General features: G+C 63.7%; 52 protein-coding genes and 1 pseudogene (2 of these 53 only partly in view). 28 read left to right on the top strand and 25 right to left on the bottom strand.

The window, feature by feature from the left end; all coding sequences use genetic code 11:
• The 3 genes from AC5E6W_RS09950 to AC5E6W_RS09940 form a co-directional block, all read right to left on the bottom strand.
• Nucleotides 1-155: the 5' end (the start) of a DUF4199 domain-containing protein gene (locus tag AC5E6W_RS09950; protein WP_491752135.1), read on the bottom strand. 394 nt of this gene lie to the left of the window's left edge; only the first 155 of its 549 coding nucleotides appear in the window; it begins with the start codon at nt 153-155; its stop codon lies off the left edge, out of view.
• 173 nt (nt 156-328) lie between these two features.
• A complete protein-coding gene (locus AC5E6W_RS09945; RefSeq protein WP_491752134.1) occupies nt 329-826 on the bottom strand; it encodes a helix-turn-helix transcriptional regulator in 498 nt (165 codons plus the stop codon).
• A gap of 6 nt (nt 827-832) precedes the next feature.
• Entirely contained in the window at nt 833-1747 is a 915-nt protein-coding gene (locus AC5E6W_RS09940; RefSeq protein WP_491752133.1) for a DUF817 domain-containing protein, read from the bottom strand.
• Nucleotides 1748-1898: 151 nt separating this feature from the next.
• Between AC5E6W_RS09940 and AC5E6W_RS09935 the strand changes: the two genes are divergently transcribed.
• The gene (locus AC5E6W_RS09935; protein WP_491752132.1) at nt 1899-2966 is read left to right on the top strand and encodes an NAD(P)-dependent alcohol dehydrogenase; all 1068 of its coding nucleotides are present in this window, start codon (nt 1899-1901) and stop codon (nt 2964-2966) included.
• Between the two features lie 211 nt (nt 2967-3177).
• Here the strand turns inward: AC5E6W_RS09935 and AC5E6W_RS09930 are convergent, their stop codons facing one another.
• From AC5E6W_RS09930 to AC5E6W_RS09915, 4 genes are all read right to left on the bottom strand, one after another.
• The gene (locus AC5E6W_RS09930) at nt 3178-3474 is read right to left on the bottom strand and encodes a hypothetical protein (protein WP_491752131.1); all 297 of its coding nucleotides are present in this window, start codon (nt 3472-3474) and stop codon (nt 3178-3180) included.
• Between the two features lie 68 nt (nt 3475-3542).
• Entirely contained in the window at nt 3543-4709 is a 1167-nt protein-coding gene (locus AC5E6W_RS09925; protein ID WP_491752130.1) for a lactonase family protein, read from the bottom strand.
• Between the two features lie 55 nt (nt 4710-4764).
• Nucleotides 4765-5598, bottom strand: coding sequence for a tetratricopeptide repeat protein (locus AC5E6W_RS09920; protein ID WP_491752129.1), 834 nt, complete (start codon nt 5596-5598; stop codon nt 4765-4767).
• A 3-nt stretch (nt 5599-5601) separates the two neighbouring features.
• Complete coding sequence (locus AC5E6W_RS09915) at nt 5602-6909, bottom strand: hypothetical protein (RefSeq protein ID WP_491752128.1); 1308 nt, start codon at nt 6907-6909, stop codon at nt 5602-5604.
• Between the two features lie 221 nt (nt 6910-7130).
• Here AC5E6W_RS09915 and AC5E6W_RS09910 point away from each other — a divergent pair, with 221 nt between their 5' ends.
• The 4 genes from AC5E6W_RS09910 to AC5E6W_RS09895 all read left to right on the top strand — a co-directional run bounded on the left by AC5E6W_RS09910 (nt 7131) and on the right by AC5E6W_RS09895 (nt 10542).
• A complete protein-coding gene (locus tag AC5E6W_RS09910; RefSeq protein ID WP_491752127.1) occupies nt 7131-7904 on the top strand; it encodes an Hpt domain-containing response regulator in 774 nt (257 codons plus the stop codon).
• Between the two features lie 97 nt (nt 7905-8001).
• Entirely contained in the window at nt 8002-8679 is a 678-nt protein-coding gene (locus AC5E6W_RS09905) for a response regulator (protein WP_491752163.1), read from the top strand.
• A gap of 98 nt (nt 8680-8777) precedes the next feature.
• Nucleotides 8778-9818, top strand: a complete 1041-nt coding sequence (locus AC5E6W_RS09900; RefSeq protein ID WP_491752126.1) for a YpdA family putative bacillithiol disulfide reductase — start codon at nt 8778-8780, stop codon at nt 9816-9818.
• Nucleotides 9819-9861: 43 nt separating this feature from the next.
• Nucleotides 9862-10542, top strand: coding sequence for a hypothetical protein (locus AC5E6W_RS09895; RefSeq protein WP_491752125.1), 681 nt, complete (start codon nt 9862-9864; stop codon nt 10540-10542).
• Nucleotides 10543-10607: 65 nt separating this feature from the next.
• Here AC5E6W_RS09895 and AC5E6W_RS09890 read toward each other — a convergent pair whose 3' ends face one another.
• Both AC5E6W_RS09890 and AC5E6W_RS09885 read right to left on the bottom strand, forming a co-directional pair.
• The gene (locus tag AC5E6W_RS09890; RefSeq protein ID WP_491752162.1) at nt 10608-11384 is read right to left on the bottom strand and encodes an ABC transporter permease; all 777 of its coding nucleotides are present in this window, start codon (nt 11382-11384) and stop codon (nt 10608-10610) included.
• 67 nt (nt 11385-11451) lie between these two features.
• Nucleotides 11452-12364 (bottom strand): annotated as a pseudogene (locus AC5E6W_RS09885) (ABC transporter ATP-binding protein).
• 123 nt (nt 12365-12487) lie between these two features.
• Here AC5E6W_RS09885 and AC5E6W_RS09880 point away from each other — a divergent pair.
• The 4 genes from AC5E6W_RS09880 to AC5E6W_RS09865 all read left to right on the top strand — a co-directional run bounded on the left by AC5E6W_RS09880 (nt 12488) and on the right by AC5E6W_RS09865 (nt 17474).
• Nucleotides 12488-13030, top strand: coding sequence for a Uma2 family endonuclease (locus AC5E6W_RS09880; RefSeq protein ID WP_491752124.1), 543 nt, complete (start codon nt 12488-12490; stop codon nt 13028-13030).
• A 78-nt stretch (nt 13031-13108) separates the two neighbouring features.
• A complete protein-coding gene (locus tag AC5E6W_RS09875; protein WP_491752123.1) occupies nt 13109-14656 on the top strand; it encodes a fumarate hydratase in 1548 nt (515 codons plus the stop codon).
• A 252-nt stretch (nt 14657-14908) separates the two neighbouring features.
• Nucleotides 14909-16477 carry an OmpA family protein gene (locus tag AC5E6W_RS09870; RefSeq protein ID WP_491752122.1) on the top strand — a complete coding sequence of 523 codons (1569 nt, stop codon included), beginning with the start codon at nt 14909-14911 and terminating at the stop codon, nt 16475-16477.
• A 220-nt stretch (nt 16478-16697) separates the two neighbouring features.
• A complete protein-coding gene (locus AC5E6W_RS09865; protein WP_491752121.1) occupies nt 16698-17474 on the top strand; it encodes an SDR family NAD(P)-dependent oxidoreductase in 777 nt (258 codons plus the stop codon).
• 190 nt (nt 17475-17664) lie between these two features.
• Here the strand turns inward: AC5E6W_RS09865 and AC5E6W_RS09860 are convergent, their stop codons facing one another.
• The gene (locus AC5E6W_RS09860) at nt 17665-17925 is read right to left on the bottom strand and encodes a hypothetical protein (RefSeq protein ID WP_491752120.1); all 261 of its coding nucleotides are present in this window, start codon (nt 17923-17925) and stop codon (nt 17665-17667) included.
• A 210-nt stretch (nt 17926-18135) separates the two neighbouring features.
• Here AC5E6W_RS09860 and AC5E6W_RS09855 point away from each other — a divergent pair, with 210 nt between their 5' ends.
• Nucleotides 18136-18525 (top strand): PilZ domain-containing protein, encoded by a 390-nt coding sequence (locus AC5E6W_RS09855; RefSeq protein ID WP_491752119.1) that lies wholly within the window; start codon nt 18136-18138, stop codon nt 18523-18525.
• A gap of 81 nt (nt 18526-18606) precedes the next feature.
• Here the strand turns inward: AC5E6W_RS09855 and AC5E6W_RS09850 are convergent, their stop codons facing one another.
• Nucleotides 18607-19377: a hypothetical protein gene (locus AC5E6W_RS09850; protein WP_491752118.1), complete on the bottom strand. Its 771-nt coding sequence runs from the start codon at nt 19375-19377 to the stop codon at nt 18607-18609.
• Nucleotides 19378-19507: 130 nt separating this feature from the next.
• Nucleotides 19508-20746 carry a DUF481 domain-containing protein gene (locus AC5E6W_RS09845; RefSeq protein ID WP_491752117.1) on the bottom strand — a complete coding sequence of 413 codons (1239 nt, stop codon included), beginning with the start codon at nt 20744-20746 and terminating at the stop codon, nt 19508-19510.
• Nucleotides 20747-20867: 121 nt separating this feature from the next.
• On the opposite strand from AC5E6W_RS09845, the gene AC5E6W_RS09840 reads away from it, so the two are divergent.
• Nucleotides 20868-21362 (top strand): hypothetical protein, encoded by a 495-nt coding sequence (locus tag AC5E6W_RS09840; protein WP_491752116.1) that lies wholly within the window; start codon nt 20868-20870, stop codon nt 21360-21362.
• A gap of 186 nt (nt 21363-21548) precedes the next feature.
• A complete protein-coding gene (locus tag AC5E6W_RS09835; RefSeq protein ID WP_491752115.1) occupies nt 21549-22544 on the top strand; it encodes an alpha/beta hydrolase in 996 nt (331 codons plus the stop codon).
• A gap of 194 nt (nt 22545-22738) precedes the next feature.
• Here the strand turns inward: AC5E6W_RS09835 and AC5E6W_RS09830 are convergent, their stop codons facing one another.
• Nucleotides 22739-25501 (bottom strand): DNA translocase FtsK, encoded by a 2763-nt coding sequence (locus AC5E6W_RS09830; RefSeq protein ID WP_491752114.1) that lies wholly within the window; start codon nt 25499-25501, stop codon nt 22739-22741.
• 520 nt (nt 25502-26021) lie between these two features.
• On the opposite strand from AC5E6W_RS09830, the gene AC5E6W_RS09825 reads away from it, so the two are divergent.
• The 3 genes from AC5E6W_RS09825 (at nt 26022) to glgC (ending at nt 28610) form a co-directional block, all read left to right on the top strand.
• A complete protein-coding gene (locus AC5E6W_RS09825; RefSeq protein WP_491752113.1) occupies nt 26022-26495 on the top strand; it encodes a PA2169 family four-helix-bundle protein in 474 nt (157 codons plus the stop codon).
• Nucleotides 26496-26775: 280 nt separating this feature from the next.
• Nucleotides 26776-27087, top strand: coding sequence for a hypothetical protein (locus AC5E6W_RS09820; protein ID WP_491752112.1), 312 nt, complete (start codon nt 26776-26778; stop codon nt 27085-27087).
• A gap of 275 nt (nt 27088-27362) precedes the next feature.
• Entirely contained in the window at nt 27363-28610 is a 1248-nt protein-coding gene (glgC, locus tag AC5E6W_RS09815; protein WP_491752111.1) for a glucose-1-phosphate adenylyltransferase, read from the top strand.
• A 160-nt stretch (nt 28611-28770) separates the two neighbouring features.
• Here the strand turns inward: glgC and guaB are convergent, their stop codons facing one another.
• The gene (gene guaB / locus AC5E6W_RS09810) at nt 28771-30291 is read right to left on the bottom strand and encodes an IMP dehydrogenase (RefSeq protein ID WP_491752110.1); all 1521 of its coding nucleotides are present in this window, start codon (nt 30289-30291) and stop codon (nt 28771-28773) included.
• Nucleotides 30292-30770: 479 nt separating this feature from the next.
• Here guaB and rimP point away from each other — a divergent pair, with 479 nt between their 5' ends.
• The 3 genes from rimP to infB all read left to right on the top strand — a co-directional run bounded on the left by rimP (nt 30771) and on the right by infB (nt 36614).
• Entirely contained in the window at nt 30771-31388 is a 618-nt protein-coding gene (gene rimP, locus AC5E6W_RS09805; protein ID WP_491752109.1) for a ribosome maturation factor RimP, read from the top strand.
• 118 nt (nt 31389-31506) lie between these two features.
• Nucleotides 31507-33120, top strand: a complete 1614-nt coding sequence (gene nusA, locus AC5E6W_RS09800; RefSeq protein ID WP_491752108.1) for a transcription termination factor NusA — start codon at nt 31507-31509, stop codon at nt 33118-33120.
• A gap of 245 nt (nt 33121-33365) precedes the next feature.
• A complete protein-coding gene (gene infB / locus AC5E6W_RS09795) occupies nt 33366-36614 on the top strand; it encodes a translation initiation factor IF-2 (protein ID WP_491752107.1) in 3249 nt (1082 codons plus the stop codon).
• 92 nt (nt 36615-36706) lie between these two features.
• On the opposite strand, the gene aqpZ is transcribed toward infB, so the two are convergent.
• Nucleotides 36707-37426 (bottom strand): aquaporin Z, encoded by a 720-nt coding sequence (gene aqpZ, locus AC5E6W_RS09790; protein ID WP_491752106.1) that lies wholly within the window; start codon nt 37424-37426, stop codon nt 36707-36709.
• 145 nt (nt 37427-37571) lie between these two features.
• Complete coding sequence (locus tag AC5E6W_RS09785) at nt 37572-39986, bottom strand: carbohydrate binding family 9 domain-containing protein (RefSeq protein WP_491752105.1); 2415 nt, start codon at nt 39984-39986, stop codon at nt 37572-37574.
• 124 nt (nt 39987-40110) lie between these two features.
• Here AC5E6W_RS09785 and AC5E6W_RS09780 point away from each other — a divergent pair, with 124 nt between their 5' ends.
• From AC5E6W_RS09780 to AC5E6W_RS09770, 3 genes are all read left to right on the top strand, one after another.
• Nucleotides 40111-41307, top strand: a complete 1197-nt coding sequence (locus AC5E6W_RS09780) for a M24 family metallopeptidase (protein ID WP_491752104.1) — start codon at nt 40111-40113, stop codon at nt 41305-41307.
• A 167-nt stretch (nt 41308-41474) separates the two neighbouring features.
• Nucleotides 41475-41909 carry a DUF6677 family protein gene (locus AC5E6W_RS09775; protein WP_491752103.1) on the top strand — a complete coding sequence of 145 codons (435 nt, stop codon included), beginning with the start codon at nt 41475-41477 and terminating at the stop codon, nt 41907-41909.
• 1 nt (nt 41910) lies between these two features.
• Entirely contained in the window at nt 41911-42087 is a 177-nt protein-coding gene (locus AC5E6W_RS09770) for a hypothetical protein (RefSeq protein WP_491752166.1), read from the top strand.
• A 292-nt stretch (nt 42088-42379) separates the two neighbouring features.
• Here the strand turns inward: AC5E6W_RS09770 and AC5E6W_RS09765 are convergent, their stop codons facing one another.
• Nucleotides 42380-42781: a YbjQ family protein gene (locus AC5E6W_RS09765; RefSeq protein ID WP_491752102.1), complete on the bottom strand. Its 402-nt coding sequence runs from the start codon at nt 42779-42781 to the stop codon at nt 42380-42382.
• A gap of 64 nt (nt 42782-42845) precedes the next feature.
• On the bottom strand, nt 42846-43871 hold the full coding sequence (gene trpD, locus AC5E6W_RS09760) for an anthranilate phosphoribosyltransferase (protein ID WP_491752101.1): 1026 nt from the start codon (nt 43869-43871) through the stop codon (nt 42846-42848).
• A 202-nt stretch (nt 43872-44073) separates the two neighbouring features.
• Between trpD and sucC the strand changes: the two genes are divergently transcribed.
• From sucC to sucD, 3 genes are read left to right on the top strand one after another with little or no spacing between them, the layout of a single operon-like run.
• Nucleotides 44074-45246 (top strand): ADP-forming succinate--CoA ligase subunit beta, encoded by a 1173-nt coding sequence (gene sucC / locus AC5E6W_RS09755; protein ID WP_491752100.1) that lies wholly within the window; start codon nt 44074-44076, stop codon nt 45244-45246.
• Between the two features lie 58 nt (nt 45247-45304).
• Nucleotides 45305-45694, top strand: coding sequence for a four helix bundle protein (locus tag AC5E6W_RS09750; protein WP_491752099.1), 390 nt, complete (start codon nt 45305-45307; stop codon nt 45692-45694).
• A gap of 48 nt (nt 45695-45742) precedes the next feature.
• Entirely contained in the window at nt 45743-46633 is an 891-nt protein-coding gene (gene sucD / locus AC5E6W_RS09745) for a succinate--CoA ligase subunit alpha (RefSeq protein WP_491752098.1), read from the top strand.
• A gap of 166 nt (nt 46634-46799) precedes the next feature.
• On the opposite strand, the gene AC5E6W_RS09740 is transcribed toward sucD, so the two are convergent.
• Complete coding sequence (locus AC5E6W_RS09740) at nt 46800-46970, bottom strand: hypothetical protein (protein ID WP_491752097.1); 171 nt, start codon at nt 46968-46970, stop codon at nt 46800-46802.
• A 68-nt stretch (nt 46971-47038) separates the two neighbouring features.
• Here AC5E6W_RS09740 and AC5E6W_RS09735 point away from each other — a divergent pair, with 68 nt between their 5' ends.
• The 3 genes from AC5E6W_RS09735 (at nt 47039) to AC5E6W_RS09725 (ending at nt 50215) form a co-directional block, all read left to right on the top strand.
• On the top strand, nt 47039-48652 hold the full coding sequence (locus tag AC5E6W_RS09735; protein WP_491752096.1) for a tannase/feruloyl esterase family alpha/beta hydrolase: 1614 nt from the start codon (nt 47039-47041) through the stop codon (nt 48650-48652).
• A 333-nt stretch (nt 48653-48985) separates the two neighbouring features.
• Entirely contained in the window at nt 48986-49402 is a 417-nt protein-coding gene (gene ndk / locus AC5E6W_RS09730) for a nucleoside-diphosphate kinase (protein WP_491752095.1), read from the top strand.
• Nucleotides 49403-49546: 144 nt separating this feature from the next.
• The gene (locus tag AC5E6W_RS09725) at nt 49547-50215 is read left to right on the top strand and encodes an FmdE family protein (protein ID WP_491752094.1); all 669 of its coding nucleotides are present in this window, start codon (nt 49547-49549) and stop codon (nt 50213-50215) included.
• 109 nt (nt 50216-50324) lie between these two features.
• Here the strand turns inward: AC5E6W_RS09725 and AC5E6W_RS09720 are convergent, their stop codons facing one another.
• The 5 genes from AC5E6W_RS09720 to AC5E6W_RS09700 all read right to left on the bottom strand — a co-directional run bounded on the left by AC5E6W_RS09720 (nt 50325) and on the right by AC5E6W_RS09700 (nt 55216).
• Entirely contained in the window at nt 50325-50672 is a 348-nt protein-coding gene (locus AC5E6W_RS09720) for a hypothetical protein (protein WP_491752093.1), read from the bottom strand.
• A gap of 133 nt (nt 50673-50805) precedes the next feature.
• On the bottom strand, nt 50806-52845 hold the full coding sequence (locus AC5E6W_RS09715; RefSeq protein WP_491752092.1) for a TonB-dependent receptor: 2040 nt from the start codon (nt 52843-52845) through the stop codon (nt 50806-50808).
• Nucleotides 52846-53028: 183 nt separating this feature from the next.
• Nucleotides 53029-54492: an Asp-tRNA(Asn)/Glu-tRNA(Gln) amidotransferase subunit GatA gene (gatA, locus tag AC5E6W_RS09710; protein ID WP_491752091.1), complete on the bottom strand. Its 1464-nt coding sequence runs from the start codon at nt 54490-54492 to the stop codon at nt 53029-53031.
• Nucleotides 54493-54532: 40 nt separating this feature from the next.
• Complete coding sequence (gene gatC / locus AC5E6W_RS09705) at nt 54533-54880, bottom strand: Asp-tRNA(Asn)/Glu-tRNA(Gln) amidotransferase subunit GatC (protein ID WP_491752090.1); 348 nt, start codon at nt 54878-54880, stop codon at nt 54533-54535.
• 21 nt (nt 54881-54901) lie between these two features.
• Nucleotides 54902-55216 carry a DUF721 domain-containing protein gene (locus AC5E6W_RS09700; protein ID WP_491752089.1) on the bottom strand — a complete coding sequence of 105 codons (315 nt, stop codon included), beginning with the start codon at nt 55214-55216 and terminating at the stop codon, nt 54902-54904.
• A 96-nt stretch (nt 55217-55312) separates the two neighbouring features.
• Between AC5E6W_RS09700 and rfbC the strand changes: the two genes are divergently transcribed.
• Nucleotides 55313-55876 carry a dTDP-4-dehydrorhamnose 3,5-epimerase gene (gene rfbC / locus AC5E6W_RS09695; RefSeq protein ID WP_491752088.1) on the top strand — a complete coding sequence of 188 codons (564 nt, stop codon included), beginning with the start codon at nt 55313-55315 and terminating at the stop codon, nt 55874-55876.
• A 10-nt stretch (nt 55877-55886) separates the two neighbouring features.
• Here rfbC and AC5E6W_RS09690 read toward each other — a convergent pair whose 3' ends face one another.
• On the bottom strand, nt 55887-55903 hold the end of the coding sequence (locus AC5E6W_RS09690) for a D-glycero-alpha-D-manno-heptose-1,7-bisphosphate 7-phosphatase (RefSeq protein WP_491752087.1). The gene runs 556 nt beyond the window's last position; only the last 17 of its 573 coding nucleotides appear in the window; its start codon lies beyond the right edge, outside the window; the stop codon is at nt 55887-55889.

Here is a 55903-nt window from a genome sequence, read left to right as displayed (position 1 = left end):
AAGTAGATCAGCAGGAACGACGCCACCATGGTGGCGTAGCCCACGTACATCGCATGGCCCTGGCCAATTTGCTTGCCAAACACCGTCGCGAGCGCCATCAGGCAGGCCATCACGCCGCCCGAGATCAGGCCATAGGTCAGAACAATCTTCTTCATCGGTGAAGCTCCTGTGCGGCGCGGCAAGCCTATCAAGTCCGCCCGCGCTGTGGGTGGAATGTCTCCCACCATCGCGGCGAACGGCCCGGATGTCGTCATCCTTTCGCATGATTTTGCCGCAGAACGGTACTTCCCGCGCGGAAATCATCCTTCCGGGTGAGGGAGCTGACGATCTACGGCAGCAGCCCCAGCTCCTTGCCTCGCTGCACCGCCTGCGTGCGCCGCTTCGCCCCCAGCTTGTCGAACGCCCGGCTGCAGTGCGTCTTCACCGTGTTCTCGCTGACGAACAGCCGCTCCGCGATCTCGCGGTTGCTCAGCCCCTCGGCCACCAGCGCCAGGATCTCCATCTCGCGCGGCGTGATGGCAAGCTCCTCCCGCCGAGCCTCATCCACCACGAAGACCGGTGAGGCAGGAACCTGCACCTCTCGCACTTCAACCTCGCGCACGATGACCGGCTTCCGCTGCGCCGTCAGCCGCTGCCCCAGCCAGATCCCCAGGCCCGCGAAGATCGCGGCGATCACCGCAGCATAGATCTCCACGGAGTGTTCCAGCACCAGGAACCGATACTCGCTCCACCCCAGTGCCGCGACCAGCGCACCGCCAACCAACCCGAAGAGCAGCCCATGCCGCAGCATCGAGCCTGAAAACAGCCGGGAGTTGGCCTGCGACATCCGCACTCAGGCCTCCGGCTGTGGCACCGGAACCGGCGCCTGCTCTTCGGCCAGCAATGCCTCCGCGGGCGGCGTCTCCGGCCGGTGCGCAAGCGTCACCAGCACGAAGCTGATGATCATCAGCAGCAGCCAGCTCCCGAACATCCCCAGCCGCACCGGCTCCCATCCATGCTTCTGGTGGGGATAGACCCAGGCGCTCGCGAACGTCCCAATGTTCTCCGCCGCGAAGATAAACAACGCCACCAGGCCGAAGCCCATCACCAGCGGCAGCTTGCGCCACTTCAGGTGTGGCTTGTAGTACACCCACGTCGGCCCGAAGACCACAGCTACCGCCGCAAACAGCACCCAGCGCAAGTCCGCGATGAAGTGGTGCGCGAAGAAGTTCGCATAGATCCCCGCCGCCAGCGCGAACGTCCACACCTGCCGCGGATAGCGCTCGTAGCGCATGTCGAGAATGCGCGTGGCCCGCGCCAGGTAGCTTCCGACACTGGCGTACAGGAAGCCCGAGAACAGCGGCACCTGGCCCACATGGAAGAAGCAGGTGCCCGAATCGACTCCCGGATAGCTCCACGAGCCCACATGCGTCTTGAACAGCTCCATCATCGTGCCCACCACGTGGAACACAAGGATCACCTTCGCCTCACGCACCGTCTCCATGCGCAATACCAGCAGCAGAATCTGCGCGCTCAGCGCCGCGAGAAAGAGGAAGTCATACCGCGCCAGCGGAGCATGCGGCGGCCAGAGGAACTTCGTTGCCAGCACCAGCGAGAGCATCAGCACGCCGAACATGCACGCCCACGCCTGCTTGAACCCGAAGAGGCAAACCTCCCAGATAATCTCCCGCGTGCGCGAGCGAGGCCTGCGCTGCTCCAGCAACGTGCGGATGCGATGAAAGCGGGTCTGCGTGCGGGCGAGCGTCATGGAGTCTCCGTGGCGTAATCTTACTTCGCAACCGTCGTTGCTATCCTACCCATCGACGCCTTTTGTGCCGCTCGGGAGCCGTCCAAAGCATCCAACGACCAGGTCCCCAACATTCAGTCACAGGCTCTGAGCCATTCAGGAGAACCTCCCCATGAAATCCTTCGGCTACGCCGCCCAGTCCAAGACCTCCTCGATCGCCCCGTGGCACTTTGAGCGCCGCGACCCCAAGCCCGATGACGTCGTCGTGCAGATCGACTACTGCGGTATCTGTCACTCCGACATCCACCAGGCCCGCGGCGAGTGGGGCGCGCAGATCTTCCCCATGGTCCCCGGCCATGAGATCACCGGTCACGTCATCGCCGTCGGCTCGGACGTGACGCGCTTCAAGGTCGGCGATCGCGCCGCCGTCGGCGTCATCGTCGAGAGCTGCATGCACTGCGAGAACTGCAAGGCGTCGCTGGAGAACTACTGCTCGGACGGCGGACCGCGCGACACCTATAACGCCAAACTCCGCTCCGGCGAACTCACCTATGGCGGCTACTCCGACGTCATCGTCACGCCCGAGCACTTCGTGCACACGCTGCAGCCGCACGTCGACATGGCCGCCACTGCGCCGCTCCTCTGTGCCGGCATCACCACCTACTCGCCGCTGCGGCACTGGCTCTTCGAGCGCGCGAAGAAGGACGTCAAGGAGATGAAGGTCGGCGTCGTGGGCCTCGGCGGTCTCGGCCACCTTGGGCTCAAGTTCTCGCACGCCTTCGGGGCGCACACCGTGCAGTTCACCACGTCCGAGTCCAAGGTCGAAGACGCGAAGAAGCTCGGCGCGGATGAAGTCGTCATCACCAAGGATCCTGCGCAGATGGCGAAGCACGCTGGCAGCTTCGACTTCATCCTCGACTGCGTCTCCGCGCCTCACGACATGAATGCGTACCTGAATCTCATCAAGCTGGACGGCACGCTCTGCCTGGTCGGCATTCCCGATCAGCCGCTGTCGGTGGCGCCGTTCTCCATCGTCGCCAACAGGCGCTCGCTGGCGGGCTCAGGCATTGGCGGCATGAAGGAGACCCAGGAGATGCTCGATTTCTGCGCGGAGAAAGGCATCGTGTCGGACATCGAGATGACGACCTACGAGCAGGTGAATGAGGCCTATGAGCGGGTCATCAAGGGCGATGTGAAGTACCGGTTCGTGCTGGACAACACGGCGTTGCGGCAGCGGTAGTACCCCCCCCCCTCTATTTTGGCAAAGTATTCAAAGGAGAGACTTTAGGTCCGGACCTCGGATTTTCGGGGGCGGAGCGGTGGCTGCAGAAGCCGCCCGTCACGGGCCATACTTCCATCATAGCGAGTGGCGCAGGGAAGTCTGCCAAGTGTGGCAACGGGCAGGCGCGCCCGACCCACTCGAATGCGAGCTGTGGGTGCGCGGCGTTTTGCTACGTTAGCGAGCGATCGTTGTTGTGGATGTCGCCGTGCTCTTCGCGAACCACGACTCGTTCGCCCACCTTCACATAGCCCTTCTTGCGGAACCAGTCTTCGATCGCGCACTCCAGGTGCTCGAGCGGGACCCTGTTGCCGACTTCCATCCGCCCGTCGCCTACCGGCAGCGTGTCGTCGAATACCTTGTCGTTGGTGAAGTTGCGCATGGCGAAGTTGTCGATCCATGCGATCGGGACAGGGGTCGCCGTCCCGTTGGGGTTGAGGCACTCTACTGTGACCTTGCGCGCAAACATAGGGGTACCCTCATCTTCGGCGCTACGGGGCCGGCCAGGCCCAGGATGCGGATGCGCAGAGCGCGAGTCTACACCCAGAGCACGAACATCGGTGTGGGAGCTTCGACCACGCGGGGCGTCTCGCTCAGCTTGCCTGTGGCCGGATTCCGGCGGTAGATTGCAACCGTCGCGCCGGAGCCGGTGTCAGCAGCACCCTGGTTGGTGCAGGCCAGCCAGCGTTCGCTGGGGTCCAGTGCGAAGTAGCGTGGGATCCTGCCGCCGGAGCTCACCCGCTGCAGGTCAATGAGCGAACCCTCCCTCCCGACGCCATAGACGGTAATCTCATTCACCCCGCGCGAGCAAGCGTAAACGAAGTGGCCGTCGCGGCTGACCTGAATCTCCGATCCGGTGTTGCCAGCCAGTCCCGTTCCGGGTTTCAGCGTGGAGACGGTGCTGCCCGCCCGCAACGTCGCGGAGCCTGCCTTCCAATCGTAGATGTCGATCGTGCAATCCAGCTCGTGAATGCAGTAAAACCACTTGCCCGAAGGATGGAACGCGATGTGCCGCGGGCCCGATCCGGCCCGCGCCGGCACACGCTGTGGCGTCCCTGTAATTGCCGCGCCGGATGGGTGCAGCGGGAAGACCTCGATCGCGTCCTCCCCCAGGTCGCAGACCAGCACGAAGTCGTTCCCCGGAGCAACGACCGCGCAGTGCAGGTGGGCAGCGTCCTGCCGGTCCTTGTTTGGGCCGACCGTGCCGCAGGCCGCGTTGTCCTTGCATACTAGACTCCCGCCCAGTGCTCCAATTGCGCCGCCTGCCTCCAGGTGATACGCCGAGAACGCCCCGCCGCCGTAGTCCGCTACGAACAGCTGCCGGCCTTCGCGGTCGATGCCCAGCGCACACGGGCTGGTCGCGTGCGTGTCCACCTTGTTCAGCGGCGTCAGCGCGCCCTTCGCCGCATCGATCCGGAAGCTCGCGACCCCGCCCACCGGGCTGGGAGCCTCATTCACCGCGTACAGCACCGGCAGGCGCGGGTGACGGACGAAGAAGTTCGGCCGGTCGGACTTGGCCGCCAGCTGGATCGCGCCGAGTTCCCCCGTCGCGGCATTCCAGCTCGCGCGGTAGATCCCCTCACCTTTATCCGTGCCGAGAAAGACCCACCGCGGCTCGCCCGCCGGGGGTAGCCCGCGGGCGATCCCGCTCATCGCCGCCGCTGCCGTCGCCGAGCCCAGAACAAACTGCCGTCGCGTCCACATCCCTGTCTGCATACGTCGGCCAGTCTACGGCAATCGCCGGAGGACGCGCGTTGCGCTACTTCGTTTGCCTGGTCTTCTCGCGCGATGTCGCTCCCTGCGTGCGAATCCACCGCAGAGCGTCTGCGCGCACCACCTCGTACGTGGGCTCCGCGTCCCCGTAGCTGCGCACGATGCCATGCGCCCGCCCCGTGTACCAGTTCAATGCGAAGTCGCGGATGGCCGCACTCGCACCTGTTAGTTGAGTGCCATCCCCCGCAGGATGCTCCAGCATCGCAGCCGCAGCGGAAGCCGACTCCAGCGAAAGAAACGCCTCCACTCGGCCTTCGGGCGAGAACCGTTCGAAGTTGTACCGCGTCAGCGACCGCCCGGAGGGCTCATCGTAGGCACGCACGATCCAGTGCTGTCCCCCGGCGTTCAGGCTGTCGATCACATCGCTCTCGCGCGCCGAGATGCCCTCCGCGCCGCGCCCGCGCGCGTCGTGTAGAATCGCGCGCTCGCGGTCGAACTCCTCCCACCGGCCGAGCGCAGCTTCCACGACGACCAGGTTCTTGTGCGCCAGCCACATCTGCGGGTGCTTCGCTACGATGCCGCGATACAGGATCTCCGCATCGTCGTACTCATGCAGGCCCAGCTCGGCGTCGGCCTTGCCCAGCTGCGCCTCCATGCTCTCCGGATGCCTGGCGAGGAACTCCCCAAACTGCCTCTTAGCCTCCGCAAAGTGTTTCTGCGCCAGCTGCTGCCGCGCAGCCTTCAGCATTGGATCGCTCTCCACACGAGCCGGAAGCGTCTGGGCTCCCATCGCGACGCCTCCAGCGCTCACCATCAGCCAGGCCAGCCCCCGCACAACACGCGCACCCCGGCGCGGCTTCCATCCTGTTTCTTCGAACATCCCTTACCGATCCCTCTGGCGTTTGACGCTCTCAAGCCCTGCAAGTCCCGCCACCGCGATCAGAACCAGCAGCCCCACTGAGATCGCCTCCGGATGCTCGCTCGCATAGGGCCGCGAGGCCATGCGCGGCACGAAGGCCGGGTTCATCTGCTCCGGCCCGAGCTGCGCTTGCAGCATGTGCGTGGCCGGTGCAAAGCTCCGCGCATATTCAGAGCTTGCGGCTGCGAGCGAAGCATCCCCGTAACGCAGTGTGTAGCTCGCACTGGGTGCAGCGTCGAAGCACAGGCTCCGGCGTCGCATCTCCAGCACCGCCCCGACGATCGGCGGCGGGGGTCCCGCGCCGTCATGCACCCGAACCTCCACGCTCGCCGCGGAGCCGAGCGTCGAGCCCAGCGTGGCCGGAAACGCCAGCGACTCATAGTGGATCGCCGGGGCATCCGCCACGCCCGGCCGATCCATCACGGCGATGGCGCCCTTCATGCTCTCCCCGGCGCCTGATTCACCCTTCGTGTCCAGCGGCGTCGCCGTCAGCGTCACCTCGCGGAGAAAGCTGGTGCGGGCTCCCGGCTGCAGCACAAACCGCACCCGCTCCACCGGAACATGCTCCGCGACCGCAGGGAACTGCATCACCGTGTCCTGCCCCTGCCGGCTCATGGCGGTCGACTTTGCCACCGTCGTATACAGCACCTGCGCCTCGCGACTGGGAGGCACGCTGGCCCCCGCGATCATCGCCGCGCTTACTCGCGGCAGCGCATGGCCGCCCGGCCCCATCAGGTGCAGCGAGACACGCAGCAGGGGGTAGTTCGTCTCTGCGAGCGCCAGCGTCGTCGACCGCGCCAGATGCTGCTGCGTCAGGTCGAAGACCAGGAAGCTGCCCAGCGGGACCGGGCTTCCCGCAGCCTCGCGCAGTCCCGTCACATGCGCCACGCCGACAAACTCCGGCGCATCCAGCTTCAGCTCCACGGCGGAATATGCCCGCGGAGGCATCGCCAGGTCGAAGCTCAGGTCGCTGCCGTGTGCCGTGATGTTCCCGAGGCTCGCTTCGGCCACCTCGCCCGGCTGGGTGTCGCTCTCGCTCATGGCGTAGGGAACCTCGCGCTCGTGGCCGTCGCCGGTGGCGGCGAAGAGGCGGAGGTCGCGCACGGAAGCCTCGGCGGCATGCGCATACACCGTGGCGTCGAGCACCGCGCAGGCCTGTCCCTGCGCACCCGTGGGCAGCACAACCGCGCGCTCGTAGCGCAGATGCACCGCTTCTGGTGCAGGAGATGTCCCATCTTCGGACACCTGCCACGCAAGGAGTGCAGCCAGCATGAGGGCCAGCCTCATGCGTTCCCCCAGCATCGAGGCTGTACCCCTCGAAGCTGCGCGCGTCGGTGCCGTGCGCGTCGGCGCCGTGCTTCAAGGTCGGCCATCAGCCCACTTTAGAGCATTTCCCGGCCCCCGCGCCCGCCGTTCCAGAAGCGTACAAAAGTACCCCACCCGATCCTTTCCGGCGGCTTCGGCGCGGCCCCGCATCTTATACGCTGATGACCATGCCACTGGACACTGAGATTGCGTCGCTCCGCGTCCTCGTCATTGAAGACGACATGGTGGTGCGCGAGCTGCTCGAAGCTCTGCTCCCCATCGAGGGCCACGCCGTGACCTCGGCCGAGAACGGCCTCGACGGCGTCGCACTGCTGCAGCGCGCCCCCGAGGACATCGATGTGGTGCTCTGCGATCTGCACCTCCCCGACCTCCGTGCGGACGAGCTCGGTTCCCGCCTGCTGGCGGCGCGCGCTCCCTCCACCCTGCTGGTCGCCATGAGCGCCACGCCGATGGCCCCGCAGGATATCCCGGCCTTCGACGCCTTCCTGCTCAAGCCCTTTCAGCTCGGCGACCTGACGGCCGTGGTCGCGGATGTGCGGCAGAAGATGTCCGCCGGAGCCAGGGAAACCGCGTCCGACCCTGAATCGCTCGAAGCCGAAGCTGCCGGTGAGGGCGCCCCGCCCCCGCTCGATTCGGCCATCTTCGCCACGCTCTCGGCTACTCTTCCGGCCTCGCAACTGCTCGAGCTCTACGCGATGACGGTGCAGGATGTGAAGCAGCGGGTGGAGCGCATGGGGGCTGCCATCGCTGTCGGCGACTATGAGCAATATCGCCGCGAAGCCCATGCCATCAAAGGCGGTTGCGGTATGGTCGGGGCCGTCGAGCTCCGCGAACTTGCATCGCAGGCCGAAGGGGGTGCCCCAGAAAGCACCCCTGCGCAGGAGGATTTCCTGCAGGCCTGTGCTCGGCTGCGGCGTATGCTGAACGTGAGATTGGCCTGACTTAGCGGCCGTTTCCACGTCCGGAGAGCGCTCGAGAATGGCGACAGACATCCGCAAGCCCGCAACGCAAGGCAGCTCCGCAAGCTCCACACCTCCCATGATGCGCAACTCCGGCACCATCCGTATTGTCGTCGCGGACGATCATCCGGTGGTGCGCTTCGGCGTGAAGAACATGCTGCAGAGCGAGCCTGGCTTCGAGGTAGTGGGCGAGGCGGAAGACGGCGACGTCGCCATCACGCAGACGCTCGAGCTCGAGCCCGACATCCTTCTGCTGGATCTCGCCATGCCGCGCCTCCCTGGCCTCGAAGCCATGCGCGCCATCATGTCGCGCTCGCCGCGCGTCAAGATCATCCTGCTCACCAGCACCATCAGCACCCAGCAGATCATCGAAGCCCTGCAGATCGGCGCTCGCGGCATCGTCCTCAAGGACTCCGTCGCCGACGACCTGACGGAATCGCTGAAGGCAGTACTTTCCGGCGACTACTGGATCGGCGGCCAGCGCGTCGCGAATCTCCTCGCCGCCCTGCACGACCTCATGCAGCAGGCCGCCGCCGTCCCCGAGCGCAAGACCTACGGCCTCACTCCCCGCGAGCTCGAAGTCGTCACCTGCATCGTCGAAGGCTGCTCCAACAAGGACATCGCCAAGCAGTTCACCATCTCGGAAGAGACCGTGAAGCGCCACCTCTCCAACGTCTTCGACAAGACCGGCGTCAGCACGCGCCTGGAGCTCGCGCTCTTTGCCATCAGCCACAAGCTGGTCGACATCGACGCGTAGAAAATCGTAGCGAATCGATTTGCCTGCAAGCTTCACACGAAGGCCGCCGCAAGGCGGCCTTCGTGCTGTCTGCAAAATCTCCGACCTACAATGAAGGCATGAGTGAAGAATTGCACGATGTTCTAGTCATTGGCGCCGGCCCCACTGGCCTGGCCTGCGCCATCGACGCGCAGAACGTAGGCTGCAGCGTCATCGTAGTCGACAAGGGCTGTCTCACCAACTCGCTCTTCCACTATCCGGCGAACATGACGTTCTTCACCACGCCGGAGCTGCTGGAGATTGGCAACATCCCATTTCCGTCGCCGAATCAGAAGCCCTCGCGCTCCGAGGCGCTGGAGTACTACCGCAAGGTCGCCGCCCACTACAAACTGGACCTGCGGCTCTACGAGACCGTGAAGAGCGTCGCCGGCGCGGATGGCGACTTCACGGCGCATACAGAGGATGAGTTTGGGCGCCCGAGGCAGCATCGCGCGCGCAAGGTCATCGTGACCACTGGCTACTATGACCTGCCGAATCCGCTCAACGTGCCCGGCGAAGACCTGCCCAAGGTTGACCATTATTACAACGAGCCCCACCCGTTCTTCGGACGCGATGTGCTGGTCGTCGGCGGCAAGAACTCCGCGGCCATCGCCGCGCTGGAGCTCTATCGCCATGGAGCGCGCGTGACGCTGATCCATCGCGGAACCGAGCTGCATCGCCACATCAAGTACTGGATCCGCCCCGACATCGAGAACCGCATCAAGAACAGGGAAGTCGCGGCGTACTTCAATACCACCATCAAATCCATCGGCTACGACGACGTGGTCCTGAACACTCCTGAAGGCGAGAAGACGATTCCCAACCAGCAGGTCTTCGCGCTCACGGGCTACAAGCCGGACTTCACCTTCATCGAGTCGATGGGCATCGTGCTCGATCCGAACAACTCACGCTGCCCCGTCTGTAACGCCGAGACCCTCGAGTCCAACGTACCCGGCATCTATGTCGCGGGCGTAGTCGTCGCCGGCGAGCGCACCAACGAGATCTTCATCGAGAACGGCCGCTTTCACGGCGCGGTTATTGCTAAGGACCTCGCGGACAAGTTAGGCAAGGCAACCGTCGCTGCCCCCATCAAGCCCCAACATACCTACGCCGCGGAGTAATCGGCGAGAACGCTGACCCCGACCAAATGGCGTACAGTGAGACATGACCGATCTAGAGTTCGACTCGGTATTTGACCACCAAGAAGATACGGCGAGGCTTAGTCGCCTACGCTCGGCCGTCATAGAGGACGTCTGTTTCCTTCGCCGAGAATACGAGCGGCAGTTCCAATCGATAAAGGGTAAGGAATTGAAGCACGACGATTTCGCAGTAATGCGCGAAAAGCATCGGGCGCTGCGTCACGTCGGCCACTTCTCCGGTAGCAGAACTTTGTCAAATGAACTCATCTGGAAATGGACTGAAGCGACAGGGAAGTACGTCGGATGCCCATTTTGGAGTTCTGCCGCGCGGGAGCTCTTCGATGCGGAGGTAGAGGCTCTAGGAGGCTGGCCGATCACGTCCGGAGTCAAGAAGCATCTGGAGGCTAAGCTTCAGAAAAAGGGGCGACCGCATAATCAAAAACTGACCCACGAGCACGTCTACCCTATCAAGGAGATGAAGGCCTGGATTTCAAGTCTAGGTTCGTTTGATTCAGCAACGGTAATGGAACACTTTGATCGCCAATGTGTCGCCTGCGTCGTCCTCGAGTCTGAACATCCCAATGTACCCGCTAATCACGAAAACCCATGGCTTCGATATAGCAATGCAGGCGTCGTTCTTGCACAGAACCCTGCGTGGCCAGAGTCACAGCGCGCCCTCATCGCTGCCGCCGGGCTCATTCCTTAGATCTCGCATGAATCCGCTATCCGCGTAGCGGCTGACTCGCTGACTTGCTAACGCGAAGCGCTGCCCTAACTAATGACCCGCCGTCGAAACCCGCCAATCCCCACCTTCAGCAGCAGCGCAAGAAATACACAAAGCATCAGCAGGATGGCTGCCTCATTCATGTGCCCCAACGCAGGCGTCAGCGCGGCGCGCAGGCCTTCGCTGATGTACACGATCGGATTGACCAGCACGCCATATTGCAGCGCGTGGTTGAACCGCAGTGCGGCCCACGGATAGTACACACAGCCCAGGAATGTAATCGGCATCACCACCACGCCGAAGATCAAACCAATCTGCTTGGGTGGAACGAGCGTTCCAATCGTCAATCCCAGCGCGCCCGAAAGCAGGCTCGCGAGCACCACCACGGCAATCAGGAATGGCCAGCTTGTGACGTGCGCATCGACCTTTGTCGAGGGCACATAGTAAGCCAACGGAAAGACCACCGCTGCCGCAACCACCGACTGCATCGCGCTGAAGATTACCTTCTCGAAGGCCACGGCGGACACCGGTAGCGGGCACATCACGCGGTCGTCGATCTCGCGCGTGATGCCGAATTCCTGCGCCAGCGGCAGGGCTACTGCGGCGATGCCCGAGAACATGATGGCCACGGCGATCAGGCCAGGCAGCAGCACGGTGGAGAAGTTCGCTCCGGCACTTGCCGCCATCTGTGCCGTAGGGTTCACCGCGCCCGACATGTGCGGCATGATGTACGTAAACACGAACAGGAACAGCAGCGGATTCATCCCCACGCGAATCAGGAACGGCCCAATCTCGCGCCGCAGCACATACAGATCGCGCAGCATCAGGCCGCCAAAGGCGCGCGTGTAGCTGGTGAACGGGCTGGGTGCTGGAACGACTTGAATGCTCGAGCTACTCACGCAAATCTCTCCCCGTCAGCTTGATAAACACTGCTTCCAGAGAAGCCTCGGCGCTTGCGACATCGCGCAAACCATACTCACTAGCCATGCCGACAATGTGGGCCAGCAAACCATCGCGCGCCTTCGCGACCACGCGCAGGCCATCTTCCGTCTGTTCCACCACACTGACGCCGTCGAGCGACCGCAGGAGCGTCGCCAGCGCTTCGCTGCGCGTGGGCTGTTCGAGCTTCAGCTCGTAGATCTTCTCTCCACCCAGCGATCCCTTCAGCGCCGCAGGCGTGTCTTCGACCAGAATGCGCCCATGATCGATGATGGCGAGCCGGTCGCACAACGCGTCCGCCTCTTCCATGTAATGCGTCGTCAGCACCACCGTGATGCCGTGTTCGCGCAGCCCCTGGACTGCCTCCCACATCGCTATGCGGCTCTGCGGATCGAGCCCCGCCGAAGGTTCATCGAGGAACAACACCCGGGGCTTATGCGCGATTGCCCGCGCGATCTGCACGCGCTGCGCCAGGCCACCACTCAGCTCCTGCGGATACGCCTTCGCACGGTCGGTCAGGCGAAACTGATCGAGCAGCTCTGCTGTGCGCGCCTTCGCGTCCACGCTGGAAAACCCGAAGTATCGGCAGTGAAAGCTGATGTTCTCCGCGATGGGTGCAGGAGCGGTCCAGCGTGTTGTACTGCGGCACGACGCCAATCGCGCGCCGGGCCATCGCCGGGTGCGCGGCGACATCGACTCCCGCGATCCTCACGCTGCCCGCGGTGGCGACAGCCCTCGTCGTCGCGATGGAGATCGTCGTCGTCTTGCCCGCGCCATTGGGCCCCAGCAGGCCGTAGATCTCGCGGTCCTCGACGTGCAGATCGATGGCATCGATCGCCGTAACCGGGTTCTTGCCGGGATACACCTTGCGCAGCCCGGTAATGTCGACGATCGTCTCTGCCAAGGGAAGCCTCAGCGCTGATTATAGAGAGTCAGCCCACACCCCTTGCGACGCCGGTGTACGCTGGAAGCACCAGGAGCGTGCGTAATGGCGACAGCAACCATGACTTCCGTGGACGTTCCCCTCGTAACCGTCGAAGAGTACCTGCATACGGTGTACCAACCCGATGTCGACTACGTCGACGGTCGGATTGAGGAGCGAAACGTGGGTGAGCTGGATCATTCCGATCTGCAAAAGGTCCTGACCATCATTTTTGGAGTGCGTGAGAAGGAGTGGGGTGTCAAGGTGCAACCGGAATTGCGCACCCAGACCGGCGAGACACGTTATCGCGTCCCCGATCTGCTGATCATTCCCGCCGGCATTCCGCGCGAACAGATCATCCGCACCCCGCCTCTGCTCTGCATCGAAATTCTCTCTCCGGAAGATCGTTGGGGCCGCCTGGACCGGCGCATCCACGATTTCTTCTCCATGGGAGTCCCTGTCGTGTGGGTCTTCGATCCCGAACAACGGATCGTCACCGTGCTGATGAAATCCGGAGCGCGGACAGAGCTGCGCGAGGGCATCCTGACGCTCGACGGAACGCCGGTAGCGGTACCTGTTGCCGATGTCTTCGCCGTGCTCGACGAGTAGTCTCTTTGACCGAACATCGCCCCGCGCAGGCTCGCAGCGACTACACGGGCGTGCACGCTCGGGCCTATCATGTTGGGCATGACGACGATTCAGCAGGACGACCTGATCGAGAGCATCCGCGCTGCGCTGCAGTACATCAGCTTCTATCACCCGGTGGACTACATCGAGAACCTCGCGCGGGCCTATGAGCTCGAGCAGTCGCCCTCGGCCAAGGATGCGATCAAGCAGATCCTCGTCAACTCGCGCATGTGCGCCGAAGGCCATCGCCCCATCTGCCAGGACACCGGCATCGTCACCATCTTCATCAAGCTCGGTCTTGAGTGCCACCTCCTCAAGGGCGACGCGCCCGCTACCATGACCTTGCAGGAGATGTGCGATCAAGGCGTGCGCGAAGCATGGCTCGACCCTGACAACAAGCTCCGCGGCAGCATCCTCGCCGACCCCGCCTTCTCGCGCAAGAACACCAGGGACAACACGCCTTGTGTCGTCGAGGTCGCGCTCGTCAAGGGCAACAAGGTCGATGTGACCGTCGCAGCCAAGGGCGGCGGCAGCGAAGCCAAGTCCAAGTTCGTCATGCTCAACCCGTCGGACTCCGTCGTCGACTGGGTGCTCAAGACCATTCCGACGATGGGCGCGGGATGGTGTCCTCCCGGCATGCTGGGCATCGGCATCGGCGGGACTGCCGAGAAGGCGATGCTTCTGGCGAAGCAATCGCTGATGGACCCCATCGACATGCAGGAGCTCAAAGCCCGCGGGGCGCATAGCAACATCGAGAAGATGCGTGTCGAGATCTACGAGAAGGTCAATGCGCTCGGCATCGGAGCCCAGGGCCTCGGCGGTCTCACCACCGTGCTCGACGTGAAGATCCTCGACTTCCCGACGCACGCCGCGAATCTTCCCGTGGCGATGATCCCCAACTGCGCGGCCACGCGTCATGCGCACTTCGTGCTCGAAGGCTCCGGCCCCGTCTATCTCGATCCACCGAAGCTCGAGCACTGGCCGAAGCTCACCTATGACGTCAGCGGAGGCAAGCGCGTCAACCTCGACACGCTCACCCGCGAAGAGATCAAGACCTGGAAGCCGGGCGAGGTGCTGCTGCTCAACGGCAAGCTCGTTACGGGCCGCGACGCCGCGCACAAGCGCATGACCGACATGCTGAACAAAGGCGAGAAGCTCCCCGTCGACCTCACCAACCGCGTCATCTACTACGTCGGTCCGGTCGATCCCGTGCACAGCGAAGTTGTCGGCCCTGCCGGTCCCACCACGGCGACGCGCATGGATAAGTTCACGCGCCAGATGCTCGAGCAGACCGGCCTCATCGGCATGGTCGGCAAGGCCGAGCGTGGCGTCGCTGCCATCGACGCCATCCGCGATAACGAAGCGGTGTATCTCATCGCCATCGGTGGCGCGGCGTATCTCGTGTCGAAGGCAATTCATGGCTCGAAGCTCCTCGCGTTCGGAGACCTTGGGATGGAAGCCATCTATGAGTTCGATGTCGTCGATATGCCGGTAACAGTCGCAGTCGACTCCAAGGGCACCAGTGTGCACATCACCGGCCCTGAGGAATGGAAAGAGAAGATCGCGCACAGCATGGAAGTCGCCGGCGTTCCCATCCTCGGTCAATAAGTCGAAATCCGCTGAGTTAACGCGGCTTTGAGCGCGTGTCGTGAGAAAGAGTTGCCCTGTTCACGACATCGCCACAAGGCCGCGTTCCTGCGTCTGGTTGCCCACAAAGCATATTTATTTTCCGGCCACCTTTTCCTGTAACTCAGCCATCCATCTCTTCTGTACGCCTTGAAGACGGCGTCAGGCGTGTGTGACGAATGACCACCGCGGTGACCCGATAACAGCAAGATGCAGTATGGGAGAACGACAATCATGATTACGTGGAAGAAGACAACAGCCGCATTCTCGTTTGCGGTCGCCGGTGCAGGCTTATGCTTGGCCGCGGCAGCACAGGTGCCGAATCCGACAGCCGTTGCGCCCGGAGCGCAGTCGGGCGAGATTATGGCGTCGGGTCCTAACGGAACCTACATCTATCACGTAAAGGTCGTCGAGCGTCAGCTCGATGCCGTGAACTACCTCAATCGCAGCGGAGCGACCCACGTCGGCTTCGTGGGAACGGAACTCTCCCCCGGGGCACACGGCGAGGCCAAGGTCGAATCCGTTACCGGCAAGACCAAGATCTCGGCGAAGTTCTCCGGCCTCACCCCCGCCAATGGCTTTGGTCCCGAATACCTCACCTACGTCCTCTGGGCGATCTCGCCTGATGGCCGTCCGCAGAACCTGGGCGAGCTGGAACTCTCCGGCGACAAAGCCAACCTCGATGTCTCGAGCTCCTTCCAGTCCTTCGGCATGATCGTTACCGCCGAGCCGTACTACGCCGTCTCGCAGCCCAGCGACGTCGTTGTCATGAAGAACATCTTCCTCGACAAGACGCAGGGCGTGCTCGAGCAGGTGAATGTCCACTATCAGCTGCTCCCCAGGGGCATCTATGCTCCCACGGATGGAGCGCACTCGGTCTTCAACCCCATCACCGACCGCGAGCACTATCCGCTGGCACTGTATGAGGCTCACAACGCCGAGCGCATCGCTATGATGGCGGGCGCCGACAAGTATGCCGCCGACATCATGCATGAGGTTCATCAGGACATCAATAACGCGGATGCCGGCCAAGCCAATCCGCACCGCGATGTCCACATGATCTTCACGGACGCTCGTCAGGCCGTGCAGCGTGCGGAAGATGCCCGCATCACTGCGTTGCGCAAGGAAGCCCAGCTCCGCGAGCAGCAGAACCAGAACGAGAAGGTCGAAGCCCAGCAACAGGCTGCGCAGTCGGCCGAGATGGCTGCCAACGCACAGGCCCAGGCCGATGCCGCAGCTGCTGCCAAGGCCAAGGCCGATGCCGACCGTGAACGCGCCGAGGCTGAGGCTGCCAACGCCCGTGCCCAGGCTGCCGCAGCGCAGCAGTCGGCGCAGGCCAGCCAGCAGAGTGCCGAGGAAGCTCGCGAGAAGCTGAAGTCACAGCTCAACGCTGTCCTGCAGACGACCGAGAGTGCCCGCGGCCTCATCGTGAACATGAACGATGTGCTCTTCGACACGGGCAAGTTCACGCTCAAGCCTGACGCGCAGGTCCGCCTCGCGAAGATCTCCACCATCCTCGAGCTCTACCCCAACCTCAAGGTGCAGGTCGAAGGCTACACGGACTCCACCGGAACACCGGCGTTCAACCAGACGCTCAGCGAAAACCGTGCGGATACCGTGCGCAACTTCCTCGTCCAGAATGGTGTGCCGCAGCCTAACGTTTCGGCGCAGGGCTTTGGCGCGACGAACTTCGTCGCGGATAACACCTCAGCTACCGGCCGTCAGCAGAATCGCCGCGTGAACCTGGTTGTCTCAGGCGCGTCGATCGGTGTCACCGGTGGAACTCCTAGCGGCCAGCAGTAAGGGCAGCTAATCAACGCAGCCAAGCTCGAACGGGTCAAGTGAAGAGGCAGGCAGCGCGGCGTGGAGCCGGCTGCCTGCCTCTTTTTGTTCCCCCGGCCGGGAGGGTGCATCCTACTCTCCGAATTCACCTATCCAGGCAGCACTCGCGTGTCGAGTGCGTTTCAGGCAAGATGAACCTGGGCCCCTCAATCGAGACCAAAGCAGCAGGAGATTTCGTTCCGTGGGTATTTCTCTGAAGGACAAGATTGTGCTGGTCACCGGCGCCAGCAGCGGCATCGGCGCAGCCACCGCGCTGGAGTTCGCAAAGCTCGGCGCGAAGCTCCTCGTCTGCGCGCGCAGGCTCGAAAAGCTCAAGGAGCTGGAGCCGCGCCTGCGCGAAGCCGGAGCCGCAGACGTGTTTTCCTTCGAGCTCGATGTGCGCGATCGCGACGACGTGGAGTGCACGCTCAACACCCTTCCCGCAGCCTGGAGCGAGATCGAAGTCCTGGTGAACAACGCGGGTCTCGCGCGCGGCCTCAAGAAGCTCTACGAAGACGACATCGAGAACTGGGAAGAGATGATCGACACCAACGTGAAGGGTTTGCTCTACGTGACCCGCACCGTGGTGCGCGGCATGGTGGCCCGCGGCCGTGGCCACGTCATCAACCTCGGCTCCATCGCCGGCCACAACGCCTACGCGAACGGCGCAGTTTACTGTGCGACCAAGGCCGCGGAGCGCTTCATCACCGATGGTCTCCGCATCGACGTCAACGGCACGCCAATCCGCGTCAGCACGGTCGACCCCGGTATGGTCAAGACCGACTTCAGTCTCATCCGCTTCCGCGGCGACGACACTCGCGCCGCCAAGACCTACGAGAACGTCGACCCGCTGCTGCCCGAAGATGTTGCCGATGTGATCGTCTTCGTAGCCACGCGCCCCGAACACGTGGTGCTGCAACAGATCGTCATGACCCCGGTCGCGCAGGCCAATCCGTTCACGCTGACGAGGAAGAGCTGAGGGGAGCGCGTACGCGTTAGTCGCTGCGCGGGTAGCGGCTGACGCTGGTAGCGCCTGCGGCGTTAGGGGCAACGTCATCTGGATGCTTGCAGGGAGATGCTAACCGCGCAGCCGCTACCGGCCGAAGGCCGCTATCGCCGAGCGTCAGCGCACGCGTGACAGGCTCGCGCCACCGGCGTAGCCGCTGCTCCTAAAGTTTGATCGACCAGCCCAGCTGCTCGAGCTCGTACTCAATCGACTTGAGTGCGGTCTCCAGCGCGCTGCGGCGGTGCGGGCTCGACGTGCGCTCGCTCAGCACGCGCTCGCGTTGCATCTCCAAAGCCTGAATGCGGCGTTTGAGGTCGGCATCGGCGCGACGGGCTGCTGAGTTGTCTTCGGGCTTCTCACCCTTGAACGATGCTGCTTGAGCCTGCTGTTCTTCCACGTTCTTCGACTCCCAGCCCTTCGACATATCTCCATATTACGCCCACGAAAAATCGAGGGGGCGACCCCGCTGCGGCGCTCGCTCCCGGCGGGGAGGTGACAGTTGCGAGAAATTTTAGGGGTTTAGGGTAGAAAATTTCAGTCTCCCGTCGATGAATTCCCGAAATGGTCCGCACACGACTCCAGGGAATGGTCTGTCTGGGAGCGTCACCACGGATCGGACTTCGGAAGGGTGCCCGTGCAACCCCGAAACGATCAACGGCGACATCCTCGTTTCGAGTGCACCGGCATCGCCGAGGTGTACTTCAGCCCAAGCGGGCATCCCTTGAAGGCCGGGATCCTCGATCTGAGCTTGGGCGGAGGGCTGATCCAGCTCGAGACGCCCTATCCCACGTTCCTCGGAGCGGTCATCGAGATTGCCTTCACGGTGAATCAGCTGCCCTTTCGCGTCCGCGCAAAGGTGCGAGCCGTTCGATCCGAGGCGAGCCTCGGCCTCGCCTTTGAGGTCACGAGCGAGCGAACCAGGCGGAATCTACAGGATTTGATCGAGGAACTTGAGGAAGACCATGCGAAGCGTCAGGCCAACAAGCTGCTGACCAGGAAACGCAGAGCAGCGCTTGGCGCCTGAGTCGGGGCTCGGGCAGCACAAAGCCGGGCCTGGGCCCGGCTCTTGTGTGCCTCTTATACACGCCTCGAGGAACGAGTCGAGTTACTTCAGGCGGCCGAAGCGATACAGGATGCCTGCATTGAACCCCATGTGGCTTTGGAACGCCCCACTGGTGGTCGTCGTGGTGGTCGTGACGTTCGTGACCGGGTTGAAAGTACTGGTGTAGACCGTGTTGTTGAACATGGTCGCCTGGTACACCGGCGAGAATCGGAAGGCCAGGTTCGGGTAGAAGTTGTAATCCACATTCCCGCTGATCGAGAAGGCCGGCTTGACGCCGTCCTGCGAGATCCCAACCTGGTAGCCGTACAGTCCCTTCGCGCCGCCAGAGAAGATGCCATCCGCCACGCCGCCAACGCCCTGCACGGACACCGTGACCTTCTCTTTGGCGTAAACGCGATAGCCTGCACCGCCCTGGAAGAAGTACTCGTTGATCTGCGGGTTGGAGACGCCGAAGATGTTGTTCTGCACCTTGGCATTGCCGAACGCGCCGCGCGCATCGCCGATGACGAACAGCTTCGGATTGAGGAAGTAGTTGGTCGAAACCGCCCAGGTCACTTCATTGTTCCGCTGCAGGGTCTGGCCCGGCCGGTAGCGCAGCCAGCCGCCGCCACCGGCGACCTCCCAGCGATGCGAGTAGGTGTCATCGATGGTGCGCTGGATTCGCGCCTGACGGCTGGCGTTGGTCTCGTGCCGGGGCACGCGCGCCTTTTTCGTGTTGTTCTGCGCCGATGCGGCGAGGGAGGGAATCAGCAGCGCTGCGAGGGACACTACAGCCAGGCGCGCGGTGTTGCTCAGGGACTTGCGGGCAAACATCAGAATCGAAACTCCTGCGGGTGAGAACACCGGACCGGGCGCAAAGGCCCGCATCCTTCCATTAGAACATTGCCGGGGGACAGATGGGGGGATTGCTGCGGTTGAACCGCGTCCCCACTCCCTGTGGACGTCAGCGCAGGTTGTACGTCACCCCAGTCACGAACTGGAACGAGTTTTTCTTGTATCCAATCGCAGGATCGTTCAGGAAGCTGTCGCTCGCTGTGATCGCCACGCTCAGCCGCTTGAACACCGGCAGCGTGAGCCCCGTGTTCACGTTCGCCGAGTAATCCCGCCCCACGTTGAACGACGGAATCGCGTTCACCGACTCCGTGAACACCATCTTGTGTGGCAACGTGCGGTTGTAACCCTCGAAGATCGTCCCGCCAATCAGGTGGGTCGACGCGGTGGGCGTTGCGGGTTGTACCCCGTTGATGGGCCCATTGTTGTACTGCTGCGTCTCGAAGTGGAGGTCAGCCTTCAGGTCCAGCTCCTGCTTCGCATCCTTCTTCACCGTCCAGCCGATGCCGCCGCCATAGATCTGCTGCAGCGAAAGGCCCTGCGCGTAGTTGTGGTCGAAGGCCAGATCGCCGAGAGCGTAAAAGCGCGGCGAAAAGTACTGATCCCGCTCCGAGTCCGCGTGGAAGATACTCGAGAGCGTCGTGACGTCGGGCGTTGGCGGGTTGGTCTGCGGAATTGCTCCCGGCGAGGTGTTCTTGCCGTAGCTCTCATTCACATTGAGCGTGGTCCGGTCGCGCGGCGGCAGCCAGGAGACGGTCGGCTCCGCGCGCACCAGGCTGACCCCAACCGTGAGTGTCGTCGCGTTGGTGGTCGCGCGCACCAGCGTCGCTCCACCGGTTACGCTGCCATTCCAGTCGGAAAAGAAGCTCCGGTGATCGCGAATCTGCTTGTCGAACTCCGCGCGCGGAACCAGATAGTTCACCTCCGCAGCAGGAATCGACGAGGCCACCGCCTCGGCCGAGCTGTTCGAAGCTGCCTGCGACGGATGCACCGCCACCTTGCCATCCGCAATCGAGATGGTGCCCTCGGGAGCAGGCGTGTTCTTGCGAACCACCAGGCCCTTCTTCAGCAGCGCAAACTCACTGGCCTTCGACCCCGCCCGCAGCTCCTTCACCTTCGCGAACGGAATCGTCAAGGTCCCAGCCATGTCGCTGTTGAACACCACATTGCCCCCGGCAGCGCTCACCAGGTGGCCCGTAAGCTGGTCGCCGTTGGCAAACACCAGTACGTCCGGTACGTTCTCCGCGGGCTTGGCCTCGTTCTTCTGGCCGTCCTGTGCAAGCGCGCTGAGCCCCAATCCTAACGACAGCCAGAGAGCAAACACTACGGGCCGGGTGATACGCGAAATCATGAAGTCTCCTTGCACTGGGTGTTGAGCCGGTCCTCTTAAGCCTACATGGGACAGCCTGCGGAGTTCGACCATCGCGCGAAGGTGGTTGCAGCGTGACGCAAGGAGCAGATAGGCTGAATGCATGTACGAGGACTTTCGAGCGATCGACCGCTGGACCGGCGAAGAGCTGCACTGCGTGTGGAAGGGCACCGTCGTGGCCATCGCCACGCGCCATGCCGACGCGACGGACATCCGCTTCGCCGTCAATGGCAAGCCGCTCTGGATCGCCATGCCCAATACCGCATGGGTGGAGCACAAGAAGAAGACCGGCAAGGCCATCACCGATTACCTGGCCGCGCAGGCCGCAGGCCGCTACCTCAAGCAGCAGATCGAGAACGGCTACGACAACGGCCGCGAGATGCTGACCATGAGCATCGCCGAGGTGCTCGAGGCCGCGGAAGCGGTGATGAACGATGTCGGCCACACCACCAAGCTCCCCTCGCTGCCCGTCATCGATCGCGTGGTCTTCCCCGATGGCGTGCCCGACTCGTTCAACTTCAAGCTTCCCGGTGAGCCGAAGACGCTGGCCGAGGACATCAGCAAGGCCAAGGGCATGCCCGGCGCGGTCAACAGCTAAGACGTCTCTCCTCGCGTCTTTCCTCGCGTCTTTGCGACGATATCGCTGCACAAGGGCACGGCTTCGGCCGTGCCCTTCACGTTTTCCCGCGCCACGATTGACGTTTCCCGCTTTCGCCGCATCAAACTTCACCAGACTGTAACGCCCTTGCGAACCTCAAGGACGTTCGGCTGCTGGGGATGAAAAATGGCTGCACTCGAGAAGAGACTCTCCATCCCGGTGCGGATTGCTGTAACTCTTGCTGCTGCATACGCCCTGCTGACGCTCGTCTTCGGCATCGCGCTCGCGGAGTTCTCACTGCACCTGCCGAAGATGCCGATCGACACGCCCGAGGCCTATCGCGTGCGCTACGAGCGGCAGTTCGATGCTCGCCTGCGCGATGTCGCGATCACTGCGCAGGATGGCGCGGTGCTGCGCGGCTGGTACATCGCGCCCGCGAACCCCAACGGCCGCTCCGTGGTGCTGCTCCACGGCATCGCCGGCAACCGCGTCTGGCTCAATGGCTACGCGGACATCTTCCTCAAGCGCGGCTACGCTGTGCTGCTGCCCGACTCCCGCGAGCACGGCGCTTCCGGCGGCCGCATCGCCACCTACGGCATCCTCGAGCGTGACGATGTCCGCCGCTGGGTCAGCTGGCTGCGCCAGCGCAATCCTGGCTGCACGTATCTTCTTGGCGAATCCATGGGCGCCGCCATCGGCGTCGAAGCTACCGCGGTCACGCCGCAGCTCTGCGCCGTCGCGGTCGAGTCTCCCTACGCCAGCTTCCGCCCCATCTCCATCGAGCGCCTCGGCTGGCAAACCCATCTCGGCGCAGGCTTCTGGAAGACCGTGGGCCGCCCTGCCATCGAGGTCGCCTTCCTCTGGACTCGGCTGCGCTACCACGTCTATCTTCCTGACGCTTCCCCCGTCCGCGCCGTCGAGCACTCGCACGTTCCCGTGCTGCTCATCGCCGGTACCCGCGACGAAAACATTCGCATGCACAACGCGCTCGAGATCCAGCAGGCCTGCGGCAAACGCTGCGCGTTGTGGATCGTCGAAGGCGCTGACCACGGCACCGCTGCGGCTATCGCTCCGCAGGAGTTTCACAGCCGCGTGGTTCACTGGTTCGTCGCGCATGATCCCCAGGGCGACCACATCGGGCCAGTGGCGCCAAAGACCGTAAGCATCGCCCGTGGGCGATAGAGAACCTCAACCTGCACAGACAAGATGAAGAAAACTACTACTAAGAAGGCCAAGCCGAGCGCAGAGGACATCGCGAAACTTGCAGACAGGGGCCGCAGCGTCGCCAGCCACTTCACCAATCGCGGGAAGATGATGCAGCCAGTTCGCCAGGTCTCTCGGTAGATCTTCGTTTGCGGAATGATGCTCGCGTAAACCTATCGCACCGCCCCATCCACTTCGCTGTAGAAGCTCTTCGCCTTCAAAATTTCGCGTGGCTTCGAGCCATCCGCCGGACCCACCATGCCATCGCGTTCCATCATGTCGATCAGGTGTGCGGCGCGTCCATAGCCGACGCGCAGCCTGCGCTGGATCAGCGACGTCGAAGCCTTGCCGAACTCATACACCAGTCGCACCGCATCGTCGTACAGCGGATCGTTGTCGTCGCCATCGTTGGCTCCAGCCTCTTCGCGGCCTTCATCCTTCGGACCTTCGAGGAAGCCTTCGACGTAATCCGCTTCGCCCTGTTCCTTCCAGAACTTGGTGACTGCGGCGATCTCCTTCTCGGTGACGAACGGCGCGTGCACGCGCTGCAGGCGGCTTGTCCCCGGCGGCAGGTAGAGCATATCGCCGCGCCCTAGCAGGCTCTCGGCGCCATTGCTGTCGATGATCGTGCGCGAGTCGACCTTGGTTGCCAGCCGGAAGCTCATACGCGTCGGCACGTTGGCCTTGATCAGGCCGGTGATCACATCCACGCTCGGCCGCTGTGTCGCGAGCACGAGATGAATGCCGACGGCGCGCGCCATCTGCGCCAGCCGCGTGATCGCTTCTTCAACGTTGGCGCGGTCCAGCATCATCAGGTCCGCCAGCTCGTCGATGATGATCATGATGTACGGCAGCGGCTCCTGGTTCACATCCTCAAACAGGTACTCCGAGCCATTCTCGAAGAGCTTGTTGAACTGATCGATGTTGCGCACGTGATTTGCCGCCAGCAGCTTCAAGCGGCGCTCCATCTCGCGCACCGCATTGCGTAGCGCATTGGCGGCGAGCTTCGCCTCCGTGATGATCGGCGTGAACAAGTGCGGGATGCCTTCATACATCCCCAGCTCAACGCGCTTCGGATCGACGAGGATCATGCGTACCTGCTCGGGCGTGGACTTCAGCAGCACGCTCATGATCATCGCGTTGATGGCGACCGACTTACCCGAGCCCGTCGAGCCGGCGATCAGCACATGCGGCATCGCAGCGAGATCCGCGGTCACGATGCGCCCATTGATGTCCTTGCCCATCGCCACGGCGAGCCTGGACTTGGACTTCGCGAAGTTCTCGCTCTCCACCACGTCGCGCAGCCAGATGGTCTCGCGCTCGCGGTTCGGCACCTGGATGCCCACGGTTGACTTGCCCGCAATGCGCTCGATGAGGATCGACTCGGCCGCCATGGCCAGGCAGAGATCATCGGCCAGCCCCGTCACCCGCGAGTACTTCACGCCTGCATCGGGGCGGAACTCAAACGTCGTCACGACAGGCCCGGGATTGATTTGCTCGACCGAGCCATCGACGCCGAACTCCGCGCACTTCTGCACCAGCACGCGCGCCTCTTCGCGCAACTCGTTCTCACGCACCGGAGCATGTTCATCGCTGCGATAGAGCAGCGTGCTGGGGGGCAGCTTGTAGCCGCGCACGCTCTTCGCCAGCATCGTCACGGCTTGCAGGTTCGCATCAGCGCGTTGACCGAAGGCAATGTTCTGGTCGCGAATGTCAGCGGTTGGTGAAGGCATCGGAGGTGCAAGAGGAGCTACCGGCGCGGCCTTCGCAACGGCACGCGGCGCAGGCATGCGCGCCGGAGGAGCCTCCGGCACATCGCCCGCCTTCACGCGGTTCAACATCGGCGGAGGCGTGCGCCGCTCTGGCCGGTCCAGCCAGTTGTCGTCGTTGACCTGGTTGACCGCCTCCACACCCTCGAACGGAAGCTCATTCGGGCGCGGCATCTCGCGCAGCTTCGCTCCGGCCACCATCGAAGGCGGAGTCATCGGAGCTTCGGGGTCCAGGGGCTCCAGCGCGAACTCATCGTCCTCGCTGGCGACCGTATCCAGCACGGTGCGCGGCATGCTCTTCCACACGTTCGGGCTCTCTTCCGCGAATCCCGCACGCCCCTGCTCGCCCGAGAAGTCGTTCGCATCACGCTTGCGCCGCCCGAACCAACCAAATCGCCCGAAGAATGAAGAAAGCAGGGAACCGCTCGCAGCGGTCTCTGCACTGTTGCCCTGCGTCAGCGCGGCCTTCTCGGCACGTACGCGGGCCCGCGCCGCAGTACGCTCGCGGCGGCTCTGGAACTCATCCTCTTCGTCCTCGAGCTCCACGCCGCGGTTGTTCGAGCGGAACATCTGCCAGCGATCGCTCATCCAGCGAATGAACGCGAAGTGCGACGTGAACCACTCGTTCGCATTCGTGAGCAGGAACGAGGTCGAGAGATACAGCGAGAGCAGCACCATCAGCGCGCACACCACAATCGCGCCAGGAAGGTTCACCACATGGATCATGCCATCGGCCAGCGTGCTTCCCAGCAGCCCGGCGATCGGCAGGGCATTGCGCCACTCCACATGCCAGGGCAGCAGCGCGATGGCCGCTGGCGCAAACACCATCCACAACATCAGGCCCACCAGCTTCGATCGCACTGGGCCGGCCGAACGCGACCGCATCCACCGAATCCCGGTACGCACCAGTACCAGCGGGATGAAGATCACGGCCACGCCGAAGCTCTGCAGCGCCAGGTCCGAACCATAGCTGCCCAGCAGCCCCATCCAGTTGTGGGCCGGGCGCGTTCCCGCGCCGCCTCCCACGGTGTTGAAGGATGGATCCACGGGGTTGTAGGTCGCCAGCGCCAGCAACATCAGCGCTCCGGTGGTCAGCACGACGAGGCCCAGCATCTCGTTCAGCCGGCGGTTTCGAGTAGGGGAGTAGAGCAGTCTCTGCGGCATCATGGGACGGAGCTTTCTCGCGGTTAGCGTTCGGGCGCACAGCCCTGCCTGACTTCGATGGCTACAAGCGGCGATCGCCACAAGTTCCGAGCAACCCAGCCTCGAACGCCCAAATGGCACAAGCCGGGCCAGCGCTTTTCGCAACGGGCTCGGCAGGATCGATGTAGCTCTCAAAGTCCGGAATCGAACCAGAGCAAGATCATTCTTCCATGCGGCGCCCGTGTGCAGCGCCGCACCCGGCACCCGCGAACCACAATGGTGACGGGCGGATTTCCATGACGCGCAAGTACACACAACTGTTAAATCCCCAGCGGCAACCGCGCAGGAACAAAGGGGCATCTAGCTCAACAGGTGGGCTTTGCGCAACAGGCGCATCGCCAGCGTGAGTGTGTTGCGGGGGAGCGGGATTTTAGCGATTTCTCCTGCTTGTCACCGGCGAAGGAGAATCGCCGGCAGCCGGTGGACCCCGCAGCGCATCCTCAGCGAACGCGAATTCAAGTCATTCGAGAGAAGGATAAACAACATGGCAAACACACTGGATGGATCGGCAAAGAATCGCGAGACGGAACGCGTGCTGCTGGACGTGATCAAGACCCTGCAGGACGGCCAGAAGGGCTTCGCTGAAATCGGCGAGCACCTCGAAGACGCGACCGTCAAACGTTACTTCCTCGCGGAAAGCCTGCACCGCGCCAACTTCCGCGCCGAGCTTGAAAATCAGCTCCATCGCGATGGCATGGCGGACGTCAAGGAGTCAGGCACTGTCGCCGGTGCGCTCCATCGCACCTGGGCGGACATCAAGTCCAAGCTGGGCGGCGGGGATCATGCGCTGCTCGAAACCGCCGAGGACGGAGAAGATACCGCCGTCAAGACCTACCAGCAGGCGCTCGACCAGGACCTGCCCTTGCCCATCCGTCAGATGCTCAGCGAGCAGCAGGCGCACATCCTCACCTCGCACGACTACATCAAGCGCCACCGTGATTCGCTCGTGAAGGCTTAGATCCGCAGCCATAACACCGTTGCAGACCTGGGCGGCCTTCGGGTCGCCCTTTCTGCACTCGGCTTCAGCTGGACCCAGATGTCCCAAAATCGGGCAGAGAATCCTTTGCCCGGCCGCATCATCGTAGATTGTGGGGCGCTTTTCCTCAGTTGGCGGAGCGCAGAGGACGCGTTAGTCTACCCATGTTGGACCCGCAGCTGCCGTTCCCGCTCGATCATGGCGTGGAAGACCCATTGCGAGGTATGGGCGTCAGGAAAGTCGCACCGCCCGGGAGGTGGCTATGAATCAGCAGGTCAAGGATCTCATTCAGAAATTGGGCGAGGCGATCCATGAGTCTGTCTCAGACTCAGAGCAGATCGCCGGCGTTGTGCGGGAGATCCGCGAGCAGGGCTTCGATGTCCTGCTGATGCTCGAAGCCACCATCGGCCTCAACGAGCTCGAAGAAGCTGATGCCGACGCTGAAGCTGAGGATCCCGTCGAGGGGCCGTTCACCAAGCACGACCTCACCTTCCTCAAGTCCCTCCGCATCACCACCGAGGAACAGCCAGCCCTCGGCGATGGCGGCAGCACGGACCTCCAGGCCGGAGCCTGAACGGTCTTCTTTCGTCCGCTTCGCGTTAGCTGTGTCTGCTTTGCTTCCATCCCTGCGGTCGTTGCAGTTCTGCCCCTGTCCTCGCCGGCCATCTCTCCCATCCTGCGGCCTTGTGTTCTAACGCTCGCATCCCACTGATACAATTCGCGCCATCGGTTGTAAGGCTTCACAAGGTGTCCTTTTTGCTTCCAGTTGCATCCCAGCATGGGGTGACGGGCGACACGCGAAGGATGTCACGGGCTTTCCTTGCGTAGGGGCCCTGAGGGTGTAGGACGATGAGAGATACATTGGGCGTACTGCTGGCTGGTGGAGCTGGCGAGAGACTTTTCCCCCTAACCCGCGACCGTGCGAAACCCGCGGTCCCCTTTGCCGGACAGTACCGGATCATCGACATCACCCTGTCGAACTGCATCAACTCCGAGCTCCGGCACGTCTACATCCTCACCCAGTACAAGGCGCTCAGCCTCAATCGCCACATCCGCGAAGGCTGGGGCCCGGTCGTGGCGTCGGAGCTCGGTGAGTTCATCGAGATCCTTCCGCCCATGCAGCGCGTCTCCAAGTCCTGGTACCAGGGCACGGCCGACGCCGTCTTCCAGAACATCTACTCCATCGGCTCGGAAGAGCCCAAGCGCGTGCTCATCCTCTCCGGCGATCACATCTACAAGATGAACTACGCCCTGATGGAAGAGCAGCACCTCGCTTCCGGCGCGGATGTCACCCTCGCTACGCTCCCTGTGACGCCCGGCGAGGTCGCGGCCTTCGGTGTCGTCGAGGTGGGCAAGGATGGAGAGGTTATCGGCTTCATCGAGAAGCCCAAGGAGACCAGCATCCGCTCGCCCTTCAACCCCGAGATGGTCGACGTCTCCATGGGCATCTACCTCTTCAACACCGATGTCCTGATCCCCGAGCTAATGCGCGACGCCGAGGACCCCGACTCCAAGCACGACTTCGGCCACGACATCCTGCCGAAGCTGCTCGGCAAGTACAAGGTCCAGGCCTACAACTTCGTCGACGAAAACAAGCAGCGCGCGCTCTACTGGCGCGATGTCGGCACGCTCGAGGCCTACTACGAGGCCAACATGGACGTCGCCTCCGTCGCCCCGGTCTTCAACCTCTACGACAAAGCCTGGCCCATGCGCACCCGGCCCTATCAGTACCCGCCGGCCAAGTTTGTCTTCGGCGAGCCCGGCCGTACCGGCATGGCCATTAACTCCATCGCCTCGGCCGGCTGCATCATCTCGGGCTCGGTCATCCGCAACTCCGTCCTCTCGCACGATGTGCGCGTGAACAGCTATGCGGATGTCGACTCGAGCATCATCTTTTCCCACGTCAACATCGGCCGGCATTGCCGCATCCGCCACGCCATCATCGATCGCGACGTCCATATCCCCGACGGCACTGTCATCGGCTACGACCCGGCTGAGGACAAGAAGAACTACTTCGTTACTGCCTCCGGCCTCACGGTGGTCACGCGCGATTACTCGGTCTACGAGAACCCGGTATCGCCGGGGTTTCTCGCGTAGCGCGGCTCTGCCGCGTCAGCCGTTTCGCGGGTAGCGGCTTCGCCGGTAGCGCTTTGCGTTAGGGAACGAACTTGCTAACGCGACGCGCCAACGGCGAAGCCGCTAACGACGAAGGGCCAGCGACATCGTCGCTGGCCCTTCGCGCTAACGCAACGCGCTGCTACTCGACGTGATAATTCGGCGCCTCACGCGTAATTACCACATCGTGCACATGGCTCTCGCGCAGGCCCGCACCGGAGATGCGAATGAACTTCGCGTTCTGCTGCAGCTCTTCAATGCTGCCGCAACCCAGGTAGCCCATGCCGCTCTTCAGACCGCCCACGAGCTGGTACACCATTGCTTCGAGAGGTCCACGATGCGGCACACGGCCCTCGATGCCTTCCGGCACGAACTTCGCCAGCCGGTTGCCACTGGTGTCCTGCTTGAGCTCGATGCGCTCTGCCCGCGCGGCCGAGGACATATCTTCCTTGCCCTGGAAATAGCGCTCGCCGGACCCTTGCGCCATCGCGCTGAGCGATCCCATGCCACGGTAGGACTTGAAGCTGCGGCCCTGGTACAGAATCGTCTCGCCCGGGCTCTCATCCACGCCCGCGAACAATGAACCCATCATGCAGACACTCGCGCCCGCTGCAATGGCCTTGGTGATGTCGCCCGAATACTTGATGCCGCCATCCGCGATGATCGAGATGCCGTGCTCGCGCCCCGCGCGGCTCGCCTCGGCGATCGCTGTGATCTGCGGCATGCCTGCACCCGTCACCATGCGCGTGGTGCAGATGCTGCCCGGCCCAATGCCCACCTTCACCGCATCGGCGCCAGCCTCGATCAGCGCTTTCGCGCCATCGTAGGTCGCAATGTTGCCGGCAAACAGGTCGACGTCCGGATAGAGACGCTTGCACTCGCGCACCGCTTCCAGCACCCGCGAGGAATGACCATGCGCCGAATCGATCGCCAGCGCATCGACCCGCATCTTCACCAGCTCCGCGGCACGCTCGAGGAAGTCGCCCGTCGCGCCGATCGCTCCTGCCACGCGCAGGCGGCCCTGAGGATCCTTGCTCGCGTTCGGATACTTCAGCTTCTTCTGGATGTCCTTGACCGTGATCAAGCCCTTGAGTTCGAAGGCGTCGTTGACCACCAGCAGCTTCTCCACGCGGTGCTGATGCAGGATGTGCTCTGCATCTTCCAGCGTGGTACCCACCGGTACCGTGATGAGGTTTTCCTTGGTCATCACATCCGCTATGGGGATGTCTGTCCGCGAGACGAAGCGCAGGTCGCGGTTGGTCAGGATGCCCACCAGCTTGCCGCCCTTGGTCACCGGCACACCCGAAATCTTGAAGCGGCGCATCACGTCCAGCGCGTCGGAGATGGGCCGTTCGGGGTCAATGGTCACCGGGTCGACGATCATGCCTGACTCGGACCGCTTGACCTTGTCAATTTCGCCCGCCTGTTGCTCGATGGTGAGGTTGCGATGCACCACACCCAGGCCTCCCTGCTGTGCGATGGCAATCGCCAGTCGCGACTCGGTCACCGTGTCCATCGCCGCCGACATCAGCGGGGTCGCCAGCGTAATCTTCTTCGTCAGCTGCACCTGCGTGCTGACCTGCGCCGGGACCACGTCCGAATACGCGGGCACGAGAAGGACGTCATCAAACGTCAGTGCTTCCGGAATATGCGTTTCGATCATCTTTCTATTGTCGCATCGGCTCATGGCAGGGTGTTTGAGCCCTGAGAGCAGCCAGGCCACAGTCTGCACGGTGGGCGCTCCGGGTTCTCAGGCGCCCTGGCTTCTTCGCAGGATGATCGTCGAAGCCGTTTGGGCAGAGGAGATTGAACCCGCCCGGGCTGCCATCATTCCGAGCCGACGCCGCAGGACCCCTCAAACACCCCAGCGTCTGAAACGCTCCCTTGAGTTGCCATTGCAGATGTCGTACACTAGCGGAGCAGACGAATCCGTTCTGCCAGCGCCGGCGAACCTGCTGGCCAGGCCGTGAACGCACCGGCTTGAGACTGGCGGAAGAGAGGAGTGGGCTAACCGCCCACTTTTTGTTTGCCCTGAAGTCAGGCAGCGCCACTCGACGCCGCGCTCGCCTGGACCGCCAACGGCGTCTCTGCCGCGCGGCCTGTACCCGAACCACAACGCGTCCCTAACTCTGGTGTCTTGCGATGGCTGTTGTGTTGGACAAAATTCGAGCTACCGCGGAGCGCGTCGCGGCGTCGCACGGCATGGATGTCGTCGACCTCGAGCTCACGGGCGGCGGCAAGCACCGCGCGCTGCGCGTCTTCCTGGAGAAGAACGCCGAAGAGCGCGGTAAACTCGCTGCTCTCGCCGCAGTCGCACTCGCCCAGGCCTCCGATCCTGGCATCGAAGGACAGGTTTCACTGCCCCAGGGCGTGCCCGCCGAGGCCCTCAGCGGCATCACACACGAGGATTGCGAGCTCTTCGCTCGTGACTTCGGCACCGTCGCCGACATCGAAGATCTCGTCCCCGGCGCTGAGTACACCCTCGAAGTTTCCTCTCCCGGGCTCGAGCGCAAGCTGCTTAAGGCTGCCGACTACAGCCGCTTCCTCGGCTTCCTCGTGAAGCTCCAGACATTCACTCCGGTGGACGGCAACCGCCAGTTCACCGGCCGACTGACAAGCTTTGACGGCCTCCGGCTCACCCTGGACCTCGCCGCCATCCAACAGAAGGGCAAGGCCGCCCGCAAAACCACCCAGGCCTCACCCCTCGTCGACCTCGAACTGGCCAACGTAGAAAAGGCCCATCTGGTCGCAGAAATTTGAAGAAAGGAAGTGAATAGTGAGAAGTGAATAGTGAATGGCCTCGCCTCGCCGGAGATCTCCGTCGGCACGGGTCTAGTTTCACTACTCACGATTCACTACTCACGATTCACTGCAATTTATGGCTAGCCCCCTGTACCAGACGATCGAGCTTCTCTCCAAAGAGAAGGGCATTGAGGCCGAGGTGGTCGTTGGCGCCGTTGAGGACGCCATCGCCCTCGCCACCCGCAAGTTCTACAAGACGCAGGAGAACATGCGCGGCGAGCTCGACAAGGAGACCGGCGAGATCCGCGCCTATGTCTACAAGACCGTCGTCGAAGGCGACGAGCAGGTCGAAGACGCCGAGAACCAGCTGACCCTGGAGGCCGCGCGCGAGCTCGCCCCCGAGGTCGAGGTGGGCGGTGAGCTGCGCTTCTACAAGGACACCACCCCGCTTGGGCGCATCGCCGCCCAGATGGCCAAGCAGGTCATCTTCCAGAAGGTCCGCGAGGCCGAGCGCGACACCGTCTTCAACGAGTACGCCCACCGCGCCGGCGAGATCCTCAACGCCACCGTCAAGCGCACCGAGCCCATGGACGTCATCTTCGACCTCGGCAAGACCGAAGCCCGCATGCCCAAGCGTGAGCAGTCGCGCTTGGAGCAGTTCGCCATCGGCGAGCGCGTCCGCGTGGTCCTGCTGCGGGTCGATCGCGCCGCCAAGGGCCCGCAGGTCATCGTCAGCCGCGCGGCACCGGGTCTGGTCACCTCGCTCTTCCAGAGCGAAGTCCCCGAGATCTACGACGGCACCGTGCAGGTCAAGGCCATCGCCCGCGAGGCCGGCGAGCGCACCAAGATCGCCGTCCAGTCCCGCGACAAAGACGTCGACCCCGTCGGCGCCTGCGTCGGCATGAAGGGCATGCGCGTCCAGTCCATCATCCGCGAGCTCCGCGGCGAGAAGATCGACATCATCGAGTACTCGGAGGAGATCACCACCTTCGCCGAGAAGGCCCTGCAGCCCGCCAAGGTCTCCCGGGTCAGCATCGCGGACCTCGCCGAGAAGCAGCTCGAGGTCATCGTCGACGACACGCAGCTCTCGCTGGCCATCGGCAAGAAGGGCCAGAACGTCCGCCTCGCCGCCAAGCTCCTCGGCTGGAAGATCGACATCAAGAGCGAGGAAGAGAAGCGCCAGGAGGTCGAGCAGCAGATGCAGGCCATGACTGGCGGCCCCGCCACCCCCATCGAGCAGGTCGTCGAGCTCGGCGACAGCGTGATGGAGAAGCTCATCGCTGCCGGCATCACCACGGTCGAGTCCCTGGCAGACATGACGGCCGAAGAGCTCGGAGAGATTCCGGGCATCGGCGAGAAGACGGTAGAGAAGATCGCCGTCGCGGTCCGCCATTACTTCGGCCACTACGAAGAGGGAGAAGAGCGGCCCGCCACCGTTCCCGAACCGATACTCGCGGAGGGCGAGGTTGCAGTGGCTGCGGCCGCCGAAACCGATCCCGCCGGCGACTTGGAGCATTCGCTGACCATGACCCCAGAAGAAATTCTCGCCAGCCAGGCCGGTTCCGAAGGCGCCACGGAGCTCGACAACGTCTCCACCGAGGACATCGTGGACGCCGAGGACGAAATCTCCCGCTCCGACGCCAACGATGATTCCGACGCCCGCGAAGAAGCCATCGAGCTCGAAAACGATACGGTCGATTCGCTGGTCGAGATGTCCGAAGACACCTCGACCGAGGGTATCGACGAGTAATATTCGGCGCGGCGGGGCCTTCGGGTTCCGCCGTGCTGCTGCAAACTATGCGGATTCGCCCGAACGATCGGCGCATTCCTCGTAAAACACTGGTGAACTCTGGCAAGAACCTTGCCAGTCACGGCAACGTTCAAGGGATAATATCCTTGAACCCAGCTCCTAAACGAAGAGGCTGAAATGAACAGCTAGCGCCTAGGAAACGGGCCGCTCCAACGAGCGCCGCCCCTGATACCGAGAAGGAATAGATGAGCAAAGTCCGCATCAATGATCTGGCCCGCGAGCTGGAAGTGAAGAGTAAGCCGATTCTCGACGCTCTGATCGCCGTCGGCGTTACGGAGAAGAAGACCCACTCATCCTCGATCGAGGAGGATGAAGCAGAAAAGGTGCGCGCCTTCTTCAACAAGAGCGTCCGCACCGCAGGCGGCAACCGCCAGGGCTCCTCCGACCGACCCAGATTTGATCTCTCCCAGGCTTCCAAGCCCGGCGACGCGCTGAAGGCGATCCTCGAGCGCAAGCAGGCCGAGACCGCCGCCCAGAACACACCCAGATCCGCTCCGCCACCAGTCGCTCAGCCCCCGCGCCCCGCCGTGGCTGTTGTTCCGCCCGCGCGTCCAGTGGTGGCTGCTGCGCCGCCGCGTCCTGCAGGCGCTCCCGTCGTGGCCCCGCCCGCTGCGTCCTCGGCTCCGCGCCCGGTAACGTCCGCTCCCGCCTCGGCTCCGCCGAACGTCTCGAATCCCTCGAATTCCTCGACCCCTTCGGGAGATCCCTCGGCCCCGCCGCGCCGGATCATCATGCCGCAGCCGCGTCAGGCCTCCGCGGTGATCGCCCCTCCAGGAGCAGCCCGTCCCAGCTACGTTGCTGGCGCCCCGCGTCCGGCTGGCGCGCCCGTGGTGGCTCGCCCCTCGGCGACTCCTCCGCCGGCCGTGGCCTCGGTTCCGCCGGCCGCTCCGGTTGTGGTCAAGCCCGCTGCCGTGCCCGCCGCCCCTGTCGCTGCGGCTCCTGCTGCCGCTGCTCCGGCCGCTGCTGCACCGGCTGCTCCCGCAACGCCCGCCCCGCAGGCAGAGGCTCCCGGAGCACCCGTAGCGGAAGCTCCGGCAGCTGTCGCTGCTCCCACCGGTCCTGTGGTTCCGGTGCGTCGCGTCATCATGCCGCAGACCGGCCCACGTCCCACCTACACAGCTCCGGCCGTGGTTCCGGGTGCGGTACGCCGTCCCATCTTTGAGCGTCCCCGTCCCGGTGGCCCTGGCGGCCCCGGCGGCGCGCCTGGCATGCGTCCCTCCGGTCCCGGAGGAGCTCCCATGGGCCCCGGCGGACGCCGTCCCATGCATCCGACCCGCCCGTTCCCGGGAGGCCCTGGCGGCCCCGGTGGTCCTGGCGGTCGTCCCGGCTTCCCGCCGCGCCCCGGCTTTGGTGCGCGTCCCGGCGTCGGTGGCGGTCCCGGCCGCGGTCCTGGCCTGCTTCCGCCGGCCGAGGCAGCTCCGGCCCCAGGCCGTCCGCGTGGCGGCGCTCAGCGTGGCCGTGGCGGCCCGCGGTACGAGAAGAACAAGGAAGTCGCCCTGAAGGGATACGCGCCCAGCCGTGGCGCGGCCATGATCCCGCAGGGCCAGCTCCCCATCACCAAGGCCATCACCGTCACCGAAGGCATCTCGGTCAAGGATCTCGCCGAGAAGCTTGGAGTCCGCGGTAAGGATCTCATCGCCACCCTCCTCATGAAGGGCGTCTTCGTCACCGTCAACCAGTCGCTCGACGCCGAGCTGGTCAAGGAGGTCTCGCGCCAGTTCGGCGCCGAGTCCACCATCATCTCCGTCGAAGAGCAGCTCGAGAATGAGGCCATCGAAGGCCTCATCGAGAGCACCGAGGGCATGGTCGAGATCACCCGCGCCCCGGTCGTTACCATCATGGGTCACGTCGACCACGGTAAGACCTCGCTGCTCGACGCGATCCGGTCCACCGACGTCGCGGGCGGCGAAGCCGGCGGCATCACCCAGCACATCGGCGCCTACAAGGTCCGCATCACCAAGGAAGACTCTCCCGCCTTCGGTCGCGAGATCGTCTTCCTCGATACCCCGGGTCACGAGGCCTTCACCCGCATGCGTGCCCGCGGCGCCAAGATCACCGACATCGTCGTCGTGGTGGTCGCGGCGGACGATGGCGTTATGCCGCAGACCCTCGAAGCGATCGATCACGCCAAGGCCGCGAAGGTTCCCATCATCGTCGCCGTCAACAAGATCGATAAGCCCGAGGCCGATCCTTCGAAGGTCATGAACCAACTCGCCGCTCGCGGCGTCCAGGCGACCTCCATGGGTGGCGACGTCGAGTTCGTCGAAGTCTCCGCCAAGAAGCGTCTCAACCTCGACGCTCTCGAGGAGATGATTCTTCTCGTCGCCGACACCAACGAGCAGAAGGCCCAGCCGGAGCGTCCCGCCGTCGGTACGGTCATCGAAGCCAAGCTCGATCGTGGCCGTGGCGCCGTGGCTTCGGTCCTCGTGCAGAACGGAACCCTGAAGACTGGCGACAGCTACATCGTCGGCAACACCTTCGGTAAGGTTCGCGCCATGTTCGACGATCGCGGACGCGAGATCAAGGAAGCTGGTCCCTCGACCCCGGTCGAGATCCTCGGTCTCGAGTCCATGCCGGATGCGGGAGATACCTTCCTCGTCATGGCCGACCGCGACAAGGCCAAGGGCATCGCCCAGTACCGCAAGATGAAGGAGCGCGAGGCGCAGCTCGCCAAGAGCTCCAGAGTCTCGCTGGAAGGCCTCGCAGAACAGATCAAGCAGGCTGGCGTCAAGGACCTCAACCTCATCCTCAAGGGCGACGTGCAGGGCTCGGTCGAAGTGCTGGCCGATTCGCTCGGACGCATGTCCACCGAGAAGGTTCGGGTCAAGGTGCTCCACTCCGGCGTCGGCGCTATTACCGAGTCCGATGTGCTTCTCGCTTCGGCCTCCAACGCTGTCGTTATCGGCTTCAACGTCAAGCCTGACCGCAAGGCTCAGGAAGTCGCTGATCGCGAAAACGTCGAGATCCGCCTTCACTCGATCATCTACGAGCTGCAGGACGAGATCACCAAGGCCATGTTCGGCTTGCTCGATGCCGTCTACCGCGAAGTCTACGCCGGCCGCGCCGAGGTGCTCAACGTCTTCAAGATCACCAAGGTCGGCCAGATCGCCGGCTCCGTGGTCCGCGACGGCCTCATCAAGCGCGACAACCAGGTCCGCGTCCTCCGCGATGGAGTCGAGGTCTGGAAGGGCAAGATCGCTTCGCTCAAGCGCTTCAAGGACGACGTCTCCGAAGTCCGCCAGGGCGTCGAGTGCGGTATCGATCTCGCCGGCTACAAGGAGATCAAGGTCGGCGACATCGTCGAAGCCTTCACTACGGAGAAGGTTGCTGCCGAACTTGGCCGCAACGCCGCCGAGGCCAAGAAGGAACAGATGGCAGAACTCGCCGCCGCCAAGAGCGCCGAAGATGAAGCCAAGCGCGCCGAAAACGCATAACCCAAACCAACATCCTCAAGCACCAAGGCCCGGACATTTGTCCGGGCCTTGGTGCTTGCACTCATCGTGCTTTCGCCTTCACACGCAGGCCGCTACGGCGTACCCGCAATCTCCGGTTCCGGAGGCGTCTTCTCAAACAGCGAATGATGCAGCGCGCCCGCGAGGATCGCGCCCGCAATCGGCGCAACCCAGAACAGCCAAAGCTGCTGCATCGCCCAGCCGCCGCAAAAAATTGCCACAGCCGTCGACCGCGCCGGATTCACGCTGGTATTCGTCACCGGAATGCTGATCAGGTGAATCAGCGTCAGCCCCAAGCCAATCGCGATCGGCGCAAAGCCCTGCGGTGCACGCGAGTGCGTCGAGCCCAGGATGATCAGCAGGAACACGCCCGTCATCACCACCTCGCACAGCAGTGCCGCGACCAGGCCATAGCCATCCGGCGAGTGTGCCCCATAGCCGTTGGACGCGAACCCCGCATGGACATCGAACCCTGCCTTGCCGCTCGCGATGCCGTACAGGATCGACGCACCAACCGCGCCGCCTGCCACCTGCGCCAGGATGTATCCCGGCGCATCCTTCCACGCAAACCGCCGCGCCGTCGCCAGGCCAATCGTCACCGCTGGATTGAGATGGCAGCCCGAGATGTGACCCACGGCATACGCCATGGTCAGCACGGTAAGTCCGAACGCCAGCGCCACGCCGGCGAACCCGATTCCAAGCTGCGGATACCCCGCAGCCAGCACCGCGCTGCCGCATCCGCCTAACACCAGCCACAGAGTTCCAATGAACTCGGCCGAGAGACGCTTTCCCATACGATCCGTACCTTTCCTGCATCGCTGCGGGCGGCCGGACGGATCCGGCCTGCACCATCCCAGGCCCGAGGAGTTTTATGTTCCACCAACCTAACAGGGAATAGGGAAATACCGCATCAGTTTCTGCTCGCAACACGCTTCCAGATCAGAACCGGATCAGGTAACTCGCCTTCACAAATAGCTGCCGCCCATCGTTCAGATAGTTCTTGCCACGCGGCAGGATCGGCATACTCGGGTTGCACATCTGGCTGCCCGCAACCATCGTGCAGATCTGGTGATCGTAGTTATCCAGGTTGTTATTCCAGCCCAGGTACAGCACGGTACCAGGATGCGGCAGCCACGTGACCAGCGCCTGCGTCTGCACCTGCTTCGTGCGTTGCAGCGAGGTCATCAGCGGGTTCGCCAGCGTCGAGTCATACTCCACAATCACGCGTGCCGACCATGCCCGCGTGAACTGGTAGTTTAGCTTGGTGCGGAAGGTCTGCGTCTCATACACCAGCTGGCCCCCGTGCGCATTGTGGTCGCGATCCAGCAGGTACGTGTTGTCATCCGTCAGCTGCTTCAGCGGGTTGATGCTGATCAACGCCTGCACCGACTCCTCGTTCAGCAGAAAAGGAGCCTGTCCGTCCAGAGGGTTGTAGTTCACGTTGCCGCTGCGCAGCGCCTGCGTATTGAAGTTCAGCTGCGGCCAGGGCTGGCCGCGCGCCACAAATCCACCAAAGTTCTCCGTAAAGTTATGCGGCCCCGGAAGCGCGGGGTAGCCATTCTCCGGTCCTACCGTATCCGAGTTCTGTCCCCCGATTGGTGCGATCACAATATTGCGCGGCAGCAGCCAGAATGGATCGAACGTCGAGTAGTGATACACGCGATTGCCCGCATGGTCATACGCTATGTTCTGGTTTGTCTCCAGCCCATAGCTCTGGATCACGCTGTGCTTCGGAAACCACTGGTACGTCGCGTGCAGATGGTCGCTGCGGATATTCGCCGTTTGGAAGAAGCCGCTCAGCGTCGTAAATCCGCGGCTGACATCCTGGTACTCATCGAACAGGCTGAACGAGTGGCCGCTGCGTTGCACCTGCAGGTCGCTCGCTGGCCCCGCGTTGTAGCCGGAAGGGAACACCGCCGCCATGCTGTCCGTGCGGTTCTCCTTCGTCGCACTCTCCACCATCTGCCCGAGCACCGTCCAGTGGGTGTTCATGTGCCAGGTAAAGTCCGCGCCGCCCACGCGATTGAACCCGCCGCCAAACTCCTCGTCCGTGTACATCAGTCCCACGTTCGATCCCTTGCTCGCCCCTTTGCCAATGTCCTGGCTCACGCGGCCCACGTAAAACTGCGCCTTCTTGCCATACAGCGGATCGCCCGGCTGCACCGTCGCGCCGGGTTCGCGGTCATCGACCGCGAGGATCCCGACATTCGTGTGTCCCAGCTTGCCCGTCACCCGCGCTCCAAACTCCGGCCGGATGATGTTGCGCGTATACAGCAGCGTCAGCGGCGTGGCGAAGTAGCTCGCATTCTCCAGGAAGAACGGCCGCAGCTCCGGAAAGTACACCGGGTAGCGCTGGTTGACGGTGAACTGAGGCTGGTCGCTCTCCACGTCGGAGAAATCCGGGTTCACCGTCGCGTCGATCACGATCGAGTCCTTGATCACCGCCTTGGCCTCGCCGCCCGCCGTGCCCTCCAGGTGCCGCGTAGAGAAGTACGGATCGTTCGGGTCCACCGTCTGCAGCGTGTGCTCGCTCTGTCCCAGCGCATACGGGTTCAGCTGCACATTGTGCGACCCCGTGATCCCATCGAGCCCATCCATGTGCAGCGTGCCTTCCTGGCTCAGTTCGCCGCTCACATTGGCCGACACCCGCGGCCAGAAGTCGTTCTCGCTGTTGCGAGGAAGGTTGCGCCAGAACACCGCGCCCCAGTCCCCGCCACGAGGAGGGAAGCGCAGGCTCTTGAACGGGAGCACCATCAGCGCCATCCATCCCTTGCGCGTAATACGGCCGTCCGAATCCCACACCTGGTCGTAGCTGTAGTCCGCGCCATTCGCCTCGGTCCACGCCGCGTCGGCCTGCACGCCGCTGGGGTTCACCTGGAACTCCACGCCGCGCAGCCGGTCCTGGAATGGATCCAGCACCACCGTCACGTAATCATCCTTCGTGATGTTTTCCCGCCGCGCCAGGTGCGTGCGGATCAGCTCCGGATGCTGGTCGAAGCACAGGAACACGATGTACAGCGCATCCCTGGTCCGCCCCAGGTAGACCTCGGTCGACTCCGTCCCCGGCGCGCCATCGGTGGGCTGGTTCTGGATAAAACCCACCAGGTGACCGAGCTTGTCCTTTAGCTCCGGCCTCGGCTCCATGCCGGCAAAGTCAGCCAGCGAAATCGGGTGATCCAGCAGCGGCACCTTCACATCGGCTGCCGGTTGCGACTTCGGTGGAGTCTGCGGAACCACGCTGGGCTTGGACTGCCCCGACTCCTGCTGACCCACCTGCGCTTGCAGCAAGCCCGCTGCCAAGAAAAGAACTCCCACCACCCCACTGCCCAACCCGATGCGTGCTCTGCGAAACATCACCTGCTGCTACTCCTTCATTCGGGCAGGGCACGTCACGGCGCACCTCAACCCCCGCACAGGTGTACGCGCAAGGCGGCTGTGGAGTTCCCATAGGACCCAGCCTTGCAGGATACTGGACTGAATGAAGCTCGATGCCATTCAATCCGCTCTACGCGACCAGAAACTCGACGGCTGGCTGTTTTACGACCACCACCATCGCGACCCCATCGCCTATCGCATCCTTGGACTCGACGAGCACAGCTTCGTCTCGCGCCGCTGGTTCTATTTCATCCCAGCCACGGGCGAACCGAAACGCCTCGTGCACCGCATTGAATCCGGCAAGCTCGACGCCATCCCCGGCTCCAAGGACGAGTACTCCAGCTGGCAGGAACTCGAGCAGAAGGTCGCCGCCATGCTCGAGGGCGCGACCCGCATCGCCATGCAGTACTCGCCCCGCAACGCCATCATGTACGTCTCCATGGTCGATGCCGGAACCGTCGAACTGATCCGCTCCTTCGGCAAGGACGTCGTCAGCTCTGCTGACCTCGTCAGCCTCTTCGAAGCCGTCCTCACCGAAGACCAGATCGCCTCACACTATGCCGCCCAGGTCCGCGTCGATCGCGTCCTGCAGGCCGCCTGGCAGCGCATCGGAGAGGCCGTCCGCCGCGGCCACGGAGCCTCCCTCGACCGCCGCGAGATCACCGAGCGCGAGGTCGTCAACTTCCTCCTCGAGGGCTTCGAACGCGAAGGCCTCTTCACCGACCATGGCCCCAATTGCTCCGCCGGTCCCAACTCCGCCGACTCGCACTACGAGCCCACCCTGGAGCACTCGCGCACCATCCATTCCGGCGACTTCCTCCTCATCGACCTCTGGGCCAAAATGGCCAACGACCCCAACGCCGTCTGGTACGACATCACGTGGACCGGCGTCGTCGATCGCGAGCCCAGCGAGCGCGAGCAGCACATCTTCACCACGGTCGCCGCCGCCCGCGACGCTGCCATTCAGGTCATCGAAGATGCCTACCTCGCCGGCAAACCCATCGCCGGCTGGCAGGCCGACGCCGCCGCCCGCGCGGTGATTACCAACGCCGGCTACGGTCCGTTCTTCACCCATCGCACCGGCCACAACATCGAGGTCCAACTCCACGGCAACGGCGCCCACCTCGACAACCTCGAAACCCACGACGAACGCCTCATCCTGCCCAACACCTGCTTCTCCGTCGAGCCTGGCCTCTACTTCGTAGGCGAGTTCGGCCTCCGCAGCGAAGTCAACATGATCACCAGGCCCGGCAAGGCCGCGGTGACTGGTCCCATCCAGCGCGAACTCGTTCGGATCTGAAGAGCGTTCTCCGTTCTCCGTTGTCTGGGAACTGGCATCTGGAAACCCGGCAACTGGACCCGAAATCCAGGTCTCAGGAGCAGGCATCGGACTGCGCCACACCCCCAAGCCCTGAGAACGGAGAACGACGAACGGAGAACGTTCCTCCGCTGCTAGAATCATCTCCGATGCCCACACCCGCTCAGCAGGCCCAGACGCGCGACCAGATCGCGCAGCGCGTACCCGGCGAGAAGTCGAGCCTCCCCGCCATCGTTCTACTCGCCGGTTGGCTCATCCCCGGCGCTGGCCACATGATCCTCGGCAAGTGGGTGCGCGGCGTGCTGCTCTTCGCCGCCATCGTTACGATGTACGCCATCGGCCTCGCCCTGGCGGGCAAGATCTACAACCCTGCCACCGGCGACATCCTCGACATCCTCGGCTCGGTCGCGCAGCTCGGCACCGGCCTGCTCTATCTCCTGGCCCGCGTTGCCGGCTGGGGCACAGCCCCGGTGCTCACCACCGTCGCCGACTACGGCTCCAAGGCCCTGCTCATCGCCGGCCTTCTGAACATCATTGCCGCGGTCGATGCGTACTCGCTGGCCAACGGAAGAAAGGCCTCCTAGCATGATGCTCTCGCACTTCAGCGCGGCAACGCTCTTCGCGCTCTGCATCTCGGTGGTCTTCGGCATCACCCAGCGCGCGGAGCCGAAGATGATGATCCGCTTCGGAGCCTTTTGCTTCGTGCTCTTCGTCGGCGGGCTCATCCTCGCCAGCTGGCTCATGTTCGCGGTCAAGCACTAAGGCAGCGGGCATCTGGCACCTGGATCTCTCGGCTTCTAGCTCTTAGCTTCTAGCTCTTAGCCAAAAGCCAAGGAGCCTCTGCATAAGCTCCCGCTTTGAACGGGCGGGCTTCAGCCCCGACAAGGCTGCACGAATGGCAGGTCGTCCTGAGCACCCCCGAAGGACTTCAGCCGTGACAACAAGCTACCGATGGACGCGGCTTCAGTCGCCGAGGGCATTTCGGCGACTCTAGTCAGAATCCCCACGCCAGTTCGTAGTCCTCAGCTAGAAGCTAGGAGCTAACGGCTAAAAGCTAGCCCTCGATCCTCTCCACCACCACCGCCGTCCCATACGCCAGCACCTCGGTCACGCCCTGCATCAACTCATTCGCGTCATAGCGCATGCAGATGATGGCGTTTGCGCCGTGCTCCGCGCCATGCGCGATCATCCGTGCGAAGGCGTCCTGCCGGGTCTTCTCGCACAGCTCGCTGTACAGCGTAATGTCCCCGCCCACCAGCGTCTGGAAGCTCGCCCCGATCGACCCAAACACCGACCGCGACCGCACCACAATGCCTCGCACGATGCCCAGGTTGCGCACAATCCTGTAGCCCGGAAGCTCCAGCGCCGTCGTCACCATCTCCGGCCCCAGCGAGCCCATCCCCGCTCTCGTGAGGCCTTCGTTCAGCTTCGCGGTAAAGCCTTCATTTGGATTCATCACGATCTCCTTGGCCGTGCTTGATCGAGCGTAAGCCTAACAGCTCCAAGGCGAGCGGAGTGTTTCACGCCCGCAACGCCGCCACCAGCTCGCGCACCGCGCCCGAATCAATCGCCTTCGCTGCGATCCCCACACCCTCGCGCAGACTCTCTGCCACTCCCGCCGTTAGCAGCACAGCCGCCGCGTTCATCAGCACGGTATCCCGCCTCGGCCCGGCCTCGCCCGCAAAGATCGCGGTGAGGATCGCCGCATTCTCCTGCGCATCGCCACCTGCGAGCGCCTCCAGCGGAGCCCGCGTCAGGCCAAAGTCCTCCGGCGTCACGGTATAGGTCTTCATCGTTCCGCCGCGCACCTCGGCGACCTCGCTGGGCCCGCTCAGCGCAAACTCGTCCTGACCTTTGATCCCGTCCCCGTCGCCATGCACCACCAGGGCATGCTCCGCGCCCAGCATCGCCAGCGCCTCGCCCACCAGCGGCACTAGCCGCGCCTGGTACACGCCCATCACCTGCCTCCGCGCCCCCGCAGGGTTCAGCAGCGGCCCGAGCACATGCAGCACCGTGCGCACGCCCAGCGCCCGCCGCACCGGCATCACTGCCTTCATGGCAGGATGATGCGAAGGCGCCAGCAGGAAGCAGAACCCGTGCACCCGCAGCGCCTCTGCCGCCGCCTCCGGCGCCAGATGAATCGGAATCCCCAGCGCCTCCAGCACGTCCGCCGAGCCCGACCGCGAGGTGATCGCCCGGTTGCCATGCTTGGCCACCTTCGCTCCTGCCGCCGCCGCGACCAGCGCCGCCGCGGTCGAGATGTTGAAGCTCCCGCTGGCATCGCCGCCCGTCCCGCACGTGTCGACAAGTTGCTCGCTCTCGCTCGCCGTTAGTGGAAGCATCGTCGCCGCAGATCGCATCGTTTCGGCAAATCCCGCGATCTCGGCCGCCGTCTCGCCGCGTCCCGCCATCGCGCCCAGCAGGCCCGCCAGCTCCACCTCGCCGGCCTCGCCCGCGAGAATGCGCCGCATTAGCGCCGCTGCTTCATCACGGGTCATCGTGGCACGCAACTCCACCACCGCCCGCAGCTCTTGTTGGATCGACATGCTGTCCCCAAGGCTAACAAACGTCCCGCAACTGACCCGGGATGACACCGCACCCCGCTCCCACGCTACGTTGCGGTACAGTGACAGGACGTTTCCGGCGATAATCGTGCGATCCTGTTTGCTCACGGCTTCCGCGCGTCGCTACCATACTCACGTTGCCACGCACGGAATTCCCTGTGCCACACGATCCTCCGGAGCTCCCATGAAGATTCACGAATACCAGGCCAAAGAGATCCTGCGCCACTACGGCGTGCCCGTCCCTTCGGGCGAGATGGCCACCAACCTTGAGGAGGCCGACAAGGCCGCCAAGCAGCTCTTCACCGAAGGCAATGCCGTCGTTGTCGTGAAGGCCCAGATCCACGCCGGAGGCCGCGGCAAGGGCGGCGGCGTCAAGCTCGCGAAGGCCATCGACGACGCGAACGTCCAGTCCAAGGCCATCCTGGGTATGCAGCTGGTCACGCACCAGACCGGCCCTGCCGGGCAGAAGGTCCAGCGCCTGCTCATCGAGCAGGGCTCGGCCATCGCCCGCGAGCTGTACCTCGGCCTCGTCCTCGACCGCGCTTCCGGCAAGGTCGTGTTCATGGCTTCGCAGCATGGCGGCATGGACATCGAAGAAGTGGCGCACTCCACCCCTGACGAAATCTTCAAGGAGTACTGCGATCCCGGCATCGGCTTCCAGCCCTACCAGGCCCGCAAGCTGGCGTTCAAGCTCGGCCTCGCCAAGGAGCAGATCGGCGACGCCGTGAAGTTCATGATGGGCCTCTACAAGGCCTTCATCGAGACCGACTCCACCCTCATGGAGATCAACCCGTTCATCACCACCAAGGACGGCAAGCTCCTCGCGCTCGACTGCAAGATCAACTTCGACGACAACGCTCTCTTTCGCCACAAGGACCTCAAGGAGCTCCGCGACATCTCCGAGGAAGATCCCCTCGAAGTCGAAGCCTCCAAGTACGCCCTCAACTACATCAAGCTCGATGGCTCGATTGCCTGCATGGTCAACGGCGCCGGCCTTGCCATGGCGACGATGGACATCATCGAGTACGCCGGCGGCAAGGCCGCGAACTTCCTCGACGTAGGCGGCGGAGCCAACCAGGAGCAGATCGAAAACGCCTTCGGCATCCTGCTCAGCGACAAGAACGTGAAGGCCATCTTCATCAACATCTTCGGCGGCATCCTCCGCGTCGACGTGCTCGCCACCGCGGTCGTCGCCGCAGCCCGCAAGCTCAATGTCACGCTGCCGATCATCCTCCGCCTCGAAGGAACCAACGTCGAAGAAGGCCGCCAGATCATCGCCGACTCCGGCCTCAAGGTACAGATCGGCGCCACGATGAAGGAAGCGGCGGATTTGGCGGTTGCGGCTGCTAGGGGATAGCTCTTAGCCGTTAGCTTTTAGCTCTTAGTTTCCAGCCCGCGCGGAGAGGTAAAAGGGCATGGCACAAAGTCTTGAAGATCTGCAGGTTTGGCGGAGGGCGATTCAGCTCAGTGTCGCGGTGTATCGGCTGACCGGTTCGTTCCCGAAGCAGGAGATGTATGGATTGTCCTCGCAGTTGCAACGCGCCGCTGTATCGGTAGCAAGCAACATCGCCGAAGGACGTGGAAGGCTAAATAGGAAAGAGTTTCGACAGTTCCTCGGAATGGCGCAAGGTTCGAACTTCGAAGTGAAGACGCAACTGGTGATCGCTCGAGAACTGGGTATTGGCTCACCCGAGTTGCTTCAGACGGCCTCTCGGCTGAACGACGAAGTTGGTCGAATGCTGACCGCTTTCATCGCAGTCGTCTCGTCGGACAAGCAGGGCGTGAGCGAAGACGTAACAGGCTAATAGCTAACAGCTAATAGCTAACAGCTTGAATCGCAGGAGCTAGAAGCTATGTCAGTACTCGTAGGAAAAGACACTCGCCTCATCGTGCAGGGCATCACCGGCCGTGAGGGTTCCTTTCACGCCAAGGGCTGCGCGGAATATGCCAAGCAGTTCGGCGTCGATCTCGTGGTCGGCGGCGTGACGCCCGGCAAGGGCGGCACCACCCACGAAGGCTGGCCCGTCTTCAACACCGTTGAAGAGGCCGTCAACGCCACCGGCGCCAATGCGACGATGATCTTCGTCCCGCCACCCGCCGCCGCCGACGGCATCCTCGAGGCCGTCGATGCGGGCATCGAGCTCATCGTCTGCATCACCGAAGGCATTCCCGTGCTGGACATGGTCAAGGCCTTCCCGCTGGTCAAGAAGTCGAAGTCGACCCTCATCGGCCCCAACTGCCCGGGCGTCATCTCGCCTGGCAAGGCCAAGATCGGCATCATGCCCGGCCGCATCCACAAGGAAGGCTCGGTAGGCATCGTGTCGAAGTCGGGCACGCTGACCTACGAGGCTGTCTATCAGCTCACCCAGCGCGGCATCGGCCAGTCGACAGCCATCGGCATCGGCGGCGATCCCATCATCGGCACCACGCATATCGACGCCCTCAAACTGCTCAACGAGGATCCCGGCACCGAGGCGATCATCATGATCGGCGAGATCGGCGGATCCGCGGAAGAGGCGGCTGCCGAGTACATCAAGGCCCACGTGAAGAAGCCCGTCGTCGGCTTCATCGCCGGCCAGACCGCACCTCCAGGCCGCCGCATGGGCCACGCCGGAGCCATCATCTCCGGCGGTGAAGGCACCGCCGCCAGCAAGATGGCCGCCATGGAAGCCGCCGGCATCACCGTCGTGAAGTCGCCGGCAGAGATTGGCGACGCCATGGCCCGGCTGCTCGGCAAGGCTTAAGAGCAGACAGTAGAGGACAGACAGTAGAGAGTAGAAAAAAGGGGAGCGTGCTTCGGCGCGCTCCCTTTGCGTTTGCTCCCACCACCCCGCGAACGTCAGTCCCGAACATCACAAGCTAGAAGCTAGAAGCTAGAAGCTAGAAGCTAAGAGCTAGCAGCCAAGAGCCCTACCCCTTCGGTCTCTGCACCTGCGCAAAGAACGCAAACGCCAACCCGAACACCACCGCCAGCGCGAACGCCAGCTCCGCGTTTACCCGGTGGCCATGCCGAGCCTCCAGCATCGCGTCCACCAGCCAAGCACCACCGCCCACTGCCCAGATCCACGTCTGCCAGCGCATGTGACATTGGACGTGCCCGCCGCGCGAATTGCTCCGCATTTCGCATGGGCTGCATATACTTCTTCCGTATGCACCGAATCCTGTTCGCTGTTCTCCTGCCTGCGATGTTGCCGGCGCTGGCAATGCCCGCCCTCGCCCAGCACGATGCCCAGCCTGACGCCACCGCCCGCTGCACCGCCCTCACCTCGCTCCAGCTCGACCACGCGACCGTCGCCACGGCCACCGTCATCACCGGCGGAGCAGGCCTCGAGGACACCCGGCTCCCTGCGGCCATGCTGGCGATGGCACACCATCTCCCCGCCTTCTGCCGCGTCCGCGTCGAGGACCGCCCCTCCGCCGACTCCGACATCCGCACCGAGGTTTGGCTTCCTCTCGGGGGCTGGAATGGCAAGCTTCGCGGACAGGGCAACGGAGGCTTCGCCGGCAACATCGACTACCCCGGCCTCGCAGCCGCGGTCGCCGAAGGCTACGCCAGCGTCGGCACCGACACCGGCCACATCGGCGGCCAGCCCACCTTCGCGCTCGGCCATCCCGAAAAGGTCAAGGACTTTGGCTGGCGCGCCGTGCACGACATGACCGTGCAGGCCAAGCAGGTCGCCACCGCCTTCTACAGCCAGCCCATCGCGCACTCCTACTTCACCGCCTGCTCCGATGGCGGCCGCGAAGCCCTCATGGAGGTCGAGCGCTTCCCGCAGGACTATGACGGCGTCCTCGCCGGTGCCCCCGCCTACAACTGGAGCGGCCTGCTCTCTGGCGGCGCCGCAGGCGAGCAAGCGCTCCACGCCAGCCCGGCCAGCCAGATCACCGCCGCGCAACTCCCTCTGATAGCCAACGCCGCGCTCGCCGCCTGCGACGCCAACGACGGCCTCAAGGACGGCATCCTCAGCGACCCCGCCCACTGCGGCTTCGACCCCTCCACGCTGCTTTGTAAAGCGGGCGAAACCGATGGCTGCCTCACACAGCCCCAGATCGCCGTCCTCCGCAGGTTCTACAGCCCCAAGAAAGACGCCGGCGGCTACCTCATCCTGCCCGGCAGCGTCCCCGGAGCCGAGGATGCTCCCGGCGGCTGGGATACCTGGGTCGTCGGCGACAAGGCGCAGGGCCTCTTCTATGCCGGCGGCTACTTCCGCGACTTCGTCTACGAGAAGCCCGACTGGCAGCTCGCCAGCTTCGACCTCGACCGCGACTACAAGCTCGCCACCGCCAAAACCGGTGCCGACCTCAATTCCACCAGCACCGCCATCCAGCCGTTCCTCTCCCGCGGCAAGCTCATCCTCTATCACGGCTGGGCCGACCCAGCGATCCCCGCCCTCGGCACCGTGGACTACTACAACAACGTCGTCAGCACCGTGGGCCAGCCCGCCGCCGACCAGTCCGTCCGCCTCTACATGGTTCCCGGCATGCTCCACTGCGGCGGAGGTCCTGGCGCGACTTACTTCGGCCAGGCCGAGTATGGTCCCCGTGGCGACGCCCAGCACGACGTCTTCACCGCGCTCGAACAGTGGGTCGAATCCAACACCGCCCCCGGCGCACTCATCGCCACCAAAACCAGCGCCGACCTGACCGCCCCCAAGCCCACCATGACTCGCCCCGTCTGCGTCTATCCCCAGCTACCGGTCCACAACGGCGTCGGAGACCCCAATACCGCCGCCAGCTTCACCTGCAAGGCAACTGCGAACTAGGGCCGCAGTCAGAGAGCCTGCTTTCAGCGTCGCCACAACTCCGGGTGCCCCTGGTCCGGATTCTCGGACCCGGGCTAATCCGCCACTACTGTTTCCCACCTCACTTGACAGAATGGACCTGCGCCAATCCCCGCGATGCGAATGGAGCCTCCCTGTGCGCCGACGCCTTCCCGCATAGCTTCGGACGAGGTCCGGACCTATCTCTCCCCGAATCAACATTTGCGCAAAAAGGGGGGAGGGGGGTACCCCCTCCTCTTCGCCTGTCTGCGCCGCCATTTAGACTGGAAGAGCCGCTTCATGCAGGCAAAGTTCCGCACTTCCCAGGAGAGTTTCGTGTCTCAACGCACCTTTAGCATCATCAAGCCCGACGCCGTCAAGAAGGGCTACACCGCCGCCATCCTCGCCGAGATCGAGAAGGCCGGCTTCAAGATCGTAGCCATTAAGAAGATCGGCCTCACCAAGGGCCAGGCCGAGGGCTTCTACTACGTCCACTCCGAGCGCGGCTTCTTCGATGAGCTCACCACCTTCATGAGCTCCGGCGCCATCTTCCCCATGGTGCTGGAGAAGGACAACGCCATCGCCGACTTCCGCAAGCTCATGGGCGCCACCGACCCGGCCAAGGCTGACCCCGGCACCCTGCGCAAGCTCTTCGCCAGCTCCATCGGCGAAAACGCCGTCCACGGCTCTGACGCCGAAGATACCGCCGCTTTCGAGATCGGCTACTTCTTCGCCGGCTACGAGCTCAAGTAACAAAGTCTCCAGACGAAAAAAGGGCCGGCGAGGAAGTTCCTCGTCGGCCAGTCTCATCAGGAGTGGTTCAAACGCGTTGTACTGTCGCCCTTATCGGCATCTCATCGACTCTGATTGAGACGCGCAAAGAAAAGGCAGGCTCCGATGAGCGCCCCGATTCCCGTTCTGAACTCGCTCCTCCCCATCCCAACGCTGGATGAGCTTCTCCAGCGCGCCGAGCAGGCCCACGGCCACCTCTGCGCTGGCCAGATCCTTGGCGTCCGCATGGCCATGCTCGCGCTCGACCGCCTGGGCATCCGCAACCCGACCGAGCGCCACCTTCCCGACGGCACGCTCAACCCCGAGCGCAAGCGCCTCGTCACCTTCGTGGAGATAGACCGCTGCGCCACCGACGCCATCGGAGTCGTCACCGGGTGCCGCGTCGGCAAACGCGCTCTCAAACTCCGCGACTGGGGCAAGATGGCTGCGACCTTCATCGACCTCGATGCCAAGCTCGATGGCGACGACTACAAGGGCCTCCGCGTGGTCGCGCTGGAAAGCTCCAAGGCCCGCGCGAAGGAGCTCTACCCCGAGCTCGACAAGAACGTGCAGCAGATGAAGGCCTATCGCGAGCTACCTGACTTCGACCTCTTCAGCGAGCAATGGGTGCGCGTCGCTCTGCCGCCCAGCGAGTTCCCCGGCTTCCGCGGCCAGCGCGTCCTCTGCGCCCGCTGCGGCGAAGGCGTGAACTTCGACCGCTTCATCGAGCGCGAAGGCGAGCTTCTATGCCTGGCCTGCGCCGAGCCCGAGAAAACCTACTTCCGCTCGTTGTAGCTCCCGATACAAACGGCAGGGCCGCTCCCCACCCGAGGAAAGCGGCCCTTGCGAACATCGTTGGTTGTTGTTTCGTGATTGTTGAGTGCAGAAGGAGCTGAGCTAAGGCTTAGCGACGGTGACCATCGAACCCGCGGTGATCGCGATCGAACCCGCGGTGATCGAAGCGGTCATGACCGTAGTCGCGATGCCACGCGTGGCCGCGGTCCCAGTAGCCATAGCCATACGCGGCTCCACCGTAGATGACTTCAGGCGCAGCATATCCATAGCCATATGCCGGAGTGACGTACGCGGGAGCCGGAGCCACATAGCGAGGGCCGGCGTTGATGCCTACATAGAAGCGCTGAGCCTGGGCGGATGGGGCAGCCACGGCGAGGGTAGCTCCGGCGAGGGCAACAACTGCGGCGCCCCGCGCCACCTTGGTCCTGAGGATGTTTGCAACGTTTGCGAATTTCATTTGCTGCCTCCTTCCGGCGCCTTGGCCTGCGCCGCGTATGTATAGCTAAACGCCAGGAAGCCAATCGTGTTGCGCGCAACTTTCGGCGCACTCTGCGGTTGATAGACCGCGGATCAGCGCATTGCTAACGGTCCTACCTGCGGAAGGTGTAGCGTACTCCGCCTTCCACCAGCCGTGGCGAAGCCAGCGTGAGGATTGGTGTGCGGCCTGCATCGATGGATCGATTGAGCAGGTTTTGCGCTCCCGCGAAGAGGCTGAGCCCATGCGTCAGCGAGCGATCCGCCGAGACATCGAAGCGCGCATACGGATGCAGCAGGAACTGATTCGACGAGTCGTCGAAGGCCTGGCCCGTGTAACTTGCGATGGCATGGAAGCTCGCAACGTGCGGCGCGGTGTAGTTGGCGGTAGCAGTCGCCATCTCGCGCGGCACCTGCGGAATCCACTTGCCGGTGAGGTTCGCCTGCAGCGGAGAACTCGTATTGAACGCCGTCACTGTCGCGACAGCCAGCTGATAGCCAACGCTCGCGTCGAAGCCGCGCCAGCGCTTGCTCTGGGCTTCGATCATCATGCCGCGGCTCTGGATCTGACCGAGGTTCTGCCGCTGTAGCGTCTGCGTTGTCGCGGTTTGCGAGAGCACCACAGTCGAGATGGGCCGATTAACCTCGGTCCAGAAGTACGTCGCGCGAAGATGGCCCACACGGCGGTCCAGCTCAATGCCGCCTTCGGCTCCAGTCGCACGCTCGGCCAGCAGGGAAGAGTTGGCAAGCGTCGTCTGCTGGCCCACCTGGCCGGTGCGATACAGCTCGTTCATCGTCGGGCCGCGAAAGGCACGAAAGGCAGTCGCCGTCAGTGCAAGTCCACGCGGCCACGCATGCGGCTTTGATCCCGACTGGGGATGGGAGACAATGCCCACGCGAGGACTCGCAACGAGTTCACTGATGTTGGGCAGCTGTGCGGTCGCGCCGGTGGTGGACACCACCTGCTGCGCGTCGTAGGTGTGGAAGTTGTCCACGCGCACCGAGCCGGAGAGAGACCACGCTCGCGGTGTCCAGATGGCATCGACGAAGCCGCCCGTCTCGCGCTGCCGGGCCGAGGTGCTGGTAGTGCCTGTCACTGCGCCCTTCGATACACCCGCCTCGTTGTCGGTCGCGCGTACATCGTCGATGTCGAAGCCAACAGCTGCCGTGAACTCATGCGGCAGCGCGCGTGCCGCCTGCGCCACGAGCCCGAGCTGATCGAGCGGCACCTTCTGCAGCTTGGTCAGCGTCTCCGAGTTACGATCGGTCGCAATGGACGAGAAGCTCTGCCGGTAGGCCTCGCGCGCTCCGTAGAACCGCAGCGCCAGCCGCGCAGCGGTGGTGTCCGCATCCGCCCCTGCGGTGTAGCGCCACAGCCGCGTGCCGTTGGTCTGCAGCGGCGTCCCGTTGCTGCGCGCCTCGTTCAGCACGTTGCCGCGCAGGAATGCCGAGGCCTTCTGCTGCAGCGCGAAGCCTCGCAGCTCCATGCGCCCCGCTTCGCTGGTTACGTTGGAAGGAATGTCCACCAGCCCTCGCAGCGAAGGTGCGGTAGGAATGTAGCCGCCCGTTGTGAGGAAGCTCTCTGCACCGAGAAACGCGAGGCGTTTCGATGCGGTAGAGAGCAGAGCGTTCTGGTTGGCGGAGTCTTCCGAAGCGCCTGCGGCATCGGCGGAGAAGAGCAAGCTCTCGTTGTGCGGTGAGTCTGCCTGAGCGGGCAGCACATTGATCACGCCACCAATGGCGCTCGAGCCATAGAGGTCGGAGGCTCCGCCGCGCTCCAGTTGCACCTGCGAGATGGCGAGTGCTGGAATCTCGTCCCAGTGGATCCAGCCTCCGAACGGATCGTTGAGCGGCACCTCATCGCTGACCACGAGCGTGCGGCTCGCTGCGGTCGAGCCAAGCCCGCGCAAGCTCACGCCCTCGGTTGTCGGGTTCGCCGTCCACGAACTGGTGCGGCGATACAGCATGAAGCCTGCGACCTGGTGCAGCTCGTCGTCGAGGGTGAGGCCAGGCTGCTGCTGCATCTGCTCCGCGCTCAGCGTGGCGGTGCTGGTCGCGGAGTCGTTGATGCCCGCAAGCCCGCGGTCGGCGGTGACCGTGACGGAGTCCTGCGTCGTCGGCGTCGGCGTCGACGATGTCTGCGCGCTGCCTCTCATAGCGCCGCTCGCACACAGGCAGGTCAGCAGGAGTCGACGTGCGACGTGCTTCATACGTTCAAGGCTCTCACGATGGTTGGGGATCGACGCTGCCGTTCACGGTGCGTTACAGTGACGGAAAAGGCCGCTGCATCGGTAGACGCAGCAGCCCCGGATGAAGTCGACGACGTCTCGCGGAAACGCCTAGCTTGCCTTGCGAGAAGCTTCGATGGCCGCGCCTACGCGCAGCATCGTGGCTTCGTCGAAGTGCTTGCCCAGCACCTGCACGCCGATAGGAAGATTGTCGCGCGTATAGCCGCAGGGCACGCTCATGCCGCAGATACCGGCCAGCGACGCGGCGACCGAGAAGATGTCCTCGAGATACATCTGCACCGGGTCGTCGGTCTTCTCGCCAAACTTGAATGGTGGCGTCGGGGTCACCGGGCACACGATGGCATCGACCTTGTTGAAGGCCGCGAGGAAGTCCTGGGTGAGCAGAGCGCGAACCTGCTGCGCCTTGCGGTAGTACGCATCGTAGTAGCCCGCGCTCAGCACATAGGTGCCGAGCAGGATGCGGCGCTTCACCTCGGGTCCGAAGCCCTCCTCGCGTGAGTTTTTGTACATCGCAGAGAGCGTCTCGGAGTGCGCGGAGCGGTGGCCGAAGCGCACGCCGTCGAAGCGCGAGAGGTTGGCGCTGGCCTCAGCCGTCGCGATCACGTAGTACGTCGGCACAGCGTACTTGGTATGCGGCAGGGAGATCTTCACCAGCTCGCAGCCCTTTGCACGTAGGGCGTCAAGGCTCTTCTCAATGGCTGCGCGGATGTCCTCGTTGAGGCCTTCGCCGAAGTACTCTTCGGGGATGCCGATACGCAGGCCGCTGACGGGCTTTGCGAGTTCAGCGGTATAACTTTGCGGTGCGCTGATCTCACTCGTCGAGCTCGTCGCGTCCAGTGGATCCTGTCCCGCAAGCACTTCGAGCATCGTGGCCGCATCGGCGACGTTCTTCGTGAATGGCCCCACGCGGTCCAGCGAGGAGGCGAAGGCGATGAGGCCATAGCGCGAGACGCGGCCGTAGGTGGGCAGCACGCCCACGACATCGCAGAAGGCTGCGGGCTGACGGATGGAGCCGCCGGTGTCCGTGCCCAGCGAGGCCACGCACAGGCCAGCCGCGACCGCGGCCGCTGAGCCGCCTGAGCTTCCGCCCGGGACGCGGCCCGGAGCCTTGGGATTCTTCACCGGACCGTATGCCGAGTTCTCGTTGGAGCTGCCCATCGCGAACTCGTCGCAGTTCAGCTTACCCAGCACGATCGCGCCCGCAGCCTCGAGCTTCTTCACCACGGTCGCATCGTACGGCGGCTTGTAGCCTTCAAGGATCTTCGAGCCCGCGGTGGTCACGATGCCACGCGTCGCGAGCACGTCCTTGATGCCGACGGGCACACCGGCGAGCGGCCCCAGCGGTGAGCCGGCCTTTACCGCGGCGTCGATCTTCTCCGCCTGAGCCAGAGCGCGCTCTTGCGTCAGCGCGAGGTAGCTGTGGACGTCCGCATCCACCGTAGCGATGCGCTCGTAGTGCTCCATCGCCAGCGCAGCAGCCGACGTGCGGCCTTCCACAACGGCGGCGCGGGCCTCAGCCAGCGTCAGGGTTTCCAGATTCAGTGCGTTCGACATCAGTTTCTTATCTCTCGGGTTTCGTCTCGTGGCTAACGCTCTAGCGCTCGATGACCTTGGGAACCTTGAAGAAGCGGCCATCGGTCTCGGGTGCAGCGGCCATCACAGCGGCGCGATCCACGGAGTCCTTCACCACGTCAGGGCGTAGTGTGTGGCCGGCGCCATCGGGAGTGAGGCCCAGCATCTCGCCCACCTGCGCCATCGCGGGCACGGAGGAGGTGTCGAGTTGGTTCAGCTCTGCGATGTAACTCAGGATCGAGTTCAGGTCGCGAACCATGCGCGGAACCTCCTGCTCGGTGAGCTCCAGGTTCGCGAGGTTGGCGACGTGGCGGACGTCCTTCTCGGACACGCCCGCGGTCTGGCTCGCCGCAGTCTCGGTGTCAGGCATGCATACTCCGTTCGGGGATCGTTATCGCGCGGGGCGACGGGCACGTTCGGCTGCGCGGCCCTGCTCTTCGAAGTGTATCCCGTTCAACGGGACGCGAGCGATGCGGGCGAGGTTCTCGCGCAGTGACGACCGCACCTGCAGGAATTCACGCATCCACTCAGGGCCGTCGACGCGCACATGCACGACGCGCTCGGCATCCAACTCCACGATCTGTCCGTGGCGTGCCAGCGACGCCCCGCAGGCGACCGTCCATGCCATGTCCAGCCGGTCCAGCTCGCTGAGCGCGTCGAGGCTGAGGCCGAGGCTCTCGCGCAGTACATCGCGCATCCGTTGCATGGCGCCCTTCCGAGGTAACCGTGGGCGAACGATTAGCGCATATAGCCCGCCGCCACGGCGCTTCGTGTCAGTCTCTCATGCGTTATGGTGGACAGGATGGAGATCGTAGAGACCGCGCTTCGGGACGTAAAACTGATCCGGCCGCGCATGCATGGCGACGAGCGTGGATGGTTTACCGAGGTGTTCAACGCCGAGCGTTTCGCTGCTGCGGGCCTGCCTAGCGCGTTTGTACAGGACAACCAGTCGTTCTCGCGGCGCGGCGTGCTGCGCGGACTGCACTATCAGCTCGGCCAGCCGCAAGGGAAGATGGTGCGGGCGATCTCCGGGCATATCTGGGATGTGGCTGTGGACGTCCGCCGCGAGTCGCCGGAGTTTGGGCGCTGGGCTGGCTTCGATCTGCGCCCACTGAATGAAGCTGGACAGCTGGAGATGCTGTGGATCCCCGAAGGCTACGCGCACGGCTTCGTCGTGCTGTCGGAGACCGCCGAGGTGCTCTACAAGACCACGCGCGGTTACTATCCTCAGGGCGAGCGGTCGATTCTTTGGGATGATCCTCAGCTTGCGATCCAGTGGCCGCTCGAAAAGCTCGCCGGAGATCCGCCGGAGCTCAGCGCGAAGGACCTGAAGGGCTCGCCGTTCGCGACGGCTGAGGTCTACTGACGCCCGACGACTACTGTTGCGGCGTGT

Source organism: Bryocella sp. (assembly GCF_058498515.1).
The sequence above is the reverse complement of the archived record's forward strand: the minus strand, read 5'-3'. Positions and strand labels throughout refer to the sequence as shown.

Coding starts and splice junctions, on each gene's coding strand:
- AC5E6W_RS09945 (WP_491752134.1), bottom strand. CDS start 826: ATGTCGCAGGCCAACTCCCGGCTGTTTTCAGGCTCGATGCTGCGGCAT.
- AC5E6W_RS09940 (WP_491752133.1), bottom strand. CDS start 1,747: ATGACGCTCGCCCGCACGCAGACCCGCTTTCATCGCATCCGCACGTTG.
- AC5E6W_RS09935 (WP_491752132.1), top strand. CDS start 1,899: ATGAAATCCTTCGGCTACGCCGCCCAGTCCAAGACCTCCTCGATCGCC.
- AC5E6W_RS09930 (WP_491752131.1), bottom strand. CDS start 3,474: ATGTTTGCGCGCAAGGTCACAGTAGAGTGCCTCAACCCCAACGGGACG.
- AC5E6W_RS09925 (WP_491752130.1), bottom strand. CDS start 4,709: ATGTGGACGCGACGGCAGTTTGTTCTGGGCTCGGCGACGGCAGCGGCG.
- AC5E6W_RS09920 (WP_491752129.1), bottom strand. CDS start 5,598: ATGTTCGAAGAAACAGGATGGAAGCCGCGCCGGGGTGCGCGTGTTGTG.
- AC5E6W_RS09915 (WP_491752128.1), bottom strand. CDS start 6,909: ATGCTGGCTGCACTCCTTGCGTGGCAGGTGTCCGAAGATGGGACATCT.
- AC5E6W_RS09910 (WP_491752127.1), top strand. CDS start 7,131: ATGCCACTGGACACTGAGATTGCGTCGCTCCGCGTCCTCGTCATTGAA.
- AC5E6W_RS09905 (WP_491752163.1), top strand. CDS start 8,002: ATGATGCGCAACTCCGGCACCATCCGTATTGTCGTCGCGGACGATCAT.
- AC5E6W_RS09900 (WP_491752126.1), top strand. CDS start 8,778: ATGAGTGAAGAATTGCACGATGTTCTAGTCATTGGCGCCGGCCCCACT.
- AC5E6W_RS09895 (WP_491752125.1), top strand. CDS start 9,862: ATGACCGATCTAGAGTTCGACTCGGTATTTGACCACCAAGAAGATACG.
- AC5E6W_RS09890 (WP_491752162.1), bottom strand. CDS start 11,384: ATGCTGCGCGATCTGTATGTGCTGCGGCGCGAGATTGGGCCGTTCCTG.
- AC5E6W_RS09880 (WP_491752124.1), top strand. CDS start 12,488: ATGGCGACAGCAACCATGACTTCCGTGGACGTTCCCCTCGTAACCGTC.
- AC5E6W_RS09875 (WP_491752123.1), top strand. CDS start 13,109: ATGACGACGATTCAGCAGGACGACCTGATCGAGAGCATCCGCGCTGCG.
- AC5E6W_RS09870 (WP_491752122.1), top strand. CDS start 14,909: ATGATTACGTGGAAGAAGACAACAGCCGCATTCTCGTTTGCGGTCGCC.
- AC5E6W_RS09860 (WP_491752120.1), bottom strand. CDS start 17,925: ATGTCGAAGGGCTGGGAGTCGAAGAACGTGGAAGAACAGCAGGCTCAA.
- AC5E6W_RS09850 (WP_491752118.1), bottom strand. CDS start 19,377: ATGTTTGCCCGCAAGTCCCTGAGCAACACCGCGCGCCTGGCTGTAGTG.
- AC5E6W_RS09845 (WP_491752117.1), bottom strand. CDS start 20,746: ATGATTTCGCGTATCACCCGGCCCGTAGTGTTTGCTCTCTGGCTGTCG.
- AC5E6W_RS09840 (WP_491752116.1), top strand. CDS start 20,868: ATGTACGAGGACTTTCGAGCGATCGACCGCTGGACCGGCGAAGAGCTG.
- AC5E6W_RS09835 (WP_491752115.1), top strand. CDS start 21,549: ATGGCTGCACTCGAGAAGAGACTCTCCATCCCGGTGCGGATTGCTGTA.
- AC5E6W_RS09830 (WP_491752114.1), bottom strand. CDS start 25,501: ATGATGCCGCAGAGACTGCTCTACTCCCCTACTCGAAACCGCCGGCTG.
- AC5E6W_RS09825 (WP_491752113.1), top strand. CDS start 26,022: ATGGCAAACACACTGGATGGATCGGCAAAGAATCGCGAGACGGAACGC.
- AC5E6W_RS09820 (WP_491752112.1), top strand. CDS start 26,776: ATGAATCAGCAGGTCAAGGATCTCATTCAGAAATTGGGCGAGGCGATC.
- glgC (WP_491752111.1), top strand. CDS start 27,363: ATGAGAGATACATTGGGCGTACTGCTGGCTGGTGGAGCTGGCGAGAGA.
- guaB (WP_491752110.1), bottom strand. CDS start 30,291: ATGATCGAAACGCATATTCCGGAAGCACTGACGTTTGATGACGTCCTT.
- rimP (WP_491752109.1), top strand. CDS start 30,771: ATGGCTGTTGTGTTGGACAAAATTCGAGCTACCGCGGAGCGCGTCGCG.
- nusA (WP_491752108.1), top strand. CDS start 31,507: ATGGCTAGCCCCCTGTACCAGACGATCGAGCTTCTCTCCAAAGAGAAG.
- infB (WP_491752107.1), top strand. CDS start 33,366: ATGAGCAAAGTCCGCATCAATGATCTGGCCCGCGAGCTGGAAGTGAAG.
- aqpZ (WP_491752106.1), bottom strand. CDS start 37,426: ATGGGAAAGCGTCTCTCGGCCGAGTTCATTGGAACTCTGTGGCTGGTG.
- AC5E6W_RS09785 (WP_491752105.1), bottom strand. CDS start 39,986: ATGTTTCGCAGAGCACGCATCGGGTTGGGCAGTGGGGTGGTGGGAGTT.
- AC5E6W_RS09780 (WP_491752104.1), top strand. CDS start 40,111: ATGAAGCTCGATGCCATTCAATCCGCTCTACGCGACCAGAAACTCGAC.
- AC5E6W_RS09775 (WP_491752103.1), top strand. CDS start 41,475: ATGCCCACACCCGCTCAGCAGGCCCAGACGCGCGACCAGATCGCGCAG.
- AC5E6W_RS09770 (WP_491752166.1), top strand. CDS start 41,911: ATGATGCTCTCGCACTTCAGCGCGGCAACGCTCTTCGCGCTCTGCATC.
- AC5E6W_RS09765 (WP_491752102.1), bottom strand. CDS start 42,781: ATGAATCCAAATGAAGGCTTTACCGCGAAGCTGAACGAAGGCCTCACG.
- trpD (WP_491752101.1), bottom strand. CDS start 43,871: ATGTCGATCCAACAAGAGCTGCGGGCGGTGGTGGAGTTGCGTGCCACG.
- sucC (WP_491752100.1), top strand. CDS start 44,074: ATGAAGATTCACGAATACCAGGCCAAAGAGATCCTGCGCCACTACGGC.
- AC5E6W_RS09750 (WP_491752099.1), top strand. CDS start 45,305: ATGGCACAAAGTCTTGAAGATCTGCAGGTTTGGCGGAGGGCGATTCAG.
- sucD (WP_491752098.1), top strand. CDS start 45,743: ATGTCAGTACTCGTAGGAAAAGACACTCGCCTCATCGTGCAGGGCATC.
- AC5E6W_RS09740 (WP_491752097.1), bottom strand. CDS start 46,970: ATGCGCTGGCAGACGTGGATCTGGGCAGTGGGCGGTGGTGCTTGGCTG.
- AC5E6W_RS09735 (WP_491752096.1), top strand. CDS start 47,039: ATGCACCGAATCCTGTTCGCTGTTCTCCTGCCTGCGATGTTGCCGGCG.
- AC5E6W_RS09725 (WP_491752094.1), top strand. CDS start 49,547: ATGAGCGCCCCGATTCCCGTTCTGAACTCGCTCCTCCCCATCCCAACG.
- AC5E6W_RS09720 (WP_491752093.1), bottom strand. CDS start 50,672: ATGAAATTCGCAAACGTTGCAAACATCCTCAGGACCAAGGTGGCGCGG.
- AC5E6W_RS09715 (WP_491752092.1), bottom strand. CDS start 52,845: ATGAGAGGCAGCGCGCAGACATCGTCGACGCCGACGCCGACGACGCAG.
- gatA (WP_491752091.1), bottom strand. CDS start 54,492: ATGTCGAACGCACTGAATCTGGAAACCCTGACGCTGGCTGAGGCCCGC.
- gatC (WP_491752090.1), bottom strand. CDS start 54,880: ATGCCTGACACCGAGACTGCGGCGAGCCAGACCGCGGGCGTGTCCGAG.
- AC5E6W_RS09700 (WP_491752089.1), bottom strand. CDS start 55,216: ATGCAACGGATGCGCGATGTACTGCGCGAGAGCCTCGGCCTCAGCCTC.
- rfbC (WP_491752088.1), top strand. CDS start 55,313: ATGGAGATCGTAGAGACCGCGCTTCGGGACGTAAAACTGATCCGGCCG.